The organism is Peribacillus sp. NPDC096540, assembly GCF_050278525.1.
Classification (GTDB): Bacteria; Bacillota; Bacilli; order Bacillales; family DSM-1321; genus Peribacillus.
Genome location: NZ_JBNNTG010000003.1, coordinates 1 through 57,671, shown reverse-complemented (window position 1 = coordinate 57,671; position 57,671 = coordinate 1). Strand labels below are relative to the sequence as shown.

The following is a 57,671-nucleotide window of genomic DNA, read 5'->3' as shown; positions in this document are numbered from 1 at the left end:
TGTCTGTGTCATCTTCAGTATTTTCTTTTGTACCTTCTTCAGTTGCTTTGCTATCCTCGTCCTCCTCTTCCTCTTCCTTAGTCAAATCTGTATCTTCTTCTTTGCCAGCAGGTTTATCCACTTTCTTCTGATCTTTTTCAACGGTCTGCTTTGGTTCAGTTGTAGCTTTTTCTGGTTTAGAGCCATCATCACTTAAGAAAATAGAGACGGCGACAATGACTATTAGAATCGAGACAACAGTGATTGCGATATTATATATTTTATTTACTTTTCTTTTTTGATCTCTTTGATTGAATCTTGAGCCCAAGGTCCATTCCTCCCTTACCATTTCTTACTGCCTCATTTTAACATGATTCGGCTAGAGATAGAAGGGAAGGCTTTCCTAGACTTTTCGTCAATTCTTGCACTAGTCCTGGTCCTTGGAGTACATAACTTTTACAATATCTGAAAAAAGAGGCGTCATGCTGGTACTATCTTCTTGCGTTTCAAAACTGACTGTAACCAATGCATATTTAGGATTTTTATAAGGGAAATAGCCTGCAAACCATTTATTGAGCTTCCCTTTTTCAATATTTGTCTGTGCTGTTCCAGACTTGCCTGCGACCTCTACAGGTAAATCCCTTAAAGAAGCACCAGTCCCTTTCTCTTCGGTTACAACTTTCCGTAAAAGATGCTGCAGCTTCATTGTTGTATAGGGAGAAAGGGAATTCCCATCCATACTTTGATTTGGAAAGCTTACAACTGTTGTACTATTGTTAAATTCAACCTTAGACACGGCTTTGACCTGTTCTTTCTTACCGCCGCGGGCAATCGTCGCCATCATGTTGGCTATTGCAAGCGGTGTCGTTTGAACATCCTGTTGACCAATTGCCGTTTTGGCAATCATTTTAGGGTCCTTTTTTAAGTCGTCATCATGCCAGACCTTTCCTTTTTGTTCATGATGCAGTTGAGTAACTGCTGTATGATACACATCCCCCTGCCATCCCGATTCACCGATTAAGCCTAACATCTTTGCATATTTATCCAGATAGTCAGGGTCTTTCACGGCGATTTCCTGCGACAACTCGGCAAACGTCCTGTTACAGCTCTGAGCAAAGCTGTTTTCAAAATTAAGCATGCCCAGCTCTCTCTGTTTATCTGTTTTTCCGTTAATGGTCAAATTACAATTAAATGTTCTTGTAGGACTAGCTGCTTCATAATCAATTGCTGCTGCAGCTGTGACCGTTTTGAAAACGGAGCCCGGCGTTTTTTGAGTTAGCATCATATTTATGGCTCCTTCACCATTCGGATCCTTTATATCAAGTGCTGGACGTGATACCATGGCTACGATCTCACTTTTTTCTATATCAATCAGCACGAGACCCCCTTTTTTTATCCCTCGCTCGTCGACAAGCTTCTCCGCTTTTTCCTGGATTTCTTTATCAATCGTTGTTACAACCTTCACTGGGTAGAGCGGGTTTGCAGGTTCTACGTATTTTACATCCACACCGAACATTGGACCGCCAGTGGCATCCACATGAAAGACGAGCTTTGATTCTCCTGCTGAAAGCAAGAATTCGTCAAAGGTTCTTTCAAGTCCCGTATTGCCGATTCTTGTTTCAGCAGCTAGTTCCATATCCGGGTAACGCTTTTTCTTTTCGGAATCTGATTTATTCGTCGTACCAATCAATTGCGCTGCCGGAGTTTGATCATGATATAGCTTTTCTTTCACAGCAAAAACCCCAGGGATCTTCAATTCATTGATAGCCTTCGATTGGCTTGCTGTTAACTCAATCGGTTCATCTCCGCCAAAAACAAATGGTTCATCCGATTCCGCAATTGCCCTTTTCAACTCCGATTCCGGTATGCCGATAATCGAGGCAATTTCATCTATAGGCCATGTCATTTTGTTCAAAAATGGAAACAGCACAAGGGTTGGAATCTCTTCATGGGCAAGCGGCTCACCATTTCTGTCATAAAACTTCCCCCGCCCATCATCAATCTTTAATATCTGTGACCGCTGGTTTACACTTGCTTCTATTAAATTCACATCATGCTTAGAGAAGGATTCTGTCGATACAAGTTGGATGTAGGCAAGCCTGGCTATGAGCATTAGCATCAAAGTAGCCAATACAATAGCCAGCATCCTCATTCGTTTCTTTTTCATAAAAATACACCTCGTAACCATTGTTGACGAGGTGTGAATTTTTAAACAATTATGAACAAATTTAACTATCTTGATTTTCTACTTTCATTCAACTTATAGAGAGACTAACGTTATACCGACAAAAAGAGGATGCCCTAAGGGGCATCCTCTTTAAATATCATTAGCTAATAGACACGATTTTAACGCTCATTTCGCCGCCAGGTGTAATAATCGAAACCTTGTCGCCGACTCTTTTTCCAATTAAGCTTTTGGCGATTGGAGAATCATTTGAAATTTTCCCTTCGAATGGGTCCGCTTCAACGCTACCTACGATAGAATAGGTTTCTTCGTCACCGTTTGGAAGTTCTACAAATGTAACAGACTTTCCAAGTGAAACTGTATCTGTATTCGAATCATTGCCTTCAATGATTTTTGCATTACGAATCATGTTTTCGATTGTAGTAATGCGTCCTTCAACGAATGCCTGCTCTTCTTTTGCGGAATCATACTCTGAGTTCTCAGAAAGATCTCCAAAACTGCGGGCGATTTTAATTCTCTCTACAACTTCTTTCCGTTTAACTGTTTTTAATTGTTCCAGTTCCTGTTCAAGTTTTACCTTACCTTCTTTAGTCATTGGATATTCTTTTTCAATTGCCAAAACCCTTCACTCCTTCAAATTCTTTACAGCAAACATTTGCTGTGACAAGTTTATGTACTATATTGTTCTTAACGCCTTTAATAAAGTGCACGCTTTGATACTAAGAAACAAACCGTTCCTTAGTATATAAACCGACTGCACCTGAGCAGCCGGTTCGTTCTGTATCAAGAATAGAGTATTGCGTTTTCCAACATTTGTCCAGTCTTTCCCAATAAATAAATGGGATTTTTATAAAAAACGAAGGAAAATGGCACCTATCATTATTTATGCTATGTTATTACAAAAAAGACTTTTGTTCAAGGATTGTTTGAATTTTTGTCACCATAAGGTCAATCGCCACATGGTTTTGACCACCTTCAGGAATAATGATGTCGGCGTAACGTTTTGTCGGTTCGATGAACTGATTGTGCATCGGTCTAACGACACTAATGTATTGATCAATGACAGAATCTATGGAACGGCCGCGTTCTTTAATATCGCGCGTCATTCGGCGGAGTATCCGCAAGTCTGCATCAGTATCTACATAGAGCTTCATATCCATCAAATTTCGAAGGCGTTCATCTTCCAGCACCAGTATCCCTTCAAGAATGATAACATCCTGTGGTTCAACGGTGATTACCTCATCCGAACGTGTATGAATTGAATAATCATAAACAGGCTTTTCTATCGTTTCATAGCTTAGCAACGCATTAAGATGCTCGATTAACAAATCATTATCAAATGCGAGCGGATGATCATAGTTTGTTTTCAATCGTTCTTCAAACGGAAGATGACTCTGATCTTTATAATAATAATCTTGTTCGATCATCAAGATTGAATGACCTTGAAAGAATTCAAAAATTGAACGGGTAACACTTGTTTTACCTGACCCTGACCCGCCGGTAACTCCGATTACTACTGGTTTTTTCTCTATCATGTTAATTCTCCTTCCGCATCATATTGTTCACATATACTTGCTTATCTACTTGAATGCGGACAATTTGAAGCGGATGGCGTGCTGCGTCCAACTCATTACCTGACTCATCCCAGATCGTGCCGATTTTTTGAGTGAAATTTTCGATTTCCGGTCCGAAAAATTCCACTTCATCACCAGGCTTAAAGAAGTTACGCTGCTGTAGAGTGACGATTTGAGTTTCCTCATTGTAATCAAGCACCAGTCCAGCGAAGTCGAAGCGAGTCTTTACGGTATGATTCCCGAACATTTGCTGTTTATACCCAGGAATTTCTCCCTCCATGAACGCTGATGCTGTCTCACGGTTCGCACATTTGTCCAGCTCTTCCAACCATTCTTGCTTAATCTTGAAATTATCCGGATCGGCACAATACGCATCAATCACTTTACGGTAGACACTGACTACTGTAGCGATATAATGAATCGACTTCATCCGGCCTTCGACTTTTAAGCTATCAATGCCGATTTCAATCATGCCAGGCAAAGATTCAATCAATTTCAAGTCTTTCGGACTCATTGCGAACGGAGCATCTTCTTTATCAAATAAAGCTTTTTCCCCGTCTTGATTTAATTCATATAAATCATAATCCCAACGGCAAGACTGGCAACAGCCGCCGCGGTTCGAATCACGTGCAGTCATATGGTTTGAAAGCGTACAGCGTCCAGAATAGGCAATACACATTGCACCGTGAACGAACGCTTCGATTTCAATATCGACTTTCTCCTTCATTTCACGAATTTCATCAGCACTTGTCTCACGTGCCAAAACAACACGCTCCAGACCTTCCTCTTTCCAGTACTGAACAGCCTTCCAATTCGATAAAGACTGCTGTGTGCTTAAATGGATTTCAACGTTAGGAGCAACCCGCTTACAAGTTTCAATGATTAATGGATCAGCAACGATAATTCCATGAACACCGGCTTCCTGAAGGCCTTCCAGATATTCTTCAAGACCATCGATATTTTCATTATGAGCGAAGATATTCGTAGTCACATATACTTTAGCACCATATTTTTCAGCGAATTCAACGCCTTCCTTCATTTCCTCAAAAGTGAAGTTACCGGCATTTGAACGCAGTCCGTATTCCTGTCCGCCAATAAACACGGCATCTGCACCATAATGGACAGCTATTTTTAATTTTTCCAGGTTGCCAGCGGGCGCCAGCAATTCCGGTTTTTTAACAATGACTCTCTTTCCATCAACAATCTTGGAAATTTTATCAGCAATAGCATTCAAGGCTATTCCTCCTCTTTCTCTTACCCTTTTCTTTAATAAACCGATTCTTTAAAGAAGAATCCTGTATCCAACTCACGGTTTTCCGGCTGAATAGCTTTGACTTTTTCAAATAGCTCTGTTTTCATATCATCATAACGGTCCGTATCCTCTACACATACATCAATCGCTTCACGATATAACTTTGTCATTTCTACGATATACTCAGGCGTTTGTAACACCCCTTCAATTTTCAAAGAATCAATATCCGCTTCAATTAATTCCTGAAGTTCATCAATCATGCACATATCGTTCGGACTCATGATATGCGTTCCATTTTCGTCTTCATAAATCGGATATTTATTTTCACGTTCCTTGTCATGCAGGAACATATTTTTTTGTACCTTCCGATTTTCCACTTCTAACGCTTTGCCTTGGTATTCAAAATAATTACCTAGCAGTGTGCGCTTCGATTGGAACATGCACGTCATGCCATGGACCTGCACTTCAATCTCGACTTCGGCATTTTCCTTCATTTCAACAATCTCGTCCAAACTAATTTCACGAGCAGCCAAGGCACGGACAGCTCCGCGTTTTCCCCAATAATTACACGTGTACCAGTTTGTTACCGTCATCTCTGTATTCCAGTGCAACGGCATATCCGGCGCTACAGCTCGAATAGCCATTAAGACAGCAGGATCTCCAAAGATAATCCTGTCGGCCCCTGCTTCCTTCAGGAAAGCGACATATTCTTCAAGCTCGTCCACTTTTTCATTATGAAAAATAGCATTCATAGACACGTATACTTTTTTACCTGCTGCATGTGCAAGTTCAATCGCTTTCTTGACGTCCTCACGTTTGAACTCACCTGCTAAACGAAGCGCATAGCGTTGTTCCCCGATAACGAATGCATCAGCACCCGCATCGATAAGCGCTGTAATATGAGTGACACTTGTCGGAGTCACGAGTAATTCAGGCTTTTTCATTTTTGTCACCTCTATGTTTACTTATGGCCACACCGTCACCAATCGGCAGAATTACTGTATCGTAATGTGGATGGTTGTGTAACCAATTGTTAAAATCTCTAATTTTTTTTATAAGAGCACGTTTTCGTCTCGTCATTTCCATTTCTTCTATGTTTTCAGCAACCAAGCCTTTAAATAATACATTATCAGTAATAATAATGCCAGCATCATTCAGGAATGGCTCAAACAGTTCAAAGAAGCGCTTGTATTGCCCTTTAGCTGCATCAACAAAGATAATATCAAATGGACCATGTTCTTTTACTAGCGGCCCTGCTTCAAGGGCATCCCCTTCAATAAGGGTAATCCGTTCCGAAAGGCCAGCCTTTGCAAAATTAGCTCTCGCCTGTTGAATTCGAGCTTCATTCCGTTCAAGTGTGACGATACGCGCTTCTGGCAAGGTTTCAGCCATTCTTATAGCCGAATAGCCAATCGCTGAACCAACTTCCAATATTGACTGCGGTTGATGAAGCCTCAAGATCTGGAGTAGCACCTCTATACCTTCAGGCTCCATGATCGGCACATTATTTTCCATTGCAAAATCCTCTAACTCCTTAATCAAACCCGTACGTTCCGGGATTAAGGAATGAAGATATTGTTCTATTTTTCCGTTCAAGACATTTCCTCCAATAATAAGAAAAACGAAAGCGCTTTGGTTGGTTCAAGCAGAAGATGGGGTGGACCGAAAGATAATCAGTATCTTTTAAGTGCCATCATCTTTACACAACATGCTGAAACCAGTATGCTTGACGATCTATATTTCCTTATCTTTCAAAATAAAACCCGGCAATCGCCGAGTTACAGTCATCGATAAAAATCGGATCTGAAATTTCACTTTTACTATTCTATCATAAAAACAAGGGGAAAGTAATATCCCTCCCCCCTAGTCGCTTTAGCTATCAGCTATTATTTATTGGTAATATGTTCTGCCTTTTTATTATTGTGCTCATCCAACGTTTTCGAATAAAGAACTTCTCCTTCAGGTGTTGCCAAGAAGTATAAGAAATCTGTCTTCTCAGGCTTCAACACCGCATCAATTGATGTCGTCCCGGCATTGGCAATCGGCCCTGGCGGCAACCCCTTGTTCTTATACGTATTATACGGAGACTTCACCTCAAGGTCTTTGTATAGCACCTTACTTTTATGTGAACCTTTTGCATACAAAACGGTCGGATCCGTTTGAAGCGGCATATCTTTCTCAATACGATTATAAAAGACGGAAGCAATTTTCCCACGGTCTACCTGGGCCGTTGCCTCTTCTTCAACAAGCGAAGCAAATGTCAACATCTGGTGCACAGAATAATCTTTTTTGTTCATCTGAGTTTCGTATCCCTGCAAGGTCTCTTCCGTTTTCTTCAGCATCTCAATTACTACTGTTTCTAAGGACGGTTTTTCCTCATAAAAGTCATAAGTCGCTGGGAATAGATACCCTTCAAGCGGATACAAAACATTTTTATTCTCAATCTCCGACGTTAACAGCTCCGGAAATCTCTTTTGCATGGACTTAACAAATTTCTCATTATTCAATTTCTTAAAAATTTCTTTCGGATCTTGATCCGTCTTCACAGCAATGATATCGGCAATCTGAATTAGCTGCTTTCCTTCAGGAATCGTTATTTTTAGGGCCGCTTCTTTCATAAGTTTCCCGGTTTTGATACTAGTTACAATATCTTGAATTGGCATAGATGGTGATAATTTATACTCCCCTGCCTGAAAACCAGATTCATTACGGAATTTAATATAATATTTGAATACACGGGCGTCCTTGATTATACCCTGCTCTTCAAGCAATGTTGAAATTCCATTCACGGAAGAACCGATTGGAATTTTCACTGTCTTAATCGTGTCATCATCTGGATCGACTGGTTTCATGGCTGAGTTAATATATAAAAAGCCCACAAGACAAACTATCCCGATTAATAAAATTAGCGAAGCTATCGTAATCATGATAATTTTACGAACAAGCTTGGCTTCTCCTTGCTGTTCTAACAATTTCATTCGAATATGTTCCTTTTTTGATAAATTATGATCTTTTTCTTTTTCATCCATTTTCATTCCCCCTGCAAACTTACACCAACTACTTAAGATGCTTTCTCTAATTAGACTTTGCTTCGAATATTATACTAAAATCAACAAATAAATACATGTTTTTTGCAAAACTACATTCGTTATTACTCTATTTATGGCAAAATCACACTAGTTTTGTCAATATACAGGTGTTATTTAATAGGGAATAAGTGATATCATTTAGTAATCAGCTGTAATAGACTTTCATGAGATTTCCTTCGGATGTGAGTGGTGTTTCTGACATTTGATAAAATGAAACGAATATTTATGATGTTATGCTACTATTAATTTTATGATAAAGAAGGGTGTGAAGGAGTTGGATAGTTCTTATTTTGTAGGTTGGGGGACACTGGCACTCATTAATGCCGGGCTTGCTCAAGGTAAAAATAGAACGGCTTTGAATTGGTTCATATTATCATTATTTTTAGGTCCACTCGCTACTTTTATTCTTTTGTTTGTGGAGAAAAGATAAGGATTTTTTGGTACATAATGAAAAAAACTGACCTTGGTTGAAGGTCAGTTTTTTTATAGATTATTCTTCTTCAGCTTCTTCTTTGTCAAGGAATGTGTTTAACATTTCTTCGACTAGATCCCATTCTTCTTCTGTTTCGATTGGTGCAAGTTCACCATCTTTATTATCTTCGCTTGGTGTGAATGATGAAGCGTGGATTTCAATTTCTTCCTCGTCATCTTCTGCAGACATCGGATAGTAAAGTACATAAGATTTGTTAAATTTATCAGAATCGAATGTGAACAGGATCTCGCAAAGCTGCTCGTTTCCGTTTTCATCTACTACTGTAATGTTGTTTTCGCCGTGTTCCATTTGTATTCACCTCATATTGAATTTGTTTGTCTGTCCAAGAAACCTTGTAGAATCATGACAGCTGCCATTTTATCAATGACTTTCTTACGTTTGCTTCGGCTCACGTCCGCCTCAAGAAGAACACGTTCAGCCGCCATAGTTGTCAACCGTTCATCCCAGAGAAACACCGGCAGCTTGAATTTGTTTTCTAAACGTTTGGCGAAATCTTGGCTGATCTCACCACGCGGTCCAACGGTTCCGTTCATATTTTTGGGTAAACCGAGGACAATTTTAGAAACTTCATGTTCTTTTATTATTTCATTGAGACGTTTAAAGCCGAAGTCATTTCCAGCTTCGTTAATTTTGATTGTTTCCAATCCTTGTGCAGTCCACCCCATCGCGTCACTCACGGCAACGCCGATGGTTTTTGAACCTAAATCAAGTCCCATTGTGCGCATTAGTATTCCTCTCGATGGTTCTTAAGATACGATTTAACCAATTCTTCGATGATTTCATCGCGTTCAAGCTTACGAATAATGTTTCGAGCATCCATATGGCGCGGGATGTAGGCCGGGTCACCAGATAATAGATAACCAACAATCTGGTTAATCGGGTTATAACCTTTTTCCTGAAGTGCAACATAAACTTGAGACAATACTTCCTGTACATCTCTTTCGAATGGTTCTTCGGGAAAATTAAATTTCATCGTTTTATCAAAGGAACTCATTATCATGCACCTCTCCTCAGCGTCCAGAATCCATTATTATCTTCATTGTACAACACTTTTCATTGATTATGAAATCGATAAGACCCATTCTTCAACAAAATTAAGTGCTGCATCCAATTTTTCTGGGTCTTTTCCACCGGCTTGTGCCATATCTGGACGTCCGCCGCCGCCTCCACCGCAACGTGATGCGACTTCTTTGATTAATTTACCGGCATGGAAACCGCGTTCGATATAATCCTTCGTAACTCCGGCAATCAAATTGACTTTATCATCTTGAGCAGATCCTAATACGATAATGACAGAATCAAGCTTTTGTTTCAAATCATCTGCCATCGCACGTAGATTATTCATGTCAGTTGCTTGTACTTTTGCCACCAATACTTGTACACCATTAATTTCTTTTACGTTAGATACAAGGCTGCCTGCTTCAATATTACTTAATTTTGCAGTCAAGCTTTCATTTTCACGATGAAGATCCTTCACTTCCGCTAAAACTGTTTCAATTCTTGAAGGTACATCTTTCAAGTTTGTTTTCAATTTAGCAGCTGCGTCTTTTAATACACCGATTTGGTCAGTCATCAATTTGTATGCCCCTGCTCCTGTTACTGCTTCAATCCTGCGTGTACCCGCACCGATGCCACTTTCAGAAACAATTTTGAACAAGCCGATTACCGCTGTATTTGGGACGTGAACACCGCCGCAAAGCTCAAGACTATAATCGCCAATTTGAACGACACGGACTATCTTACCATATTTTTCGCCGAACAAGGCCATCGCGCCCATTGCTTTTGCTTCTTCAATATTTTTATAATCCGTATTCACTTGTAAGCTTTGCCAAATTTTTTCATTTACAATCGTTTCAATCTGTTCTATCTCTTCTGCTGTAATCTGACCGAAGTGAGAGAAGTCAAAACGAAGACGCTCAGCTTGTACCAGTGAACCAGCTTGGTTAACATGTGTTCCTAGTACATCTTTCAAAGCTTGATGTAATAGATGTGTCGCCGTATGATTTTTCGTAATATGGATACGGTTTTCTTGGTCTACCGCTGCAACAATTTCAGTGTTTGTAGTCAAAGTGCCGGCTACAACAGTTACACGGTGCAGATTTTGGCCATTTGGTGCTTTTTGAACATCATGTACATCCACTTTAACGGATTCACTAGCCATTGTTCCTTTATCAGCTATTTGCCCGCCGCTTTCAGCGTAGAAAGGAGTTTGGTTAAGAATCACCTGAACTTCTTCTCCTTCTTGTGCTTCTGTTACAAGTTCGCCATTTTTCACGATTGCCGCAACTTTTGCATCAACTGCAACCTGATCATATCCGACAAATTCACTTTCAACTTTAATGTCGCCTAATACTCCACCTTGAATCTGCATGGAATCCACATCTTGACGCGCAGAGCGAGCACGTTCACGCTGTGCTTCCATTTCTTTTTCAAAGCCAGATTGATCAATCGTCATGCCTTCTTCTTCCGCATATTCTTCCGTTAATTCGATTGGGAAGCCGTATGTGTCATACAAACGAAATGCGTCGCTACCTGGAATGACTGTGCCGCCTTTTTCTTTTTCTTTTTTGATGACTTCAGAAAGAATAGCTAGTCCATCATGAAGCGTTTCATGGAACCGTTCTTCTTCATTTTTGATTACTTTCGCAATGAATTCTTTATTAGCAAGAACTTCTGGGTAGTAATCTTTCATGATTTCACCAACCACTGTCACAAGCTCGAACATGAATGGGCGGTTAATGTTGATTTGCTTCGCATAACGAACCGCTCTACGAAGTAAACGACGTAGCACATAGCCGCGACCTTCATTGGATGGAAGTGCTCCGTCTCCAACAGCAAATGCTACTGTACGTATATGGTCGGCAATGACTTTAAATGCCACATCTTTTTCTACATCGACTCCATATTTCACATCAGAAATTTCTTCAACAGCTCGGATAATTGGTATGAATAGGTCTGTATCATAGTTTGTCGCCACATTTTGCACGACTGAAGCCATACGTTCTAGACCCATCCCTGTATCAATATTTTTCTTCGGAAGCGGTGTGTAAGAACCGTCCGGATTATGGTTAAATTGAGAGAACACAAGGTTCCAAACCTCTAAATGCCGTTCATTTTCGCCACCAGGATATAATTCTGGATCATTCGGGTCATCACCATATTCTGGGCCACGGTCATAGAAAATCTCCGTATTTGGGCCACTTGGACCTTCACCAATATCCCAGAAGTTTTCTTCTAAACGAATGATTCTTTCTGCAGGAACACCGATTTTTTTATTCCAAAGCTCAAATGCTTCGTCATCTTCCGGGTGGATTGTCACCGCTAATTTCTCTTTATCAAAACCAATCCATTTTTCGTCGGTCAAAAATTCCCATGCCCATGTGATTGCTTCTTCTTTAAAGTATTCACCGATGGAGAAGTTACCAAGCATTTCGAAAAACGTATGATGACGTGCAGTTTTTCCCACGTTTTCAATATCATTTGTACGAATTGCTTTTTGTGCATTTGTAATCCTTGGATTTTCAGGAATCACCCGTCCATCAAAATATTTCTTTAACGTTGCTACCCCAGAGTTGATCCATAGCAATGATGGATCTTCATGAGGAACCAATGACGCACTTGGTTCAATGTTATGGCCTTTTTCACTAAAAAAATCTAAATACATTTGGCGGATTTGAGCACCAGTTAAATACTTCATCTATATATCCTCCTTTAAAATTATGTAATTTTGAGCACACAAAAAACTCCCATCCCAAAAACAGGGACGAGAGTTAACTCGCGGTACCACCCTGATTATGGACGTAGAAAAAGCCTTCGTCCATCACCTTCATAAAAGCCTTAACGCGGCATGACGGCAGGTATTAGCTGCTCTCAGGACTAGCTTTCTGCTGCTCTTCACCTCGCAGTCCCTTTCAGCCAGGGGGACGCCTCTCTTTTAGATGGACTTCAGCATACTTCATCCTTCAACGAATTATCTTATGTAATGGATTATATTCACAAGACTTTTATTTGTCAATAAGGGGCGGCTTCTTTCTGAAGTGAACACGGGCATGAAGCACAAAAACTTTCAGAACAGCCAAGATAGGGATTGAAAGAACCATTCCCGTAATCCCGCCTATTTCACCTCCAGCTACCAATGCAAGCATGATGAAAAGTGGATGCATATGGAGGCTTTTCCCGACAATAAGAGGTGACAGTATATTCCCCTCAAGAAATTGAAGCACAAGCACGATGACTATGATTATCATCACCATTTTCACAGATATTGTGGCGGCAATTATGACCGCAGGAATGGCCCCGATAATCGGTCCAAAATACGGAATGACATTCGTAATTCCGATAATCGCGCCTAACAACAACGGATATTGCATTCCGACTATCCAAAAAAGTATGGATGAGATCACTCCAATCGCAACACAGACGATAATTTGCCCGCGGATATACCCTCCTAGGGAAGCGTCAACATCCCGTACGAATGCACGTCCCTGCTTGCGCCATTTTTTCGGGGTCATATACCAGGCCATTTTTTTTAACGTAGCAAAGTCTTTCAGGATATAAAAAGCAATGAATGGAATAAGCGCAATCAAAACAACGAAATCAAACAGCTTCATCGCATACTCCATCGCTTTTTCCGGCATACCTTTCAGCCAGTCTTCGAAAAGAACGACTCCCTCTTCAAACCTTTCATGAATCCCGAACGGCCAGGCAGCCGTTTGATGATTGAGCTTGTCTACCCTGCCTTGATACTGCTCGACCAGTTCCGGAACACTTTCGGACAGCTCGCGCACCTGACTAACCATTACCGGAATGCCTTTATAAACCGCAAATCCAATACCACCAAAAAACAGCAAGTAAATGATTGTAATGGAAAGCCAGCGATGCATACCTTTCTTATTTAAAAATTCCACAACCGGATGCAGTAAATAACTGATGAATGCACCAATGAGAAAGGGTAGCAGTACAGTTACACATACAGTTACAGCCGGTCCCCACATAGGCTTCAGTTTCATAAAAATATATATAACAAAAAATAAGAGCAATAAAAAACCAAGCCTATAAAACCACTTGAGACGAATACTCACAAAATCTACACCTCCCGCTCATTTATTGTTCGAAAGGTGAGCGGTTTTCATACATGAAAAAGAGTGCCCTAAGCATCAGGACACCCATTCCCTTTAAAGTAATGATTTTATTCTTTTGCGTATTTTTTTCATACTCCGGTTAATCGTTTTTGAGTTCATCATGTTCATAAGACCATTACGTGAACGTCTAGCCATTGCTTGCACCTCTTCCGTTAATTACATGCTGAAGCGGCGGTCATTTTCCTCAAACAAGTCGTCTAATGAGCTTAAACTTCCATCTTCTTCGACCTGGTGCGTATTAATAATTCCCTCAGAAATGGTCATTTCAATAAAACAATTCCAACAATAATATTGATTTACACCAATCTTCCCAACATCTTTACTGCGGCAATTCGGACAATTTATTTCCAAAATGGACACCTCACTGTTCATAAACTGAAACAATGATGGTATCCTTCCCTAATGTAGGCGGCTGTTTAGATTCAATCACTGTCGTCTCCGAGAAAAAACCATCCGTTGTTTCATACGCTATAATCGTGCCCATTTTTTCCCTGAAATATACATCCTGCAGTAAACCGAGCTCCTCGCCCATTTCTGAAAGAAGCATTCGTCCCAATACTTCATCCTTTGTTAACCAGATGGAATCATCAGGCACCTTCTTTGGGGTTGACTCTTGTTGTATGATGACAATCCCATCCGGACCAAATGAAGAAATATCGTCCAGAGTCAAATGAAAAGATCTTTTAAACAATGCTTGTTGATGAATGACCAAACCTGATACCTGACCCGCCTCAGAAATAGATAAATCATGGATTGTGCCGATTCTTTCTCCTTTGATAGTAAAAACCGGCATTCCTTTCAATACAGAAAACGTCCGCAAGGTCATCCCGCCTTTCCGAACATTTTTATTATTTCTTTCATCTCGTAAATAGATGTGCTGAAAGGTTTTCCATTGTTGAATCATCTTAGAAAACGTAGAGTTTCAGGCATAAAAAAAAGACCGGTTTCCCGGTCAAATCTACCTTACCATCCACGGCTAGAACCTCCGCCACCGGAGCTTCCTCCTCCACCGCCTCGTGAGCCACCGCCACCACTGCCGCCTCCTCCTCCGCGACTAATGAACATCAAGAGGATATTGATGATAATTTGAAGGAAAAATCCTTTAAACAATTTGGCATCGAGGATGAACAAAATGATGACCACAACGATGATGAGAAAAATCTGTAAACCTGATGGCTGAAAAGTACCTGTATCTGTTTGAACGGAAAGATCTTGATAAAACTCGTCACCTAAATTATATTCCTCCGTGACCTCGTTATAAACAGCCTTATAGGTTTCAGTCAGAGCAAGATTGTAATTTCCTTCTTTTAGCTGAGGGATTGCCACATTGTCCAAAATCTGTCCTGATTTTATATCAGTAATGGCACCTTCTAACCCGTACCCCACTTCAATCCGGATTTTCTTCTCCTCTACGGCCAGAACAATGAGGACTCCGTTATTTAGCTCTGCATCCCCGAGCTTGAATTTCCTAAATGCTTCGACCGAGTACTCCTCAATTTCAGAGCCTTCCATTGAGTCAACGGTTAAAACAGAAATTTGTGCTTTTGTAGCATCATCTAATCGTTTTCCCAGTTCTATAAGCTCTGATTTTTCCTGATCATCGAGGACTCCAGCAAAATCCTGGACATAAATATCTCCAACAGGTTTCGGAATGTTAGGTTCTGCTGCGACTACGTTTGCTAAATTGAGAGTGAAAATAAAAAATAGCGCAAACACAGCGAGTTTTTTCATTATTTATCGCTCCCGAAATCAACTTTCGGCGTTTCTTTTTCTTGATCAGTCACTTCAAAATATGGTTTTTCTTCGAATCCAAATGCGCTCGCCATCATATTCTTTGGAAAGCGTTTAATGGTCTTGTTATACGTGGTTACTTCGTCATTATAGTCTTTTCTTGCGACGGTCAACCTATTTTCTGTTCCCTCTAAACTATCCATGAGGCCCTTAAAGTTCTCATTTGCCTTTAAATCAGGATAGTTCTCGACGACGACCAAAAGACGGCTTAACGCCCCACTCAGTTCTTGATCTGCATCAATGGCATCTTTCGTTGAATTAGCACCTGCCAACTTCGAACGTGCATCACTGACCGCTTTAATGGCTTCAGTTTCGTGCGATGCATAACCTTTTACGGTTTCAACAAGATTCGGAATCAAATCTGCTCTTCGTTTTAATTGGTTATCTACCTGTGACCACTTATTGTCGACGTCTTCATTGGCACTAACTAGACCATTGTAAGAAGAAGCCCCATAGATGACAATTAAAACTACAACAACTAAACCTATAATCCATCCCTTTTTCATCTAAATCCTCCTACTCTTTCTGCATATAAATTATATTCTATATTAGTTCCACTAAAACTATGAATTTCAAACAAGACTTATCCAACCAGGAAAAGAACCCGAATATTAATCTCCACCTACATAAAATCATAAGGTGTGACATTGCCCATCCCAATCATCGGATCTTCATGCATCAGGATTTCAAAATAACTTTCCTCTTGCATTGGCACCTCTGCAGATTCAGCTGGCATATCTTCATCATTCAAAGTTTCACGGAGTTTTTCAAGTAATGTAGTTTTCCGGCGCATTTCATCATTGCGCTCGATACCTAAACGGAAAGCATCTTCTTCACCACAAAGTATCAAGAAATTTTTGCTTCGGGTAATCGCCGTATACAAAAGATTACGTCGGAGCATCCGATAATAACTTTTTACAACAGGCAAAATCACAATAGGAAACTCGCTTCCCTGCGATTTATGGATTGAACAGCAATACGCGTGTGTAATCTGGTTCAAATCCTGCTTCGTGTAAGTTACTTCAATACCTTCAAACGATATAATAATCTTATCGACATGATCAGTATTTTCCTTTGCAAACAAAATTGACACGATTTCACCCATATCACCGTTAAAGACGCCTTCTTCCGGCTGGTTCACCAGTTGAAGCACTTTATCTCCCGTTCGGTAGATCACGTCTCCAAACTTGATTTCCCGTCGCTTTTCATCCGCATTGCTATTAAACACTTCTTGCAGCATTTTATTCAACGCATCAATCCCGGCAGGTCCTCTATACATTGGGGCTAGCACTTGAATGTCTTTAGCATTGAAACCCTTTGTCCTGGCATTCGCAACAACTTTCTCAATAACCTGAGCGATTTGGCCGGTCTGGCAGCGTATGAACGATCGATCTTCCTGCTGCTTCGTAACATCATTTGGAAGCCGGCCTTTTTTTATTTCATGAGCCAATTCGATGATTGATGAACCATCCGCTTGACGATAAATATGCTCAAGACTGACGGTCGGCACACAATTCGAAGCAAGTAAATCCTTTAGCACCTGTCCCGGTCCGACTGAAGGCAGCTGATCTTCATCACCAACTAAAATCACTTGGCAATTTTCCGGCAAAGCTTTAAACAATTGATTAGCTAACCACGTATCTACCATAGAAACCTCATCAATAATGACAATGCGGCCTTCTAACTGATTATCCTCATCATGGGAAAAGCCTTCACTTCCGTTCCATCCAAGCAGGCGGTGAATCGTAACCGCGGGAAGACCCGTCGATTCAGCCATGCGTTTCGCTGCACGGCCAGTAGGTGCCGCAAGCACAAATGGGAACGGATCGCTACCCTCTTTTTTATAATCATTAATGTCCATAGATACACCATGAAGTTCTGCATATAACTCGACAATCCCTTTGATAACCGTTGTTTTCCCCGTACCAGGTCCACCTGTCAAGATCAACATAGGCGACTGCAGGGCTGTTTGTATCGCCTCTTTTTGAGCTGAGGCATAGGAAACATTTAGACGCTCTTCCAACTTACCAAGTGCCAGTAAAAATTCCGATTCTGGGAACTGGTCTTCATACTCGGTTTGTGCTAGCTGCCGTTTGATGTTCATAACAATTCCCTTTTCAGAATAGTAAAGGGAAGGTGGATAAATTCGTTGATCCTCAACAACGATTTTCCCCTCTTCCGTTAATTCGATTATTTCCGAGGAAATGTTAGTAGACTCAATTTGATCGCGCTTATTTTCCTCAAGTAGCCGCTTAACAGCTTCCAACAGCTGTTCAGCTTCTATGTAGATATTTCCATCCTGCAGACATTGTGTTTCTAGTGTATATAAGCACGCAGCCTTGATTCGATCAGGATGGTTACCGGAAATGCCGAGTTGATGCCCAAGTTCATCCGCTCGCCCAAAACCAATTCCTTCGATATCCTCCACAAGCTTATATGGATTACCCTGAACCATGGTGATTGTATCCTGCTTATACATTTGATAAATCTTCATAGACAGCTGTGGACCAAAGCCATATTGATTAAGAGCAATCATTACCTGTTCCAGACCTTGATGTTCGACTAAAGTATCATAGAGACTCTTTGCCTTCTCCCCGGATAGTTTCGGAATATCATCAAGTATGGAAGGCTGAGCCAGAATTTTAGAAATTGCCTTCTCCCCGAGTGTTTCGACAATACTTTCGGCTGTTTTTTTCCCAATGCCTTTGAACAGTTCACCAGATAAATAACTGACGATTCCTTCCTTGGATTGAGGCAAATCCTTTCGAAAATGTTCGACATGAAATTGAAGACCAAAACGTGGGTGCTCCTTCATCGCTCCATAAAAAATATACGTCTCATCCTCATGCATCCTCGGAAAATAACCTGTGACGACCGCTTCCTTCTCGTCATAGTTCAAATTCGTTTCATTCACACGGATTCTTACAACAGAGTACATATTCTCTTCATTATGAAAGATCGTCACTAAATGACTTCCTTTCATAAACATTTTCTCTTCTGAAAACAAATCCATCGAATCTTGCTGGCTCAACGCTTCTCCCCACCCTTCCATACATATGTCGTCTATTTATTCAGCATTCATTTCTTCCATCAATTTCTTACCGTGTGCCGCCAACATATGGTCTGGCTGTGCTTCCAATGCTTTTTCAAAATATGTTATCGCAGCTTGGGCATCTTCACGGTACCCAGCAAACGCAACCCCTAAATTATAATAAGCATCCGCATGTCCTGGATCCTGTTCAACCACTAAATTCAATTGTTTGATCAATTCATCATACAGTTCCGCATTTGCTAGGCAAAGCGCATATTGGAACCTTGCATCCACATCCTCAGGACTCAATTCCACCGTTCTCTGTAAATAAGGCATAGCCAATTTCGGTTGATCTAACGCCATCAACGTCAATCCAAGCATAAAGTAAGCATCGCTGTTCTCAAGACCCAAACGGATTGCTTTTTCAAACATATCTTTCGCTTCAACTAATTTAGAATCTGATTCGTAGTATAAGTTCCCTAGCGAATAATAAGCAGCTGCTGCATTTTCATCAAGTTCAATCGCCTTTTTATAAAACTTGATGGCTTTTTCCGTTTCACCGACAGCTGTTAGTACATTTCCAAAGTTTATGTATGCAACCGGCTCATTTGGGTTTTCTTCTATTGCCTCATTAAAAACTTTAGCTGCTTCTTCGTATTTTCCTTGTTGCATAAACTCAATACCTTGTTGATTTTTATCCATGATCATTCACGCTCCATTTTTATATTAAAAAGTATAGCATAAGCTAGCAGTGTAATTCAGACGATGCTGTTCACAATCCAAAAGAAGTCCCCAACCGCAAACACAGCTGGGGACATGATTATTTTACCCTACGTAAGTCAGTTTTTCACCTTTTTTAAATACTTCATCAATCGTACCGCCACCTAGGCATATGTCGCCATCATAGAAAACGACTGCTTGTCCAGGTGTAATCGCGCGGATTGGCTCGTCAAATATGACTTCAACATCGCCACTTTCCAAGACTTTCACCGTAACACCGCTGTCCTCTTGACGGTAACGGAATTTTGCCGTACACGTAAATTCTGCTGCTGGTTTATGTTCCGCTACCCAACTAACATTCACAGCATTTAGGGAATTAGAATAAAGCACATCGTTATCAAAGCCTTGACACACATATAAAACATTGCGCTTCAAGTCTTTTCCCGCAACAAACCAAGGCTCGCCGCTGCCGCCAATACCAAGACCGTGACGCTGTCCGATTGTGTAATACATCAAACCGTCATGTTTACCCATTACCTTGCCTTCCATCGTAACCATATCACCTGGTTGTGCTGGAAGATAATTGCTTAAAAAGTCTTTGAAATTGCGTTCCCCGATAAAACAAATACCGGTTGAATCTTTTTTCGTTGCCGTTGCAAGACCCGCTTCTTTCGCGATTTCACGAACTTCCTTCTTATCAATGTGACCAAGTGGGAACATAACTTTTTCCAACTGTGCTTGCGTAAGCTGGTTCAGGAAATAGGTTTGATCTTTATTATTATCAACGCCGCGAAGCATTTTATATTCTCCATCTCGGTATTCAACCTGCGCATAATGGCCTGTCGCTACATAGTCAGCACCAAGGCTTACCGCGTGCTCAAGGAATGCCTTGAACTTAATTTCCTTGTTGCACATTACGTCCGGATTCGGTGTGCGTCCTGCTTTGTACTCATCCAAGAAATACGTAAAAACTTTATCCCAATATTGCTTTTCAAAATTGACCGCATAATAAGGGATACCGATTTGATTACAAACGGCAATCACATCATTGTAATCTTCCGTTGCTGTACAGACTCCGTTTTCATCTGTATCGTCCCAGTTTTTCATGAAAATCCCGACTACGTCATAGCCTTGATTTTTCAATAGCAGGGCTGATACAGAAGAATCGACGCCTCCTGACATCCCAACGACGACGCGGGTGTCTTGTGGTGCTTTATTCATTCTGTCACCTCATTTATTTAAAGAAAAAATTATTATTGTCCCAATCTTTTAACGATCTTCACGGTTGTTTCAGCAGCATGCCTAACTTCCTGTTTGGTGTTGTTTAGACCGAAACTGAAACGAATCGAATTCTTAGTCCGATCCGAACCTTTTCCAAACATCGCTACGAGCACATGCGACGGCTCAATTGACCCAGCTGTACAAGCAGACCCACTTGATACCGCAACACCGGCCAAGTCCAGATTAACGAGCATCGATTCAACATTCGTACCCGGAAAACTAACATTCAGCACATGTGGCAGCGACTGCTCCACAGATCCGTTAATTTCATATTGTACATCTGCCTCGTCAAAGACGGCAAGCAATACGTCTTTAAATTGCATGTATTGCTCCGTTTTCTTCTCCATCATACTTTGAGCAATCAAAACCGCTTCGGCAAAACCAGCAATTGCCGGCACACTTTCCGTACCAGCCCGACGTTTACGCTCCTGTTCTCCACCGTATAAATGGGGATTCAGCTTCAACCCTTCGCGCATATATAAAAAGCCGATTCCTTTTGGTCCGTTGATTTTATGCGCTGATACACTCAGCAAATCCACGCCCAACTCGCGGACATCAATATTGATCAGTCCATATGCCTGTACCGCATCAGTATGGAATAGGGTTTGATGGTCTTTAAGTAGTTGTCCGATTTCAGCAATCGGCTGGATCGTTCCAACCTCGTTGTTGCCAAACATAACCGAAACCAAAATTGTATCTTCCCGCAATGCCGCTTTTAAATCAGCAAGCGAAATAAGCCCAGCTTCATTCACAGGTAAATATGTGACTTCAAAGCCAGACTTCTCAAGGAATTGGCATGTATGCAAAACAGCATGGTGCTCAATCTCTGTCGTAATGATATGCTTTCCTTTATCTTTATACGCATTCGCAACCCCAATAATCGCCGTGTTATCTGCTTCTGTTCCACCGCTCGTAAAAATGATTTCATTCCGCCCGGCCCCGATACTTGTGGCAATACTTAAACGCGCTTCATCTAAAACATGGCGCGCTTCCCGCCCGAACGCATGAATGCTCGACGGATTACCAAAGTCATGGCTCATGACTGTCATCATCTTATCAATCACATTCGGATGCATCGGTGAAGTCGCAGCATGATCTAAATATATTCTGTTCACTTTTTTGTCGCCTCCATTAAAAAAACGCAAGCGCCTACATAATAGGCGCGTTGCTAATCACTTAAATATAATACATATAAGAATTGATTTCACCAGTGTCCTTGTAGTTCGCCAAATCCATCAACGTAGTATTATCCAATACATCTTTCACAGCGTCACGAATCCTAATCCAAAGCTGGCGTTTTACCGGCTCTTCATCCTCAATTCCCTCTACCGGAGTAATCGGTCCTTCCAATACGCGAATAACATCACCAGAAGTAATCTCCTGAGGATCTTTTGATAAGACATACCCGCCATATGCACCACGAACACTCTTCACCAATCCTGCATTACGAAGTGGCGCAATCAGCTGCTCCAAGTAATGTTCTGACAAATTATGCGTCTGGGCAATCGATTTCAAGCTTTTCGGACCTTCTCCATAATGTTTAGCTAGCTCGATCATGATCGTTAAACCATAACGGCCTTTAGTAGATATCTTCATTCATATACACCTCATATTATTTATCCGTTTATAAATTCTGTTGAAATTATAGCATATTCCTACTAGAAATGCATTCACCCGCCCTCCATTTGTCAAATTATCCTAATTGGAGAGGTGGGGAATATATTGCTAAAAGATGGATTATCCAACGCCAAGGACGAATTATTATCTATCAAGGACGAATTGTCTTACGCCAAGGACGAATGACCCCACATTTTGGCCGAATTAACTTCTTTGTAAGACAACGTACATTTTTTAAATGAAAGTTCTGTCCTTTGACACATTTACTTTTACTAAAAATACAGGAAACCTATCATTAAAAGAGAATATTTCTATTAATAAGGAGTGGTTACTATGATTATTAAAGAATGTGAGATACCTTTAAAAGTACATATGTTAGAAGCTCTAATGAGACGCTTACCACCTGATCATGCTAAGCAACCGATATTAAACTCAGATATCAAAAAAATCAAAGCAGGATATAGTGGGGAATATAGAGTCTTATCCTCTCTAAATGCCCTTCCTGAAAAAGAGTATCTATTTTTTCATGACCTCCGTCTAATTGGATCACCCTTCCCCTTCCAAATCGACATCCTCATTCTCACTTCTTATTTTCTATTAATTATTGAAGTGAAAAACATGGCTGGTGATATCTATTTCGACAACACATTCAATCAACTTATCCGCACAAATCCAGATGGAAAAACAGAAGCTTTTGATGATCCAATTCTGCAAGTGAACCGGCAGCGCCAACAGCTAGTTGAATGGTTGAAATTTAAAAAAATCATCAATCTTCCAGTAGAAACATTAGTCGTCAGCGCCAATTCATCAACTATAATACGAGCTGAGAAGAGAGATATTCATAGAAAAGTGATACGTAAAGATAGTATGCTTATAAAAATTGCAGAATTCAAAGAAAAATATAAAAAGAAAATCCTTTCAACTAGAAATATGAAAAGAATATCTACTATATTGCTCGACGAACATACACCTTATATTCCAAAGCTTTTAGAAAGTTATGGAATTCCTCTTACCGCCCTTCAAACCGGAGTGTACTGCCATAAATGTTATGTATTTTCTATGGAGAGACGATTAAGAAAGTGGATTTGCCGCATATGTTTGTATTCTTCCCATGATGCCCACATCTCCGCTCTTCAAGATTATGTATTCCTCATTAAACCTACCATTACCAACAGCGAATTCCAGAAATTCCTCCAACTCAAATCTCCATCCAGTGCAAAAAAGTTATTAACTTCATTAAAATTACATCATTCCGGCAACACCAAAGGAAGAGTTTACTTTTTACGTTCGATTATTGAGGATAGGACGAAATAATTGGTGTGAAGGTCGAATTATCTCACTGAAGGACGAATTATTTCGTGTGAAGGACGAATTATTTCGTGTAAAGGTCGAATTATTTCACTGAAGGACGAATTAGCTGCCTGAAGGGAGCATTAAATACTAATTCAACTGCATTCACAGCATAATTAGAGCATTTCACCCTTTATTTGTGATACCTTATATAAAAAGGAGAGGTGCGCAATGAATATTAAACCGCTTGCATTCCGGATGCGGCCTCGGTCGATTGATGAAATCATCGGGCAGGAGCATCTGGTCGGTGAAGGAAAGATTATCGCAAGGATGGTTAAAGCCAAGCAGTTATCTTCAATGATTCTGTATGGTCCGCCTGGAATTGGCAAGACATCGATTGCTAGTGCGATTGCCGGAAGTACGAAGTTTGCGTTTCGGACGCTAAACGCGGTAACCAATAACAAGAAAGATATGGAGATCGTCGCTGCCGAAGCGAAGATGTCTGGTAAAGTGATTTTGCTGCTTGACGAGGTCCATCGCCTCGATAAAGCGAAACAGGATTTCCTATTGCCTTATCTCGAAAACGGGATGATTACCTTAATTGGCGCGACGACTAGTAATCCTTATCATGCAATCAATCCGGCAATCCGCAGCCGGTGCCAGATTTTCGAGCTTAAATCATTGGAAATCAGCGATATCACAAAAGCCCTGGAACGTGCACTTCATGATGAAGAGCGCGGACTTGGTCAATATAAAACAGAGGTCAGCTTTGATGCTCTTACACATTTTGCGACCGCTTCGAACGGAGATGTCCGCAGTGCTCTGAACGCCCTAGAGCTCGCTGTTATTTCCACCGAACCTGACGAGTCTGAAACAATTATTATTGATTTACAAATTGCCGAGGAATGCATGCAGAAAAAAAGCTTTTCACATGACAAGGATGGAGATGCTCACTATGACGTCCTGTCCGCCTTCCAAAAATCAATCCGTGGCAGCGATGTGAATGCTGCCCTTCATTATTTAGGGCGCTTGGTGGAAGCCGGTGACCTTGTCAGCATTGCCCGCCGTTTGGTCGTCATTGCGTACGAGGACATTGGTCTTGCCAATCCGCAGGCTGGTCCTCGAGCCCTCGCTGCAGTTGAAGCCGCTGAACGGCTCGGTTTTCCAGAAGCCCGGATTCCACTGGCCAACTCAGTTGTCGAGCTGTGCTTATCACCGAAATCAAACACAGCCTATATCGCGATTGACGCAGCCTTAGCTGATATTCGGAGCGGCCATAGCGGTGACGTCCCCGACCATCTTAAGGATTCCCATTACAAAGGGGCCAAAGATCTCGGCCGAGGCATCGACTATTTATATCCCCATGATTACGAAAACGGCTGGGTGAAGCAGCAATACTTACCGAACAAACTACGCAATAAAAAATATTATAAACCGAAAAAGAGCGGGAAATTTGAACAAGCCCTTGCCTCGGTCTATGAAAATATTGAGAAAAAGAAATAACTCCGGATCACACCAGACCCGGAGTTTTTTCACTGTGGAAAATGAAAGCTTTTCACATGTCTCATATTGACAAAAACCGTATCACCTTGAGCATTCACCATCTCAATTGTGCTGTCTTGCAGTTTACTGATTTTCCCAATTTCCCAAGGGTGCCTACCTAAATTGAGCACAACCAGTTTATTGGTTAACTTTTTTAACTGTTCCTCTAATGTCCGTGCCCAGCTTAAAGTAGAGACCTGAAGAGTTTGTTCACTTTTGTTCAAGCCGTACGGTACTTTTTCATCATCACAAACTGTCAGCCACTTCAAATGATCCATCGAGATGAACATCGTTTTAAAAACAGGTGAATAAAAGACGAAGTAATTATTCATAATGCCAACGATATAGCCATAGACCGGGTTTTTTTTTTGAGTAAAATTTCAACAAATAAGCCCTTCGCATTCATCAACAATTTGCGGAACGACGTCTCACTGATTTCTGCGTCTTCCCCCGTCTCAATCTCTTCATCCGTTATTGGAAAGGAAAAATTTTCAATGTGCCGAAATGGAATATAGCGGTACACTTTTCCCGTGTACAGGACAATTATGTCCGAACTTGCTTCTATTAAATTCCCAACTATATGAATATTTCCAGAGAGTTCTAGTTCAATATACTGACCAATATTTTCAGATAACAAATTGTGACCACCTCTCTATTTTTTTTGTTAAAAAACATCCTAAATCACCATTGTGTCCCAATATCCACAGGAAGGTTGTAAAACTGTCAGTTAATTTGAATGTCCTTTCTTATTTAGTAATCGAATCGGAACGCTTAGGCTAAATTACATTTGAATTGCCTTGCTTGGCCAATTTTTCCCGGAACGCAGTCCACAGTGTGTTAGGTTTTCATTAGTGAGAAACAACATTTCAATATCTCGATTCTATCCCGATGACCTTTACAGCATTTAAATTTAGACTATTGTGGACTGCTATCGACGCGCTTTTAGCCGCAGTAAAATCGCTCCCCGTATCCAGTAAGGGGATTACACCTTCTAGAGTAATAGAATAACTTCTCCATTACGAGTACTAGTGGCATGTCCACTTTTTATAAGAAGGCACAACAACTTTGTTCGTTGCTGTACCTGTATGGTCAATCTTCTTCCTTGTTATAGATACCTTTCGATGCTTTAATCATATTTTCAAGCCACATTTGCTTAAATTTATTTACACGACGAGGCCTGACATTCTCTTCAGCTGGATTTTCATTTGAATTATTTTCATCTGAATTATTTTCATTTGAATTATTTTCATTTAAATTATTTTCATCTGTGGAGAATACAATAGTACCACTTTCGCCGGAAGGGAAATCATTTGTATTAATTTCGACGAAAAGGCGTCCATTTGAATTGCCTTCTTCTGATGAGCTTTCAGTTGAACTACTTTCATCCGATGAGCTTTCAGTTGCAATGCCTTGATCCGATGAGCTTTCAGTTGAACTACTTTCATCCGATGAGCTTTCAGTTGTAATGCCTTGATCCGATGAGCTTTCAGTTGAACTACTTTCATCCGATGAGCTTTCAGTTGTATTGCTTTCTTCTGATGAACTTTCAGTTGTATTGACTTCTTCTGATGATCTTTCAGTTGTATTGACTTCTTCCGATGAGCTTTCAGTTGTATTGCTTTCTTCTGATGAACTTTCAGTTGTATTGACTTCTTCTGATGATCTTTCAGTTGTATTGACTTCTTCTGATGAGCTTTCAGTTGAACCACTTTCTTCTGATGAACTTTCAGTTGTATTGCCTTCTTCTGATGAACTTTCAGTTGTATTGCCTTCTTCTGATGAGCTTTCAGTTGAACCACTTTCTTCTGATGAACTTTCAGTTGTATTGCCTTCTTCTGATGAGCTTTCAGTTGAATTACCTTCTTCTGATGAGCTTTCAGTTGAACCACTTTCTTCTGATGAGCTTTCAGTTGTATTACCTTCTTCTGATGAGCTTTCAGTTGTATCACTTTCGTATGATGAGCTTTCAGTTGTATCACTTTCGTATGATGAACTTTCGGCTGTATCACTTTCGTATGATGAGCTTTCAGCTGTATCACTTTCGTATGATGAGCTTTCAGCTGTATCACTTTCGTATGATGAGCTTTCAGCTGTATCACTTTCGTATGTTGAGCTTTCAGCTGTATCACTTTCGTATGATGAGCTCTCAGTTGAATTTCTGTTTTCTGATGAGCCTGTATTTGAACTATTTTCATCCTCATCCGACGTCTTTGCTAAAGTCATAACTTTTATTTGTTCGGTTGTTACATAAAATATTTCTTCATTTTGGACAACAATTACGTGCTTGTCAGCCACTTCAACCAGTACACCGTCCACCTTTTCAGGTCCGCCAGTATTAATCGAAACCCAGTTGTGGATAAGCATAGATAGGACGTCATTAAGTGTAACTGCACCCGTAAAGGTAACCTCAGATAATATATCATCATTAGATCGGCTCTCCAAGATGGTTACATTTTTAACGTTAGCATACGGGAATACGACAAGCCCGTCCTTTTCGGTGGATAGCACTAAAAATTCCTCTTTTGCATCTAAAACCCGGCCAATCTTTGATTCCGGCCCTCCACCATTCACTTTAATGGAGCTAGCAACAAGTGTTTCCAATAATTCAAAAAAAGTATTTGGAAATACTCGCTCTTCATCAAGTTCAGGTAATACACCAACATCTAATTTTTTTGCTTTTCCGATCACAATTTTCAAATACTGACTGGCATAGTAAACAAATTGATTATCTTCTGTTTGAAGAACAATATAATCATCCTTCACTTCTAATAGCTTGCCTTCTCTAGAATCCGGCCCGCCTTTAAACACCTTCACAAATTTACCTTTCAAAGCTTCAAGGTACGGTAAACTAACAGTCTTTGCCATTTTTCCTTTAGCCTCCAATAGTTATTTATACTTTAATGATATCCGTACTGCATATATATGCGCCTTCTTTCTAATAGGGACTTTGCTAATCACCCATTTTAAAGTAAATCCTCATTCCCCTAGAAATTTTTTGGTGAATCAATTTTAATTAGATTCAAAGGCTTTTCTCCTTGCAAACAATAAAATAACCTCGGAAACTTTTCCGAAGCTACTTGATTATGAAATTAGCACACGGGCACTATCCTTTTGCCCGGATTTTGTAACTGTCACATAGACCTTTCCTGATTTTTTACCGAGTTGCTTAATGGAAGATGTCACTCTTTTCCCCTTTATAATAACTAATACGTTTTTCACAATAAAAAAACTCCAAATACTAATTTGGAGTCATACAATTTACCTATGATGTCCCTTCAGCCACCCGACCACGGATTTTCCACTACTTTCGCGGAGGTCCTCGACATTTTCCTTGGCGATTATCTGGCCATCCTTAATCAGAATGACTTCATCTAGAATTTTCTCAAGAATCACCTTAATCGGATGAGCTTTCCGTTGAATCACCTTCATCGGACGAGCTTTCCGTTGAATCACCTTCATCGGATGAGCTTTCCGTTACACTGCTTTCCTCTGATGAGCTTTCAGTCGAACTACTCTCGTATGATGAGCTTTCAGTAGAATTACTTTCATTTGAAATTGTCATTTTTCCTTTAACCTCCAATAGTTATTTATACTTTAGTGATATCCGTACTGCATATATATGCGCCTTCTTTCTAATACGGACTTTCTAATCACCCATTTTATAGTAAATCGTCGTTCTCTTAGAAATTTTTTGGTGAATCTCCTTGCAAACAAAAAAATAACCTCAGAATCTTTTCCGAGGCTACTTGATTATTTTCCCTTCATAATTACCTATGATGTCCCTTCAGCCACCCGACCACCGATTTTCCACTACTTTCGCGGAGGTCCTCGACATTTTCCTTGGCGATGATCTGGCCATCCTTAATCAGAATGACTTCATCTAGAATTTTCTCGATTTCCTCGATTTCATGAGTCGTGATGATAACCGTTTGCTTTTCAAAATCGATATAAGACAGTAAACTACGTACAATCGACTCGCGGACCATAACATCCAACCCTGAAAATGGTTCATCCAATAGCACGACCGGAGCATCCCGTGACAGAGCGAGCACTAATTTAAGCCGCCCCCGATTACCTTTCGACAGCGAGCGTACCTTCTTCCGGACATCCAACTTCATGAATGCCAGCATTTCGATTGCCTTATCCCGATTAAAATCAGCAAACTGCGATGTATGAAAATCAATATACTGACTGACCGTAAAATTAGGATAGAAAAAATCAAGCTCAGTTAAATAAGAGACTGCCGAGGCAATCCTCCTACTCACCACTACTCCTTCGACCGTCACCACACCATGATCCGGTTTCACCAGACCAGCAATCAGTTTGAGCAAGGTCGACTTACCGCTTCCATTCGCTCCCAACACCCCGTAAATCTTCCCCACTTCAAACGTGAGCGAAACATTATCCAGGGCAACGACGCTTCCATACTTTTTCGTTATTTCACGCAGTTCAATCATCATTCTGCTTCCCCCTGCTTCATCAAAAATTGCTGTACCGCTTCCAACATTTCTGTTCTGGACAAGCCGATTTCTTTCATGTTTTCAACGAACGTTTCAATAACTTCGGTTTGAATCCGGGTACGCAGTGAAGCAATCAACGCCGGATCATTTTTAACGAATGTACCTTGCCCCCTTCTCGTCTCCACAATTCCATCCCTCTCAATCTCGGCGTAGGTACGCTGAATCGTATTCGGATTGACCCCCATCTCAACAGCCATTTCGCGAACTGATGGCAGTTTTTCGCCGCTTTTTATCTCTCCACGCACAATCGAATAACAAATTCGATCGGCTACTTGTAAATAAATTGGTTTTGATGCATGAAAATCCTCTGACATCAATCACACCTCAATCTTTCGGTCTAGCAGCCAACATGCCGCGAGGAACAATAACACTAATCCAATAACATCCAACCCGCTTGTCAAAAGTGAAATATTCCCTCCACCTTTTAGATAAAACTCCAACTTGAATTCAGACATATTCATCGAAGAACCACTAATCGCAGGTATAATCCAGATATCATCAAGCTTCTGATAAAGGGCCGTATTCCCAATCCTATCCCGAAGCATAATCATCCCTATACAAAGAGCAGAAACAAACAGCCAACGAAGATGTTTAATAAAATGAACCCGGGCGAGCGCATGATATACCACCCATAAAAACATCATCAATACGGCAATAACAATACCAGCCACCATCATATACCCGCCTATCTTAAACAAACCCACAAGCCCCACCATATTTTCCAGCTGAAAGTCTGCATGAAAATAACTAGTTGGGACCCTTAAAGCCACAAAAACTAAAAAGCAGGCAAATAATATCGAAGCCACCTGAAACAGGACACTCGTCAATAATTTACTTCCAAGCAAAATCGCCGACGACTGAGGATTGTAAATCCACAACTGTGTCTTCCCGTCAGAATTCAAACATCCAAAAATCAGAGAGATCATAATAAACGGTTGCATAATCATGATCAACCATGTACTCATATAAAAAAGACCTGCAACTTCCCAATACCTGGATACTAAAAAAGAAATTAACACTAAACCCGCCTGTGCAGCCAACAGCCAGAGCAGAGCATTTTTCCCAATCAGCCACTCCTTTTTCATCAATCCTATAAACGAATTCAACTTCTCAACCCCTTCACCACTGTGTTAGTTACATAGTACACAGAGACACCAAAAATTGTCAAAGGTATTATAAAATAACAAAATAAACTATTCTTTTAAACTGAAATTAAATATAATAGACTAAGTGATTACAAAACGAGGAAGGAAGTAAGATATGAGAAACGAAAAAAAGAAGAAAAAGAAACGGACATGGCTGAAAGTAGTCGGAATTGTCGTCCTTCTTATTATATTAGGCGGTGGAGCCTTTGCCTACTCCGTATGGAATGCCCTAAATAAAACTGTAGAAACGATGCATACACCCATAGACCGTACCACGGATAAACGAACAAAAGACCTTGCCCTATCAGATCAGGAGCCCTTTTCCATGCTCATGCTCGGTGTCGATGAACGAGATGGCGACAAAGGCCGTTCAGATACAATGATCGTCTTAACAGTAAATCCACAAAAGAAATCGGTTAAAATGCTGAGCATCCCGCGTGATACACGCACCGAGATTGTCGGGCACGGTACACAAGATAAAATCAACCACGCGTTTGCATTTGGCGGCGCGGCAATGTCGATGGATACTGTCGAGAACTTCCTCGATATTCCGATTGACTACTATATGAAGATCAATATGGAAGGCTTTAAGGATATCGTTGACGCAGTCGGTGGTGTGACTGTGCAAAATAATTTGGACTTCAGTTCTGATGGTGTTCATTTCGCAAAAGGTACGCTTACCCTTAATGGGAAAGATGCGCTAAGTTATGCACGAATGAGACATGATGATCCAAATGGTGATTTTGGCCGTCAATCCAGACAACGCTCCATTATTGAGGCTGTTATCAAGGAAGGCGCAAGCATTTCATCGTTGACGAAATACGATGAAGTTTTCGGTGCACTAAGTAAAAATGTTCAGACAAATTTGACGTTTGATGACATGATGGACATCCAAAAGAACTATCGGGCCGCAAGCAAAGACATTTCCGAATCATCCATAAATGGCACTGGAACGAAAATCGACGGAATCTACTATTATATTGTGTCGGAAGAAGAAAGAGAAAAAGTTCAAGCCGATTTAAAAGAACATTTAGCCATAAAATAATAAATAATGAAAAAGCTGTCTGGAACCGCATCCAGACAGCTTTTTCATTTTCTTCGTCCAATATTCTGACAAAAAACGGACATCAATTGTAGAGATTTGTTGGAATCTTTGTTGTTTATTAGGCGTAAAAAGACGGTATAATCTAGTATGAGTTGAATATTCCTTTCTTCCTCTTGAGCCATTTTTATAACTAGACACTATTATTCTTTGGACACGAATCATGTTAACTATCATTCTTAATCTATAACATAAAACAAAAGGAGTGTATTGTATGAAAATCAAGGCAGGTAGTTGGACTATGCTAAGTAAACAAGACAAAATGTTTATTCTGAAAGCTATCAGTGATCGCTCTAAAATGAAATATGTTTCATGAGAAGGAAAACTGTTGATTTTCTAGGGATATGCCCTCTCCATTTTCAATAATTAAAACAATTATAAACCTCGAAAAAGGAGAGGAATCTATTCAAAACGATAATCCCATAACAAACGCCATTCGCCTTTTTCCTTTACCACATAGCAATCCTGTTCTATTGTAAACACGCCAAAGCGAGAATCGAAGACCTGTGTTACAGGAATCTTATAGGCAGTTTTATGCACCTTTCCGTCCTTAGCCAGGCTCCAGTTCTTCACTTTTTTAGATCGCCCTACATCATACTGAAAGGTTTCCACTTCCATATGCTGCATAAAAACATGGGTCCGATTTTGCACATAATCGCCTCGATTTGGGAACCGCAGCTTCATTTCAGAACTTAATAAATCCCATGACTTCCCGAACTCCGCCCCACTCTCATACTCATAAAAATCCTCCACCAAGCGTACAGAGCCACTCGGCCAAAGAAAAATGATACAACCTCCTACAGCTAAAACTAGGAGCAAACTTGCCAATATTCCTTTTGGACTTTTATTTTGTCTTTTCACCTTTCATCACCTTCACAAGGGTCATTGCTATCATATATATGAAAAAAACGATAAAAAAGAAGCATGTTGCTAGACATACTTCTTAAGTATTTGTATCGGTACGGTATCTTGGGAGATTTCTTAGTTATAAGGATTTTAAGTAAAAAGAAAGGGGCAATCGTTCAATGATGCTTTCGCCGTCGATTTATTATAAGAAAGCATAGAATGCCTAGCAATCCACCAAATGTATCAAGCATAACATCCTCCCACAAAGGGGTACGTCCACCTGTAAATTTTTGATGCAGTTCGTCCGCACTAGCATAAAAAAGGACACACAAAAGAGCACCTGAAAACGTAATTATGCTGTTTTTTACAAAAGTGCGCCAAACACCCACCGTTAAAAAACCGAACGAAAGCTGGGAATAACCACTTACAAAACTTACGGATTATATACTATCATGTTCCTCAATGATACCGCTTAGTTTTTCCTTAAGATCTTCCACAAGCTCATTTACTGTAACATCCTGCTGAAACTCTCCTTTAGTATAGGTATCTATTAATATATCAATAAAACTCATTAGAATATCCACTCCAATATGAATAGAGCCACTATGTAAAACAATTGTCCTGAACCTATTTTTCTAAAATAAGGAATATAGCTCTTTTAATTGATAATCACATATAGTATGTGTATTAGCAAGCGTAATATACATTAATAGTGAATGAATCCAACAATATTATGACATTTGATAAAGAAGTGTCGGAATAATGAAAAATTTGAGGATTATTAAAAATGAGCTCTAACATCAGCGAAAGAATAGTTGCATATATTCATCTAATTATTTATATCAATAAACAGCAAAAGTAAAACAAAAAAAGACTGATTTCTCAGCCTTTTTGAAAACACCCGTTACAATTGACCGATAAAAAAAGTCAATTAACGGTAATATAGTCCCAATGAAAATTTTCTTGCTTCTTTCTTTTCATAAACTTCCTCGAACGTAATAAATTTGTTTTTTGTCATCAAATTCTTCTTGTATTTTGATGGCAGCTTGACATCGTCTTCGCAAAGTCCTTTTAGCTTTTTCTTTATTTTATAGTATCGTCAAATTCATAAAAATATTAACTGTATTATTCATTATTTTTTTGATGAGCCGCATTTCATAAATTAATATCTGATCTTTACTATATAGTCTACTATAAATCATATAAAGTTCATTCATTCAAAATATTTCATAATACCAATTACCATATTAAATGGACAAAGGTTTCATTCACCTCTACAAAGTTTCCTATCCCTATCTGTTGCTAAGGAACTGTTTTTAGGGCTGCAATTTGATTAAACTAGAAACTTTTTGCTGATATAAGAAAGCGCTTATAATAGTGCTATATACTGATAATCATTTCTTTTATTAAATATTACTATACTACTTATTGAAAGTTTTAGTATCGGAACATTCCAGTCAGGAAATATATCTAATTATATCCGAATATTCTATAGAAATAATAGTACTTACAATTTCCGATCTATACTATAGGGAAATAACAATATATTATTCTAATCTAAGAAACACTTAGGTATCAGCGCACGGAAATGAATAATTTTGTTGATAAAAGATCGTTTCATCCGCAAGCTTTTAAATAAAAAAAAGGCTGAATAACAGCCATTCAAAGTAGATATATTTTTTTATTTTTCTAATTCCAATTCTTGCGGGGCTGATTATTCAAGTTCTGTTCATTCTGAATAAAATTTCGCACTTCTTGAATGGAAACACCTAAACTTTTTGCTTTCAAAATTAAATTAACCCATTCTGCATCAATTTTTTTTTGCATATCTTCTTTTTCACCCTATTTGCGGTAACACAGCCGTCTTAGCATAGCCTTAGACCTGTAATTTTGCGTCCCTACTTTTCAATAGGTTTGCCGTTCTCAGGAGTATTGAATATTTTACAAGATCTACTTACGATGGTGGTTAAAAACTTTAATGAAGACATCTCCATTTTCTGATTACTTAACCCCAATTTCATCCATATTGCAGTAACCCAGCTATCCTAGCAAATGCCTTAGTTTTGTGGTTTTGGCCCTTACTTTTCAATTACTATATTGAGATTTATTATACTTATTATGTTAACAAATGTTAATAGGTAATATTAGTAAGTAATTTAAAATGTCTTCTTAATAATCTTAAGATCTATATTCTTTAGTCTAATGACAGGCTATAACCAATTCCCTTCCTTCATAAACTAAACATAAAAAAACTACTATTATATAAACCTTTGACATAAACGGTTTTATCCGTCCCCCATTTACTTGAAACTTACTTTTAAAGAACAACTGTATTATCCCTTAAATAAACCTCACTAAATGCCAACTGGCCAGTAACATTTTCTTTCAAGTTTATTAAATTAAAAATTTCAAGATGATTGAAATGTACCAGCTTTCCGGAATTTCCTTGTAGATTCAAATTTAAAGGTAATGCTATATACCATCTCTAGTGTCTGTTTTACTCATTAAGAATTATTTGTAATCGAGGAACAGTGTTTACTCTATCATTATATAAAAACCAAACTTCCCCTAATAATTGAGCTTATAGATCAGGATACCGCGTTCCATTTTTTACTTTTTTTGTCTACTTTTGTCTGTGTTTGTCTGTTTTAAAGAACTAACTATACTTTATAACGAACAAATGCTATATTATAAAAAAACGGTTCTTATGGAGGGGGAATATGAATAGTAGATATGAGGAATTTGACTCATTAAGAGGATTAGCTGCACTTATTGTATTAGTTGGACATTATATGATGATATACCCTTCATATGAAAGTTATCGGTATGATTCAAACAGTCCCTTCAATGTCTATTTGTTCAAGGAAACTCCTCTTCGCCTTTTTTTCAGTAGTGGTAATGAGTCTGTCATTCTATTCTTTGTATTAAGTGGTTTTGTTTTGTATTTATCTATTAATAATGCTAAATTCCATTATCCTACATACTTAATAAAACGAGTTTTTCGAATTTATTTACCATATCTAGTAGCTATCAGCATAGCTATATTGGCTAAAATGCTTTTAACCCATTATATTGATATGCCTTTTATTAGTAACTGGTTTAGTAAATCCTGGACCGTTTCAGACACACCTGCTCTTTTATTACACCATCTTTTGTTTATCGGAAGTTACAATACAGACGCCTATAACAATGTAATATGGTCTCTTGTTCACGAAATGAGGATCTCGATCACATTTCCATTTTTGATTCTTTTTTTTATACGCAAAAAGCTTAAATACTCCATATTCTGGTTCGTTTTTTTAAGTTTTTCATCAACTATGATTTTATATTTGTTTGGTTCTAGTTTGAACATAACTAGCAGTCTTTTAAGTTTTCACTATATGACTCTTTTTTTAATGGGGGCAATATTAGCGAAGTATCGCCATGACCTTTTTAACTATACTTTTAAAATGAAAAAAACTGTAAAAATTGTACTATTAATAATCGCAGTTATTTGTTTTATGTACGAAGGAATAATTGGTGAAGTGGATTTATTAAATAATTATATTTTCAGGGACTATGTTGTCTCGTGTGGAGTTTGTATCTTTATGATTATGAGCATATCTTCCTTAAAACTTTCATCATTATTAAGGTCTAAAATACTTACTCTTCTCGGTAAAATTTCTTATAGTCTGTATTTGTATCATCTCATTTCCTTATTCTCATTCATGTACTTATTTTATGATAAGTTGCCAACCGGCTTGATTTTAATTTTTTCCTTCTTCTTTTCTTTTTTACTATCTTCATTGGCGTATCTATTTGTTGAGAAACCATGCATGAACCTTGGAAAGTTTATTACGAGAAGAAAAAAACAAGTAACAGAAATACCCGTGAGTTCTATACCTGTAAAACGAAAAATAGGGTAAAAGATACCTATTTATAGAATGATTTTCAAAAAGAATATTGCTAATTGAAAGGTAAATAATTTCTCTAAAAAAGTGGTGAAATAGATGAATGAAAAAGTAAAAATTAAAGACTTTATACGTATCTTAAAAAAGCGAATATTAATCATTATACTTTCTACAGTTTGTATTACTGGTTTCGTTATTTTTTCTTCCATGTACATTATGAAACCAACTTATCAGTACTCTACTCAAGTTCTGGCAGGATCTTTAAGTATGGGAGAAAAGGAAACTTCCATAAATAAAGTGCAAGAGAACAGACAGCTGGCTCTATCGTACATGGATATCATCAAAAGTCCACAAATTATGACAGGAGTTAAAGAGGAGTTAAACCTAAAGACTTCAAGTTATGAATTACTCAAGCAAGTTTCTATTACCAATAGAGATAATTCTCAGATTATTATTATTACCGTCAAAGATTCTAATCCTGAGTCAGCTAAAGCCATTGCACAGACTGTCGCAATGCATTCTATATCTAAATTTAAAGACTTTGCAAACGTAAAACAGATTAATATTCTTAATGATTCCGAAATGGAACAAGCAGAACTTCTTTTTCCAAAACCCAAATTCATATTAGCCATTTCAATCGTAATAGGCTTATTTGCCGGAATAGGTTTAGCACTTCTTCGAGAACACTTTGATGATGCAGCCTACAGCGATCATCAGCTTGAGCACCTCGGACTTCCACTATTAGGAAGAGTAAGCTTAAATAACAAAAGGAAAGACAAAACACGGAAAACACCTTATAAGACATTATCCTCTACGGAACGTGGTGAACATAGTGGCTATTAAATTCACAAAGAATCAACCCTTTTATCTAAATGATGTCAACAATAAAGAACAATTTTATTCCATATGTAACAATATCGAATCCAAGCTCAAAAAAGAAGATTCACTATTAATGGTTACATCAATTGCACAATCACAAAATATAGCCAATGCAACCGCGTACTTAGCTCTTGCCTTTTCTGAACAGCGTAAACGAGTGCTGGTAGTGGATGCTAATCTTCGCCAACCTTCATTACATCATGTGTTTAATATCGATAATTCATTTGGTTTGACCACCTTACTCTTAAATAAGCAACCAAAAAATAGTGATCATGCAATACATATAAAAGATCATCTATTCTGTTTACCCACTAGCGAAGTCCTTTATGAACCAGCGACATTATTAACATTAGAGACCCTTCCCACCCTAATTGAGGAGTGGAAAGAGATTTTTGATATTATTCTGTTTCACACTTCAGATAGTTTAAACAAACCTGATGCACAAATCATAGCTAAATACTGTGATGGCATTATTTTAGCGATACAAGAAGGAAGAGATAAGTTAGAAAAGATTGTGAATGTGAAAACACAATTTGAACGGGCAAAACACGAAATAACCGGTACAATGATCATTTCATGAATAAAGGAGGGTAACAATTGGGTTCAAAGGTTAGAGTTGATAGAGAGGAAGAAATACTAATAGAACCACTATCGACATCACCATATTTTGCTATAAAGCGTTCTATAGATTTTATCGTTTCGTTTTTTATGTTACTTCTTTTATCACCTATTTTAATTTTATTCTGCATTCTTATTCCTATTGACTCAACTGGTTCCCCTTTTTTTTGTCAGCAACGACTGGGACTAAATGGGAGGTCTTTCAAAATGATTAAATTACGTTCCATGGGTTTAGATGCCGAAAAAAATGGGCCACAATGGGCAAGTGAAAAAGATTCTAGAGTTACAAGAATAGGAGCATTTATACGAAAAACCCGTATTGATGAAATCCCTCAGCTTATTAATGTTTTAAAAGGAGATATGTCACTCATTGGCCCAAGGCCTGAAAGAGAATATTTCTATAAGGAATTTGATAAGTTCTTACCTGGCTTTAAAAGTCGTTTATTTGTAAAACCAGGCATAACTGGATGGGCACAAGTAAATGGGGGTTATGATTTAACACCAAAAGAGAAGTTGAATTTCGACTTATATTATATTCAACATCGCTCACTTGTTATGGAAATCAAGATTTTGTTTCGAACATTGGCAATTGTCTTTACTGGCAATGGAGCTAGATAATCGATTAAAAGGGGTAATGAGAAATGGATAAGGTACTAGTAACTGGAGGATTTGGTTTTATTGGGTCTCATATTGTAGATACATTGATTCAGAATAATTATGAAGTGGCTGTTTATGATAACTTATCTACCGGATCCATCGAGAATGTCCATTCAAAAGTCATTCCCTTCTTTGGAAATGTAGAAGATGAAGTCTCACTAGAACAGGCGATGCAGACATTTAGGCCTGACTATGTCGTTCATCAAGCCGCGCAAGTTAGTGTACAACAATCAATTTCAGATATCACGAATGATGCACAGATTAATATCATGGGAACCATAAATATTGCTAAGCTTTCTCACAAGTATGCCGTTAAAAAGATTGTATTTGCCTCATCAGCGGCTGTATATGGAAACTCTAATGTTATGCCAATTACCTTATCGCATGATACTCATCCATTATCACCTTATGGTGCCTCAAAAAAAACTGCTGAAGATTATCTAATGCTTGCAAAAGAATTATTTGGTTTAGACTATGTAAACCTCCGTTATAGTAATGTGTATGGTCCAAGACAGACAACAAGTGGTGAAGGCGGCGTTATATCAATTTTCACAAATCTTGTCATTAACAAAGAGCAGCCTGTTATTTATGGTGATGGTTACCAAACGAGGGATTTTATCTATGTAAAAGATGTAGCGAATGCCAATCTAAAAGCGTTAGAATTCGACGGAAGTGGTACCTTCAATATTTCATCAACCACCAGTATAAGTATCAATCAATTATTCTCAATTATTCAATCATTTGGCAAACATGATTTATCCCCTATATATCAACCAGAAAAAAATGGAGACATCAAAGAAAGTTTACTCTGTAATAAAGTGAGTATACAAGAATTGGGTTGGCATCCCGTTTATTCGCTTGAAAAGGGACTTGCGAATACATTTGATTATTACCTGAAGAAAAGTCAGTCTTTACCACTACTCGATCCAACGACTATATCGTCATAAAATGGGGAGAGAAACAAGTGAATAAGAAGAAAAACTCTATTTTTATTAACATCATCCATTTATTTTACAGTACAATTCTAGCTAATGTTTTAAATGCAACTACACTTATATTATTGGCTAACTATTTTAACTCAAACAACTATGGAATATTTAGTGTGGCTCTAGCTCTTGCCATGGTCATGAACTTTTTTACCGATCTCGGATTTAGTAACACATTCCTTCGAGAGGGATCGAAGAAGAAAAACTTAAGCACCACATTTTCATCTTATATTAAGATTCGGGTTATATGTTTGCTTATAGCATTTCTTGTATTTTCTGTCGGCATTCACGTCCTTTATCAAGAACAAAAAATTCTTTATATGATTTATAGCTTAATGATCCCCATGGTCATTGGTCTAGCGATGCAAAGTATAGGAATCACCTATTTTCAATTAACAGAAAGAATGCAGTTTATAGCATCCATTAAAATCTTCTCAGCCATTGCATTAATCGTATCCACCACGATGAGTATGGGCTTAAACGTGGATGTCCATTTAGCAGCCTTTTTATATGGATTTTCTTATTTAGCAGGAGGCCTTTACAGCCTATATTTACTTCGCAAAAAAGCTGAATTAAAATGGAAATCCCCTTTTGAAAAACAGTTATTAACGAAACTTAGTCCGTTCCTTATTAGTGGGTTATTTATTATGTTAACCCCTCAATTAGGTCCATTAGTGTTAGAAAAAACACTGTCCTTAGGCCTTGTTGGTCTCTTTGCAGTCGCATATCGGATACCTTCTGCTCTATACCAAATACCAGGAGTTATTGCAGGTGCATTTTTCCCGCTGTTATTTAAGCAATTTAACCGTGGAGAGTTGGAGGAACATACACGATTAAATATCCTGCAAATGAAGATAATGTCCTTTATCGGTCTGTGTATGACCATATCCTTATTCTATTTAGCTGTATTTCTCGTCAATATTTTATTCGGGGATGAATGGGGATCTGCCGTGCAACCTTTAAAAATATTGTCCTTTATAGTAGTCCTACAAGGCTTTAACATCGCCATCGCGGACGGCCTCACGACAAGAGGGTTACAGAACCGGCGTACTATTGTACAGTTTATAACCATTGTTATTGGCTTTGTATCCTTTTATTATCTGAGTGTTAGCTATGCTGTGGCGGGTGCAGCCTTTGCCGTTTTAACGATGGAAATCGTATCATTCATTGGTTATGTCTCTGTTAATCCAATAAAAAGAACGATATTAACCAGGGTCATTATTCCATATGGGTCCTACTTTTCTATAAGTTTTATCCTAATACACTACTTATTATCTAAACATCCTGTTTTAGCCATGTTTTCTACCATCATTTTAGTTTCTGCGTTGATTTTAATTTTGGATAAGACAATCCAGGGCTTAATCTTAGATTTTATAAAACACAAAAAACAACAGGACACAAATCATTTACCAGATGGGGGACAAAAAGAGAATGGAAAGATTGCAAATTAATAAAAACACCTCTATGTGGCCAGTCTTTCTCTTGTTATTTTTTATTACACTTAGTAAATACAATTTGTCCATCGGTTTTTCATTAAAAATTTACATGATATTTCTAGCCATTTTCTTCTGCATGTATTTTCGAGATTTTTACTTTCATTCCCTATATCATTATGAAATTTTATTGCTGCTATTTTATTTTACCTATTGTCTGAGTGGCGCTTTTTCACAGTACCCGGAATCAAGCATTCGAGTCATTCTAGGAGTAATACTCGTACTTGGCTGTTATTTCATCATGAGATATGTACTGGAGCTAACCTCGATAGGTGCCATTGAAAATTCCATTGCAAATGTCGGGATCATATTTAACGTCATTAGCCTGTTATTGTACATCATCGGAATTAAGGTGACGGGAAGATTCCCAATAGGTGTTGAGGTAACATCTTATGGATTATTATTAGATCGAGATTATCCGAGATTAATTGGATTACTTGATGACCCAAACATCTTCATTTTTTTTAATACATTGTTTTTTTCCTTTTATTTAGTGAATTTAAAGGGATTCAAGCATTCAATTGGATTCATTTTATGTGTGATTACCTCCCTTCTTACTTTTTCAAGAGGTGGAATTCTAGCTCTCATACTGGTGGTCATTTTGTACATGCTTTTAGCGAATTTTTCAAAAAAAGTAAAAATGTTGACTGTTTCTCTGTTATGTCTAGTTGGAATCTATGCTGCAGGTTCTTTCATTAAAATAGACTTCAATGAGATTATTGCTAGTCGTATTACCGACTTCTCTACTGATGGGGGTAGTGGACGATTTGATTTATGGGGTCAAGCGATTAACTATTTTATGTCAAATCCCCTTATTGGTATTGGTGCCTTTAACTTTTCCGATTACTACGCATTTGAGCATAATGAAAAGCTATATGTTCACAATACGTATCTAGAAGTCTTAGTTGAGTCCGGAATTATTGGTTTTCTTTTTTACATTTCCTTTTTATTGATGCTTGTTATCACCTTATTTAAGACTAGATTACATAAGGAAAAACCTTTCATTGTGCTTACACTTTTTGCTTTTTTAATACAGATGATGTCCCTTTCTCTCATGATTAATGAAGCATTTTTTTCCTTTTTAGCACTTACTTTAAAATATATTACCGTATATGAAAGAAAAGAGGTGGATGTTTATGATAAACAACAAAAAGGATAGCAGACCTTTAGTTTCCGTTATAACTCCCTCGTATAACAGCTCGTCTTTTATTAAAGAGACAATTAAATCCGTCCAAGATCAATCCTTTACTAACTGGGAAATGATTATTGTTGATGATCAATCAAAGGATAACTCGGTTCATATCATTAAATCGTATATAGAAAACGATCCACGGGTTAAACTTATACCTTTAACTCAAAATGTTGGGGCTGCTAGGGCTAGAAATGTTGCTATTAAAGCAGCAAAAGGAAATTATATTGCGTTTCTTGATAGTGATGATCTATGGATGCCTACTAAATTGGAAGAACAAGTCACCTTTATGCAAAAGGGAAACCTTGCTTTTTCTTTTACCTCCTACTCTTTAATGGACGAAGAAGGCAATCCTCTAGATATTGAAGTGAAGGCACCAAAAACGATAGATTATAATACTCTGATTGGAAATACAACCATCGGCTGTTTAACTGTGATGTTAGATAGACTACAAATTAAGCAAATTGAAATGCCCGATATTCAGCCTGAGGATTCTGCATTATGGTTGTTACTGTTAAGGGAAGGTTATCAAGCGCATGGCTTACAAAGGGTTTTATCCAAGTATCGTATTGTTAGTAACTCCACTTCAAGGAATAAATTAAAGGCGGCTTACCGATATTGGAAACTGTTACGGAGCCAAGAAAAATTAAACTTTGTAAAAGCGAACTATTATTTTAGCAAATATGCCTATCACGCATACAATAAAAACAGAGGTTCACGGCCTACCTCTATACAAAATGGGGGCAAATAAGGGAAATGAACAATGTCCTACTACTAACCGATAAACTTATAACAGGCGGCGCTGAGATGTATTTTTGTAAATTAGAAAACCATCTCAAGAATGAAAACATGACGTTTTTCTCAGCAGCTGCTACTGGTGAGCTGTACAATCAAATTCATAATAAAAATCAATTTATTCCTTTAAGCTTAAAAAATCACCTCGCTAATCTCAAGACACTGAGTAGAGAAGTTAACCAAAAAGAAATTGATGTTATCCATGCAAATAGTTTAAGAATGTTACTATATTCCATCGCAATAAAGAAAATCACGAGGAGAAAAATCAAGCTGGTGTATACCAAGCATAATGTAACCCTACTTGAAAAAAAGATGCCCTTCCTATTTAAAAAGGTGTTAAATCAGCATGTGAACCAAATCATTGCAGTTAGTAATTTCGAAAAGGAAAACTTACTTCAGTTTGGTGTAAGGAAGGATCTTATTCGGACCATCTACAACGGAGTGGATGTGGAACACTTTTCTTTTCAACAGCTACAACCTAAAGAAACGTTCAACGTTGGAATTCTAGCACGGTTATCAAAAGAAAAAAACCATGAGCTCTTTTTAAAAATTGCTAATGAGTTAAAAGATGTAAGTAATGTGATGTTTTATATTGCCGGAGATGGACCAGAGCGGGGATTTGTTGAAAACATGATTAAGGACTTAAAGTTACACCAGAATGTGAAGCTTCTAGGTAATGCGTCCAATCCATATGAATTTATTTGCAATATGGACTTGCTGCTCCTTACGTCCTTAAGAGAAGTTTTTCCAATGGTAGTCCTTGAAGCAATGGCATCAGGTACACCAATCGTTTCTGTAGATGTAGGCGGCATTAAAGAAGCCGTTGTGGATCATGTAACAGGGGTTCTCATTTCCCATCATTCAGAAAAAGAATTTGCAAAAAAAATTAGAATACTTCACGATGATAAGGATTTAAGAAAACGATTGGGTAGCACAGCTAGACAAAAAGTAGAAAATTCCTTTTCCCTTTCAAATATGATTCATTCTACCCTGGAAACCTATCATTGATTTAAAACAAACGATGACTCGTTTGTTTTTTGTTTTTTATACCTATACTTTATTTTTGGACAAGAATATGCTATATAACATCACTTTATAAGGAGTGTTATAAATTGACAGACTCACTTAACTTGTCTGAAGATTGCCAGAACAGAGATGTTCTTAATATTGATTGTTTTGGCGCTAATCCAAATGTGGTAGACAATTCCCCAGCCATTCAAGATACGATTAATTATTGTATTGCCAATAATCACTCTAAAGTTGTCATCACAGGAAAAAAACAATATACCCTATCCTCCCCCATTGTCATTAAGTCCAATGTACATCTTGAAATTGATCCTACAGTAACATTAATAATAAAAGGGAATTTCCAAGTTTTCGAGATTCAGAAAGATGCTTCCATCTCGGGTGGCACGATTGAAATCGTGGATAATAGCTTTAATTCATCCGTCATTTTTCTTTCTGGTGCCCAACAAATAGAAAATCATAATCATACAACTATATCCAATATAAATATTATAAACCGTACAACAACGTACCAGGGTATAGCCATTCACTTATACTGTAAAAACGCATGGGATTTCATCAGTTTCTTTAAGGCAAGCTCCCTCCAAATCACAAACTTCCATACGGCTATCTATTTAAAAACAGAAAAGCTTCTAAATATTAATACCCCGTGTTGGATTAATGCGAACTCCTTCCATACTATTTTTATCGATGGATGTGTTTATGGTATCGAGATTGTAGGAAACAGTGATTTACCGTACGAAATTTCCGGGAATATGTTTACCGGAATCCAAGTTCAATGCCGGAGTCAAACAAAGAAAGTCATCCGTTGCTCGGGTGCCTATAATATTTTTGAAGGAGTGATATGGGATACCTACCGTATGGTTGATCCTCCAATTGTAATCGAATTCTCTTCTACTTCTCATCACAACTACCTCTTTTCGAACCAAGTAGCTACATCAATTACAGACAGTGGCCAATACAATCGGTGCACGTCGCCACATGAAGAATCCCTTCAAGTATATCCCCCTCTTGCCTTAGGTAAAGCCCATCTGGTTGGGAATCAAGACGATATCTTAGTGAACGCAAACGTCCGCTACGCCGTACGTCAGCTTTCTGGGAAAGCTCCCTATGGAGGAAATATTAATAATTGCTTTAACCTACTCGATGAACAAAGTGTGAATTACCTTGATGTTCCAAGTTCTCAACCGGTTGTAATCGAATTAGATTTTTCTAACCAGCCTATTAATATGCTGAATTGCTTTGGTATCTATTTTGGATGGAATGAAAGCCCAAGTCGTATTTTGATAGAATACCAACAGAGCTTAAATGGACCATGGACAGTTGCAAAAAATGTTCCATTCAATGCAGGAAACACTGTTATTTCAGAAAACAGAGCCGATACGTTGTACAAAATTAAATTGACTCTAAGCGGATATACACAAGAGCACAAACGATTTCGGATTAACCGCATATTTGCAAGATCTTCTTTACAGCATGGGGCTTCTTGGTTACCGACAACAGGGGGTACATTATATGGAGATTTAGAACTTCAAAAAGGGAAAGCTGTGACAATGGTTTCTCCAAACGGAACCAAGTGGAAAGTGAGTATTAATGATCAAGGACAAATTATCACATCAAAACTATAAAAATATTAACTTTAAATGGTTACAGCTCAAAAAAGCAGCTTTTCTTATTTGATAAAATAAATGAAGCCGCTTTTTTTCTATTAAATAAGAACTTTGAAACTCTCTATAAGAGAAATTTAAAAGGTTATACTTCCCATCCTCCCACCTTTCATTATTAATGATTTAAGCCCCTAGCAATTGAGAAGAACTCTTGCATTTTATTAATTTACTTTATTTACTTGACCTGTATCGGAAATTCTGTTCATAGGCAACGAAGGAATATCAATGGTAGTACCCATGCTCTTATCCGTAAGTTCAATAACCGTGTTTTGTAGCGTGATTTTGTCCAAATCCCAGAACATCCCCTCAAACTTATTATATTGCCCACTTACCTTCAAAATACTCTTTGTTTTGCTTGAAGGTTGTATCTGTAAGTTAGTAAATTGATTACCACTCGTTTCATTCGGTATGGTTAAATGACTATCCATGGATATCATGTTTACGCAATCCTCTAAAGAAAAATTCATAAACCGATTAGCGTTAATCCAGGCCTTTCCAGAAGAAGGCTTTTCAGCTATTAACTTTACTCCAGTCTCCATTCCTGCGATCTTAACATTTTCAAAGTTCACGAAGGAAATCTCATGTTCTTTTCCGCCAGCATATAAAGATATTCCTGTACCCTGATTACTTTCAGACCAGTTGACAATATTTACATCCTTTACTTGTGTTTTATTCCAGGTGTTATAATATTTATATTTACCATCTAAGTAAATGACATCTGAATTAAATTTAGTATCATTTATTGCTACATAAGCACCTTTAATGGAAGCATTTTGCTCAAGTTCAAGCACCCTGAAGTTCCCCTCAACAATGAACTGAGTTCCATATCCGAATAACAATTTAACACCTTTCCTAACTATGATAGGTGATGTAATCGTATACTTTCTATCATCGAGCATAACCGTCTTTATTTTATTGGACTTTGCTTTATCGATGGCAGTTTGAATCTTAGCAGAATCATTGGCCCCTTTAAAATCTTCCACGTATATCTTCTCTTTGTGGTTCGAAACAGAATTATTCTGTTGGTAAATGACGAAAACAATTAGCAAAAAACACAAGAAAAAACCAATCATTTTTTTCATAAAATCCATCCTTATTTCGTTATTTTGTTATTACCTATTTATCTGATGGTATTATCAATGAATTCATTTACTTATAAAGTTGCCCCATAACTATTTTCGCACAATACTCCTGTTTCCATCTATGCCTATTTTTTGAAAAAGGAAAAACCACATATTGTGCCAATTTAAAAGTGATGAATATATGTTTTGTGTACACCAATAAGGGAGAAAGTGTAGATGATCTCGAGGTATGTATAAAATAATTGAAAAATCCCTCACCCAAGGGTTACTTCAACTCTGGAATAATGTTCTAAACAGAAAAAAAACTAAATGTTTCGCTTATTAAAATTCAGCCCCAAAGCCTCAAAAAAATGGCACTACCGGGAAAGCAACTATTTGCTCGCATATGCCAATAAACATGTTCACATTATGCTTGCCAAATAAAAAAAGACAAAGAGCTTTTCAATGACTCTCTGTCTCTATTAATCTTTCAAGAAAATTTCGAGTGGTGATAGATATCAGAAATTTTTAGATGTTTTTCATCGCCATTTATCTGTTTACTGTTGTTACTTTTTATTATTATATTCCATATACCAATTTACGAACTTTTGCAAACCCTCTTCTATCGAAGTTTCCGGCTTAAATCCGACAGCCTTCTGGAGCAAATCAGTAGAAGCATAAGTGGCAGGTACATCTCCAGGTTTGATTGGTTCGAAAACCTTATTAAATTCAACAACTTTACCTAAAGCATTACTTAAACATTTCTCCAAAGTTTCAATGAAAACCATCAACTTTTCAGGATTGTTGTTTCCAATGTTAAATACTTTGTGTGGAACATTATTATCTCCAACTGAAGGATTGGAAAGAAGCCGCTCAATTCCTTCAACAATGTCATCAATATAGGTGAAGTCTCTATATAAGTCATTTTCAAAATCACCATTATTAAAGATCTTAATTGGCTCACCAGCAAAATACTTATCAGTAAATCCAAAGTAGGCCATATCTGGACGTCCCATAGGGCCATAAACCGTAAAGAAACGAAGTCCTGTAGCAGGAATATTATATAAATGACTGTATGTATGAGCCATCAATTCATTGGATTTTTTAGTAGATGCATAAAGTGATACAGGGTTGTCTACAAAATCTGTTTCTTCAAACGGAACCTTTTTGTTAGCTCCATAAACAGAACTGGATGAAGCATAGACAAGATGGTCCACAGGATTGTGCCTGCATGCTTCAAGGATATTGTAAAAACCGATGATATTACTTTGAATGTACACATCAGGATTCTCGATCGAGTATCGCACTCCAGCTTGGGCAGCCAAATTTACTACAATATTAGGTTTATACCCTTCGAAGATATTGGTGATCATCGCTTTGTCGGAAATATCACCTTTGATAAAGGTAAATTTCTCATAAGGTTTAAGTTGCTCCAAACGAGCATATTTTAGCTTCACATCATAGTAATCATTGATATTATCAACGCCAATCACCCTGCAGCCCTGTTCCAGTAGTTTTCTAGATAAGAAATATCCGATGAAACCTGCTGCCCCAGTGATAAGATATGTTTTATTATGATCTAGGGATTTGTAATTCAACGTGTTTCGACTCCTTTATACCTTCGTTTTCTTCCGATGGAGTGATACTCTACCCCTGATTCCTGCATCACTACTACACTATAGATATTTCTTCCGTCATATACTAAAGGTTCTCATCAACTTCTTATACGTTTCAGGCGTTAATGTCTTCACTTCTCCCCATACAGTAAAAATAAAACAGACACACCGACCAGTTCAGGTTAACACAAATAATTGTAACTATTTTATTTTTATTTTTATTAAACCATAAGCACTTTCACATAAAACCCAACCTAAAAAAAACTCGTTCAAATAACGTTTTTAGGTTGACATATAGTAAATACAAGTAAACCTCTACATCTATCTTTGATAGAGAACCAATAATATTAGAAACAATTTTGAAAAGTATACCTAACTAAATGCCTATAGAAACAAGAAAATATGTCTATACATATGATCGAGTCAAGTATTTTAGTGCCTATTTATCATTAAAAATGGTGAAAAACTGTGTAAACTTAAAGAGATGGTTTAACAATACAATTTAGTAACTATTAAATGTTTTTTTGAAAATATTTAATAATTACTTATACATATCAATGGTTAGGTGTGATATACATGATAGGTTACCGCGTTAAAATGCTTAGAGAAGAAAAAAAAATGTCAATTAGTGAACTCTCAATAAAATCCGGAGTGGCAAAGTCTTATATAAGCTCACTGGAAAGAAACCTTCAAACAAACCCTACTATTTTAGTTCTGGAAAAAATCGCAAGCATCCTTTGTATAACTGTTGATGCCCTGTTACATGACCAAATAGACCAAAGCATGGATGATGAATGGAAGGAGATCATGAAGGATATTATGGGCTCAGGAATATCGAAAGAGGAAATGCGCGAATTTATCGAAGATAGGAAATGTGCTGCACTTGAGAATTAGTGATAACATATCCCTTTTTGTTAATAATCCTAGAAAATCCCACTTTGCATTCATCATTCAATCTAATTCCAGAGGGGGAAAAGTGATTATAACCACTTTTCTCCATTTCACCTTTTTTTATCAGCTAATGGAAGCATGCAAGCTATTAGTTTAGACTCTGTAATCTGAATTTCTGATTTCTAAAATGAAGATACAATCATATTTGTGACACTACTCCCCCTTAAAAAATTCGTACAACACTTCGAACCATATGTAATGCCCTTGATCAGTTCCCTTGATCATTGGGATGGACATTATCATTTGTTAATATATCAGCCAATCTCATATTCTCTTCTTTTAGTTTTTCACAATTACTTCCATACCATTAATATAAGTCCATTTTTTTTTTTTAATAACCCCTTTCAGAAGCTTTAATATTACCCAAATAATTCAACTCTAAACTACCGCTGCCTCACTCATGTTTTTCCAATGAAGATGACCAAAAACCAATACTTCTAAACAAATTCCAGCCATAGTATTTCTTCATCTTCACCTCCAAATTTTGAACATTACGGACTGACATGAAAGTCTTAACATTGCCATTGGAATGCTTTCTAGGAGTACTCTTAACAATCACCATTATCTAACCTTTATATTTTTCACTATTTCTGTATGTACTTCTTTTATTAATTATAACTATCGAAACAACTGTCATAAAGAATAATTATCCAATTTATTCCGACATCACTCGACTTTGATAATCACCAAATCTATTAATATACCTATATTTAGGATCAAAAAAATCCAGCATTTCTACTGGATCTCCAAAGTGCCAATCACTTAACCAAATTCAATACTTCTAGAACTCTACCATCAGAATTATAGTTAAAAGTGACCGTCTTATCTTCATGAATGTGATAGCATAAACCAAAAAACTCTCCGTCATCTGGAAATCTTTGTATAAAATCATCAAGTTGTTCAGTATTTAGTTTAACAACCATAGGTTTCTTTCTACTATTTAGAGAATCTTCTTCCCGCTCCATTACAGTCTCTGTAAGTCTATCCATAATTAACTCCTTTAATCTATCATTTCCCCATAGATAATAAACCTTATAAATGGGGAATAAAAGGTCCTTAATTAAACTTTCACATTAATGAAATGAACTCTTAACAACTCTCCCTACTATCCGACAGTTTGTTATCATACTTTAATAATTGGTGTCCATTGGAACTGAACGGTAAGATAGTATTTACAATCATGCAAAAGTAAATTCACTCTATAGAAGGGTTCTGTATAGGCAGGAAAATGATCTATGGCAATTCAATAATAATCCGCTTATAGATTCCTGTGATCTTGTTTCCTGGCAGAGCTAATATTCATCATCTAAAAAACCTTTTCTCCTCGTCAGTCTATTTTCTTATTTATTTACATAAATATACCATATTTTTTAATTATTACAAATTAAATTAAGTGTATTCTGAATATTAAGCTACCTACATCCTAGTTTTTAATGCTAAAAGAAAATTTATAAACTTTTTATTAGTCAATATTACCCAGATTAATAGTCACTCACTAATTCTGAATTCCGTTTTCTTATAGATTATCCTCTACAACTCTAGTAAAATGAGAATGATAATTACTATCAATTAAGAGGGAGCGACTTTTATGGGTGTACCTTTGTTTAAAGACGAACTTCCAGTTTCTAATAAAATCTGGACGCGAGATTTTATGATGATATTCTTAGCTAACTTCTTTGTTTTTTTATCCTTTCAAATGACTTCACCGACCCTCCCGCTTTTTGTAAAAGAGCTTGGTGGAAATGAACAGTATATTGGGTTGGTTGCTGGGATGTTTCTATTTTCCGCTCTGATTGTCCGTCCCTTTGCTGGACAGGTCTTGGAAACAAAAGGGAGACGTTTTGTATTCTTGTTCGGCTTAGCCTTTTTGGCTGTAGCGATTGGCTCGTTTGGATTTATGATGAGTATTTTCCTTCTATGTGCGATGAGAGTTGTTCAAGGGATTGGCTGGGGATATACGACCACCGCTTCAGGTACGATTGCCTCCGATCTTATCCCAGAAAAGCGTCGTGGTGAGGGAATGGGTTACTTCACTTTATCGGGAAATTTGGCGATGGCTTTTGGTCCGTCACTAGGACTTTTCTTAGCGGATGTTTTAACGTTTCAACAGTTGTTTTTATTTTGCGGTGTATTAAGTCTTGCAGCTTGGATCATGGCTTCGACTATTACCTATAAGAAAGTAGATCCTCCTTCTGCTCCCGCTAAAACTAATAGGTTTGACATTTATGAAAAATGCGCTGTTGCGCCGTCCGTTCTTGTTTTTTTCATTACGGTATCCTTTGGTGGGATTGCCACCTTCTTACCGCTTTATACAATGAAAAAAGGCCTGACAGGTATTCAAGTTTACTTTTTTCTTTACGCATTAGCTCTTATTTTCACACGAATGTTCGCTGGCAAAATCTATGATCAAAAAGGACATCAAGCCGTCTTCATTCCATCTACGCTTTTTATCGTAGCGGCGATGCTTCTGCTTGCCTGGATGCCAAGTAACATGATTCTGTATATTGCAGCTATTTTTTACGGCATTGGATTCGGCGCTGTCCAACCGGCTCTTCAAGCGTGGTCACTTGTACACGCGGCTCGAAATCGAAAAGGCATGGCCAATGCCACTTTCTATTCTTTCTTTGATCTTGGAATCGGTTTCGGTGCCATCCTCTTCGGACAAATCGGCTATCTATTTGGCTATAGAAGTATTTACATAATGGCAGCAATCTCAGTTCTTATCTCCATTTTGGCTTACTTATGGATTTTGAGAAAAAAATGAAGTAATTATATGGATCATTTCTGAAATCTAAAAACCTTTCCACATTGACCGATAATATTTGTAGGGAACAATCGGGGAGGAATTCATATAAAAAAGTTATGGCATACATTTAATATACGCTATTATGAAACCCTTTTTAGGGATTGTTTAAATGATAAAATGAAAAGTGAATTTCAAAGAAAAATAACTTACCATAAACTTAAACTGGGTGAATTAAATTATGAATGCAGAAAAACTTCCTGATAGATTAAGGAAGTTTAGGCCGTTCCATTTGGGCGGCTTTTTTCATGCAATGAAGAGATAGTGCCTCTACCCCTACCTACTTCCTAAAACATTAGGCCATGAATTCGTATCAGGTAAAGTTTTTTTTGATTCTATGTAAAGTTTGTAATGAATCTATGCGGATTTTGTAATTTTGTTGGAATCCAGGTTTGTTTCATCAATTTTAGTAGTATGATTGAAAAAAAGGGGGTTATTAGGATGAAATTTTTGAAGTATATTGTAAAATTTTTTTCAATGATTCAAAAGGAAATACCAGTAACTCATAATAAATGTCATGTCTGTGACGGAACAGGTGCCTATGATATCTATACTGACTGTCTTACTTGTAATGGAAAAGGGCTAATAAGTAAAATTGAGTATAATAGGATGATTGAAGAAGGTGATATTTAATGGTTTCGTATAGGAAGAAACTTCGCGATAACTCTAATTCACCGACAGCTATCAATCTCAGTTATAATAGCGAAATAAGTGATATATGGAAGAACAAGCCTTATTACTTAATTTATTGTGAAGATCCATTCGGTAATATTATAGAACTGTACAGTCGAAGTACTGAAAAGATGTATGCAAATAAAGAGTAATGGCATATAAAAGTATTAGCTTTTTTTAAGCAACCGAATGATTCTCGGAGGCTTTTTATTCATGTTTCGACTTCCCTTAACACCATCACAACTAATATGGTTGCAAATAATAAAGAAACAACATCCTCATTCTTCTTCCCCTCTTCCACCCCACTTTCAAAGTCTTTCACCAGAACACTATCAGCTACATAGAAAAAAACTCCTAGATCACTCAGAGGCTTCACATATTTCTGGTCACTTTTTAACAGTAACTTTCTTTGACGCTCTCACATTTTCCGCTTTATCTTTGGCATAGATATATAGGTTTTTTCCGGCTTTTTGCTTAGAGATTTTGATCGAGAATGTACCTTTACTTCTCCTTTGGCAGAGCCAATTACTTTTTTAGATGATTTTACGTATACAGTGGAGTTGGCTTCTGCTTTGCCGGCTACTTTTGTCGTTTTTGTCGTTGCTGTTTTGACTACCGGTTTTCTAGGTGCTGTTTTGACCGAGCTCGTTTTTCCTGCCTTGTCGGTTGCTGTTATAGATCGAACTTTTCCGGCCGTTTGTTTTTTCGTCATCGAACGGTGAAGTTTCCCGAACTATTGGACTTTGCTTTTCCTTAGTGAGAAGGATCAATAAATTTTATATTTTTTAAGACGCACATTTACATACTTGAGTAATATTATGGGCTAATATACTAGGAGTTTTTTAGGGGGAATGATGTGAGTGTTAAAAAAAGTTAGCCTATTATTTCTTTTACTCGTACTTGTATGTAGTATTTGGGGTTTTTCTTCTGCGTCTGCAGCAGAAAATAAAACTAGTAAGGTTGTCTATTTAACGTTTGACGATGGTCCGAATCAGTATACGCCAACAATATTAGATATCTTAAAACAGAAAAAAGCAAAAGCGACCTTTTTTATGATTGAAGGAAATATTAAACGTAATCCAAAAACCGTAAATCGCATGATTAAAGAGGGAAATTATCCTGGGTTACATAGCGTTTCCCATGATGCAAAAAAATTATATAGAGGGAGTTCAAGTAATGTCGCAATCGAAATGGAGAAGACAAGACAAACGTTGTTAAAGGGTTCAAAGTTTGACAGTAAGCTGACTAGAGTTCCATACGGTAGCAAACCCTATATGACAAAACCGTTTCGGGATGCCTTAGCCAAAAAGGGGTTCAAAATGTGGGATTGGAATATTGATACACTAGATTGGAAGTATAATAGAACAAACCCTAGCAAGATAACGTCTAACGTTAAAGCAGGTTTGAAAGGAAAAAAAGGTCCGATCGTCATTCTTTTCCACGATTCAAAAGGAACTGCACAACAGCTTCCGGAGATTATTGACTATCTAAGAGAACAAGGGTATAAGGTAGAGGTTTACAATCCAAAAAACCATATTGTGATGAATTTTTGGGAAGATAAAAGATTCTAGGATACCAAAAAAATCGAACTTAAAGTTATAGGAGAGTGCTAACCAAAGGTATTTATCGACCTAGTGTAGCAGATTTCTGAATTTCAAAGAAAAATAGCTTACCATAAATTTAAACTGGTTGATTTAAATAATTCACAAACTTCCTGATAGATTAAGGAAGTTTGGCCGTTCCATTTGAGCGGCTTTTTTCATGCAATGAAGAGATAGTTCCTTTCCCCCTAATTTACATCCTAATACACTCGTATCAGGTAAAGTTTTTTTTGATTCTATGTGAAATTTTTAATGAAACTATGTGTATTTAGTATTTTTGTTTCGACTTGCCTTAATTACAAATAATAAAGAAACAACTTCATCATTCTTCTTCCCCTCTTCCACCCCACCAGAACACTACCCTCTACATAAAAATAACCTCCGAGATTCACTCAGAGGCTTCATTATTCAACCGTCATGTTCTGGTCACTTTTTAACAGTAACTTTCTTTGACGCACTTACATTTTTCGCTTTATCTTTGGCATATATATATAGGTTTTTTCCGGCTTTTTGTTTAGGGATTTTGACCGAGTATGTGCCTTTACTCGTTGCTTTGGCAGAGCCGATGACTTTTTTAGATGCTTTTACGTATACTGTGGAGTTGGCTTCTGCTTTGCCGGTTACTTTTGTCGTTTTTGTTGTTACTGTATTGACTGACGGTATACTTGGTGCTGTTTTGTCTGCGACGGTGACTGTTTTGACCGGGCTCGTATTTCCTGCCTTGTCGGTTGCTGTTACGGATAGGACTTTACCGGCCTTTTGTTTTTTCGTCATCGTAACGGTGAACTTCCCTGAGCTATTTGACTTTGCTTTGCCGAGCGCAGTGCTGCCCAGTTTGACAGTAACGGTAGAGCCTGCTTCCGCTTTGCCAGTTACTTTTGTTGTATTGTCACCGACTCCATTTACTGTCGGTTTCGCAGGTGCTGTTTTATCTTCTACCTTGACTAAAACAGGAACACTTTTATTTCCCGCATTATCGACAACTCTTGTATAGATGTTCGTGCCAGCTGTCTGTTTAGCGATAGTCGCTGAAAACGTCTTTTCCCCGTTAATCTTCACTGTGGCGAGTGTTTTTTCATTGGTATAAATGGAAACGTTGCCTGTTTTGAAATCACTTGGAATTTTCCCTTTGATCAACGTATCCTTATCAGAAATCGCCGTCACAGTTGGCCTAGTCAGCGTCTTCATTTCAAGCGCTTTTTTTGCATTCACCCGTCCATTTCCATAGTATATATCTTTCCCTTTTGTACCTAGGTCTAGAGCTGAATCATAGAGACGGTATTCCACCTCATATTTAGTGAGTTTTGGCTCATTGGACCAAATCAGTGCTGCTACACCGGCCACCATAGGCGTAGCCATTGATGTTCCACTCATCCAACCATATCTATTACCTGGTAATGTTGAAAGAATATAGTCGCCAGGGGCCGCAATATCCACTGTTGAATGGTAGTTGGAATAACTAGTACGCTTATCTTTTGAATCGGTAGCAGCCACTGAAATGACATGACTGTATGCAGCTGGATACACGCGCTGTACACTTTTTCCCATATCTCCTTCATTACCGGCAGCTGCGACAATCAGTATGCCTTTACTATAAGCCTCTTGGACCGCCTTGTTTAACGCTTCCGAATAATGGGTGTCGCCTAGACTCATATTAATAATGTCTGCCCCTTGCTGAACAGCATAATGAATGGCCTCGATGATATCAGCAGTTTCGGCATATTCGCCATTAAAAACATTAATCGGCATAACTTTAGTGTTAGGTGCAACACCTGTTCCACCTAAGCCATTGTTGGCAGAACCTGCGATGATGCCTGCAATATGTGTTCCATGTTCCCCTTTTGGTACGATATTCTTCCGATTGCGAACCGCATCATAAGGATGGTCGATTTTCCCTTTTAAATCTTCGTGATTATAATCAATTCCATCATCTATGATGGCCACGACCATTTCTTTAGAACCCATGGATTTTGTCCATGCAGCTTGTGTACCAAGTGTTTTGTGATGCCACTGGTCTATGTAGGCTGGATCGTTCGGGCTTTCCATCTTCTTAAAAAGATAGTTAGGCTCTGCATATTCCACATTCTTCTGATCTTCAAGTTCCTCGATAAGATTGTCAGTTGTTTCCCCTTTAGGAACGTCGACCGTCTCGATTAAATCTCTGATTGGCTCGTTGTTCGTCTCTTTATATTTGACAAGAACACCGTCAGTTTGTGGACTCTCTGCAGCTTCTGGCTGATAGCTTGGTAGAAACATAAGTATTAATAAAACTGAAAGGCTCAACTGAATGAATTTGTGCATGGAATCACTCCAAAAATATGATTAAGAATAGATATGGATGAGGTTTGATGCATGAACCAATTCTACTATTATTCTTAATTAGATTGTATACCTAGTTCTTTAGATTTACTAACCTTTTCATCTAGTTAAAATAGCTCATTTCTGGCAAAACAAAAAACCGCTATAAGCGGTTTCAGTTTGTAGACAAAAGGGGTTCGGAATTAAAAAATTCCGAACCCCTTTTGAAATTCCCTCTAAATGTTAAAACAAAGTTGATTGGAACGGAAGGTACGAGACTCCTGCGGGAAAAGCGTGTCCAAGGGAGACCCCGCAGGCGCAATGGCGCCGAGGAGGCTCCCGGACCGCCCGCGGAAAGCGAGTGCCTGGAGTGGAAATCAACGTTCAAATTGTACAAGCCATAAAAAAACTGTAGGCAAACTTGAACTGCCCCGTAAATGTTAGACACCAAACTAACATTTACGGGGTGTTTTTTTATGGCTAAATTTTCTGCCGAACAGAAAATATTTATTACGCGTCTTTACCTAGAAGGAATGCACAGCTATATGGAGCTTCAAAGAATATTTGAAGTTTCGTATCAAATGATTCAAGGATGGGTTCGTTTATATCAAATTCAAGGAGCCGATGGATTTAAGAAATCCTATACAAGTTATTCTACGGAGTTTAAAATAGATGTACTTAATTATATGAATGAAACGGGTATATCTTCTTACGACGCAGCCGCAAGGTTTACTATTTCTTCTCCAGCTTTAATTCGGACGTGGAGAAAAAATTTCCATGCTTATGGATTAGATGCCCTAATTTCTAAGAAAAAGGGGAGATCATCCATGAAAAAAGGAATCAATCCATCCAAACAAGTCGAAGGTTCAGT

The 57,671-nt window shown here is 38.0% G+C and carries 60 protein-coding genes, 2 pseudogenes and 1 riboswitch (1 of these 63 running past the window's edge); of the genes and pseudogenes, 20 read left to right on the top strand and 42 right to left on the bottom strand.

Features of this window, described 5'->3' with window-relative positions:
* The 8 genes from ACQKMR_RS04110 to mltG all read right to left on the bottom strand — a co-directional run.
* Positions 1-307: the beginning of a YrrS family protein gene (locus tag ACQKMR_RS04110; protein ID WP_427696146.1), read on the bottom strand. Its footprint begins 407 nt before the window's first position; 307 of the gene's 714 nt are visible here — the first part of the coding sequence; its start codon is at positions 305-307; its stop codon lies beyond the left edge, outside the window.
* A 99-nt stretch (positions 308-406) separates the two neighbouring features.
* Positions 407-2,146 carry a peptidoglycan D,D-transpeptidase FtsI family protein gene (locus tag ACQKMR_RS04105; protein ID WP_427696145.1) on the bottom strand — a complete coding sequence of 580 codons (1,740 nt, stop codon included), beginning with the start codon at positions 2,144-2,146 and terminating at the stop codon, positions 407-409.
* Positions 2,147-2,306: 160 nt separating this feature from the next.
* A complete protein-coding gene (gene greA, locus ACQKMR_RS04100) occupies positions 2,307-2,783 on the bottom strand; it encodes a transcription elongation factor GreA (RefSeq protein ID WP_427696144.1) in 477 nt (158 codons plus the stop codon).
* Between the two features lie 277 nt (positions 2,784-3,060).
* Positions 3,061-3,696, bottom strand: a complete 636-nt coding sequence (gene udk, locus ACQKMR_RS04095) for a uridine kinase (RefSeq protein WP_427696347.1) — start codon at positions 3,694-3,696, stop codon at positions 3,061-3,063.
* A 4-nt stretch (positions 3,697-3,700) separates the two neighbouring features.
* Positions 3,701-4,972, bottom strand: a complete 1,272-nt coding sequence (locus tag ACQKMR_RS04090) for a peptidase U32 family protein (RefSeq protein WP_427696143.1) — start codon at positions 4,970-4,972, stop codon at positions 3,701-3,703.
* A gap of 32 nt (positions 4,973-5,004) precedes the next feature.
* Positions 5,005-5,934, bottom strand: coding sequence for a peptidase U32 family protein (locus ACQKMR_RS04085; RefSeq protein WP_427696142.1), 930 nt, complete (start codon positions 5,932-5,934; stop codon positions 5,005-5,007).
* Complete coding sequence (locus ACQKMR_RS04080) at positions 5,921-6,586, bottom strand: O-methyltransferase (protein ID WP_427696141.1); 666 nt, start codon at positions 6,584-6,586, stop codon at positions 5,921-5,923. Before ACQKMR_RS04080 ends, ACQKMR_RS04085 begins: the two co-directional genes overlap by 14 nt.
* Before the next feature lie 290 nt (positions 6,587-6,876).
* Entirely contained in the window at positions 6,877-8,025 is a 1,149-nt protein-coding gene (mltG, locus tag ACQKMR_RS04075) for an endolytic transglycosylase MltG (RefSeq protein ID WP_427696140.1), read from the bottom strand.
* A 328-nt stretch (positions 8,026-8,353) separates the two neighbouring features.
* Between mltG and ACQKMR_RS04070 the strand changes: the two genes are divergently transcribed.
* A complete protein-coding gene (locus ACQKMR_RS04070; protein WP_427696139.1) occupies positions 8,354-8,509 on the top strand; it encodes a hypothetical protein in 156 nt (51 codons plus the stop codon).
* A 60-nt stretch (positions 8,510-8,569) separates the two neighbouring features.
* On the opposite strand, the gene ACQKMR_RS04065 is transcribed toward ACQKMR_RS04070, so the two are convergent.
* The 14 genes from ACQKMR_RS04065 to cymR all read right to left on the bottom strand — a co-directional run bounded on the left by ACQKMR_RS04065 (position 8,570) and on the right by cymR (position 22,132).
* Positions 8,570-8,860: a DUF1292 domain-containing protein gene (locus ACQKMR_RS04065; RefSeq protein WP_427696138.1), complete on the bottom strand. Its 291-nt coding sequence runs from the start codon at positions 8,858-8,860 to the stop codon at positions 8,570-8,572.
* A gap of 11 nt (positions 8,861-8,871) precedes the next feature.
* On the bottom strand, positions 8,872-9,297 hold the full coding sequence (gene ruvX / locus ACQKMR_RS04060; RefSeq protein ID WP_053347052.1) for a Holliday junction resolvase RuvX: 426 nt from the start codon (positions 9,295-9,297) through the stop codon (positions 8,872-8,874).
* Positions 9,297-9,566, bottom strand: coding sequence for an IreB family regulatory phosphoprotein (locus ACQKMR_RS04055; RefSeq protein WP_034311358.1), 270 nt, complete (start codon positions 9,564-9,566; stop codon positions 9,297-9,299). The genes ruvX and ACQKMR_RS04055 overlap by 1 nt, the downstream gene beginning before the upstream one ends.
* Positions 9,567-9,632: 66 nt before the next feature.
* Entirely contained in the window at positions 9,633-12,269 is a 2,637-nt protein-coding gene (gene alaS / locus ACQKMR_RS04050) for an alanine--tRNA ligase (protein WP_427696137.1), read from the bottom strand.
* A 307-nt stretch (positions 12,270-12,576) separates the two neighbouring features.
* Positions 12,577-13,653: an AI-2E family transporter gene (locus tag ACQKMR_RS04045; protein ID WP_427696136.1), complete on the bottom strand. Its 1,077-nt coding sequence runs from the start codon at positions 13,651-13,653 to the stop codon at positions 12,577-12,579.
* Positions 13,654-13,869: 216 nt separating this feature from the next.
* Positions 13,870-14,085 carry a hypothetical protein gene (locus tag ACQKMR_RS04040; protein WP_053348138.1) on the bottom strand — a complete coding sequence of 72 codons (216 nt, stop codon included), beginning with the start codon at positions 14,083-14,085 and terminating at the stop codon, positions 13,870-13,872.
* Positions 14,075-14,533, bottom strand: coding sequence for a PRC-barrel domain-containing protein (locus ACQKMR_RS04035; RefSeq protein ID WP_427696135.1), 459 nt, complete (start codon positions 14,531-14,533; stop codon positions 14,075-14,077). The genes ACQKMR_RS04040 and ACQKMR_RS04035 overlap by 11 nt, the downstream gene beginning before the upstream one ends.
* A 143-nt stretch (positions 14,534-14,676) precedes the next feature.
* A complete protein-coding gene (locus ACQKMR_RS04030) occupies positions 14,677-15,444 on the bottom strand; it encodes a TPM domain-containing protein (RefSeq protein ID WP_427696134.1) in 768 nt (255 codons plus the stop codon).
* Entirely contained in the window at positions 15,444-16,010 is a 567-nt protein-coding gene (locus tag ACQKMR_RS04025; protein ID WP_427696133.1) for a LemA family protein, read from the bottom strand. Before ACQKMR_RS04025 ends, ACQKMR_RS04030 begins: the two co-directional genes overlap by 1 nt.
* 116 nt (positions 16,011-16,126) lie before the next feature.
* On the bottom strand, positions 16,127-18,535 hold the full coding sequence (gene recD2 / locus ACQKMR_RS04020) for an SF1B family DNA helicase RecD2 (protein ID WP_427696132.1): 2,409 nt from the start codon (positions 18,533-18,535) through the stop codon (positions 16,127-16,129).
* A 36-nt stretch (positions 18,536-18,571) separates the two neighbouring features.
* Positions 18,572-19,237 carry a tetratricopeptide repeat protein gene (locus ACQKMR_RS04015; RefSeq protein WP_427696131.1) on the bottom strand — a complete coding sequence of 222 codons (666 nt, stop codon included), beginning with the start codon at positions 19,235-19,237 and terminating at the stop codon, positions 18,572-18,574.
* Positions 19,238-19,360: 123 nt separating this feature from the next.
* The gene (mnmA, locus tag ACQKMR_RS04010; protein WP_427696130.1) at positions 19,361-20,476 is read right to left on the bottom strand and encodes a tRNA 2-thiouridine(34) synthase MnmA; all 1,116 of its coding nucleotides are present in this window, start codon (positions 20,474-20,476) and stop codon (positions 19,361-19,363) included.
* A 32-nt stretch (positions 20,477-20,508) separates the two neighbouring features.
* The gene (locus tag ACQKMR_RS04005; RefSeq protein WP_427696129.1) at positions 20,509-21,651 is read right to left on the bottom strand and encodes a cysteine desulfurase family protein; all 1,143 of its coding nucleotides are present in this window, start codon (positions 21,649-21,651) and stop codon (positions 20,509-20,511) included.
* Between the two features lie 61 nt (positions 21,652-21,712).
* Positions 21,713-22,132 carry a cysteine metabolism transcriptional regulator CymR gene (cymR, locus tag ACQKMR_RS04000; RefSeq protein ID WP_089361582.1) on the bottom strand — a complete coding sequence of 140 codons (420 nt, stop codon included), beginning with the start codon at positions 22,130-22,132 and terminating at the stop codon, positions 21,713-21,715.
* 354 nt (positions 22,133-22,486) lie between these two features.
* Here cymR and ACQKMR_RS03995 point away from each other — a divergent pair, with 354 nt between their 5' ends.
* Together ACQKMR_RS03995 and ACQKMR_RS03990 are read left to right on the top strand one after the other, a co-directional pair.
* Positions 22,487-23,467: a nuclease-related domain-containing protein gene (locus ACQKMR_RS03995; RefSeq protein ID WP_427696128.1), complete on the top strand. Its 981-nt coding sequence runs from the start codon at positions 22,487-22,489 to the stop codon at positions 23,465-23,467.
* Between the two features lie 207 nt (positions 23,468-23,674).
* Positions 23,675-24,946, top strand: coding sequence for a replication-associated recombination protein A (locus ACQKMR_RS03990; RefSeq protein WP_427696127.1), 1,272 nt, complete (start codon positions 23,675-23,677; stop codon positions 24,944-24,946).
* 29 nt (positions 24,947-24,975) lie between these two features.
* Here the strand turns inward: ACQKMR_RS03990 and ACQKMR_RS03985 are convergent, their stop codons facing one another.
* The 9 genes from ACQKMR_RS03985 to ACQKMR_RS03945 all read right to left on the bottom strand — a co-directional run bounded on the left by ACQKMR_RS03985 (position 24,976) and on the right by ACQKMR_RS03945 (position 30,611).
* Positions 24,976-25,263 carry a hypothetical protein gene (locus ACQKMR_RS03985; RefSeq protein ID WP_427696126.1) on the bottom strand — a complete coding sequence of 96 codons (288 nt, stop codon included), beginning with the start codon at positions 25,261-25,263 and terminating at the stop codon, positions 24,976-24,978.
* Positions 25,264-25,313: 50 nt separating this feature from the next.
* Positions 25,314-25,622: a hypothetical protein gene (locus tag ACQKMR_RS03980; protein ID WP_427696125.1), complete on the bottom strand. Its 309-nt coding sequence runs from the start codon at positions 25,620-25,622 to the stop codon at positions 25,314-25,316.
* A gap of 452 nt (positions 25,623-26,074) precedes the next feature.
* Positions 26,075-27,850, bottom strand: a complete 1,776-nt coding sequence (locus ACQKMR_RS03975) for a hypothetical protein (RefSeq protein ID WP_427696124.1) — start codon at positions 27,848-27,850, stop codon at positions 26,075-26,077.
* Between the two features lie 216 nt (positions 27,851-28,066).
* On the bottom strand, positions 28,067-28,204 hold the full coding sequence (locus ACQKMR_RS03970; protein WP_427696123.1) for a hypothetical protein: 138 nt from the start codon (positions 28,202-28,204) through the stop codon (positions 28,067-28,069).
* Positions 28,205-28,243: 39 nt separating this feature from the next.
* The gene (locus ACQKMR_RS03965; RefSeq protein WP_427696122.1) at positions 28,244-28,414 is read right to left on the bottom strand and encodes a hypothetical protein; all 171 of its coding nucleotides are present in this window, start codon (positions 28,412-28,414) and stop codon (positions 28,244-28,246) included.
* Positions 28,380-28,547, bottom strand: a complete 168-nt coding sequence (locus tag ACQKMR_RS03960; protein WP_427696121.1) for a hypothetical protein — start codon at positions 28,545-28,547, stop codon at positions 28,380-28,382. Before ACQKMR_RS03960 ends, ACQKMR_RS03965 begins: the two co-directional genes overlap by 35 nt.
* Positions 28,548-28,752: 205 nt before the next feature.
* Entirely contained in the window at positions 28,753-29,442 is a 690-nt protein-coding gene (locus tag ACQKMR_RS03955; protein WP_427696346.1) for an ABC transporter ATP-binding protein, read from the bottom strand.
* Positions 29,442-29,819: a GntR family transcriptional regulator gene (locus ACQKMR_RS03950; RefSeq protein WP_427696120.1), complete on the bottom strand. Its 378-nt coding sequence runs from the start codon at positions 29,817-29,819 to the stop codon at positions 29,442-29,444. Before ACQKMR_RS03950 ends, ACQKMR_RS03955 begins: the two co-directional genes overlap by 1 nt.
* 3 nt (positions 29,820-29,822) lie before the next feature.
* Positions 29,823-30,611 (bottom strand): hypothetical protein, encoded by a 789-nt coding sequence (locus ACQKMR_RS03945; RefSeq protein ID WP_427696119.1) that lies wholly within the window; start codon positions 30,609-30,611, stop codon positions 29,823-29,825.
* Between the two features lie 154 nt (positions 30,612-30,765).
* On the opposite strand from ACQKMR_RS03945, the gene ACQKMR_RS03940 reads away from it, so the two are divergent.
* Positions 30,766-31,695 carry a LytR family transcriptional regulator gene (locus ACQKMR_RS03940; protein WP_427696118.1) on the top strand — a complete coding sequence of 310 codons (930 nt, stop codon included), beginning with the start codon at positions 30,766-30,768 and terminating at the stop codon, positions 31,693-31,695.
* A gap of 459 nt (positions 31,696-32,154) precedes the next feature.
* Here the strand turns inward: ACQKMR_RS03940 and ACQKMR_RS03935 are convergent, their stop codons facing one another.
* The 4 genes and pseudogenes from ACQKMR_RS03935 to ACQKMR_RS03920 form a co-directional block, all read right to left on the bottom strand.
* Positions 32,155-32,613: a hypothetical protein gene (locus ACQKMR_RS03935; RefSeq protein WP_427696117.1), complete on the bottom strand. Its 459-nt coding sequence runs from the start codon at positions 32,611-32,613 to the stop codon at positions 32,155-32,157.
* A gap of 161 nt (positions 32,614-32,774) precedes the next feature.
* A pseudogene (locus ACQKMR_RS03930) lies at positions 32,775-32,990 on the bottom strand (VanZ family protein); the annotation flags it as partial.
* A gap of 48 nt (positions 32,991-33,038) precedes the next feature.
* On the bottom strand, positions 33,039-33,170 hold the full coding sequence (locus ACQKMR_RS03925) for a hypothetical protein (protein ID WP_427696116.1): 132 nt from the start codon (positions 33,168-33,170) through the stop codon (positions 33,039-33,041).
* A gap of 1,117 nt (positions 33,171-34,287) precedes the next feature.
* Positions 34,288-34,425: an anti-repressor SinI family protein gene (locus ACQKMR_RS03920; RefSeq protein ID WP_427696115.1), complete on the bottom strand. Its 138-nt coding sequence runs from the start codon at positions 34,423-34,425 to the stop codon at positions 34,288-34,290.
* A gap of 20 nt (positions 34,426-34,445) precedes the next feature.
* Positions 34,446-34,527, bottom strand: a riboswitch (cyclic di-GMP riboswitch).
* A gap of 791 nt (positions 34,528-35,318) precedes the next feature.
* On the opposite strand from ACQKMR_RS03920, the gene ACQKMR_RS03915 reads away from it, so the two are divergent.
* The 10 genes from ACQKMR_RS03915 to ACQKMR_RS03870 all read left to right on the top strand — a co-directional run bounded on the left by ACQKMR_RS03915 (position 35,319) and on the right by ACQKMR_RS03870 (position 45,759).
* Entirely contained in the window at positions 35,319-36,503 is a 1,185-nt protein-coding gene (locus ACQKMR_RS03915) for an acyltransferase family protein (RefSeq protein ID WP_427696114.1), read from the top strand.
* An 84-nt stretch (positions 36,504-36,587) separates the two neighbouring features.
* The gene (locus tag ACQKMR_RS03910) at positions 36,588-37,331 is read left to right on the top strand and encodes a YveK family protein (RefSeq protein WP_427696113.1); all 744 of its coding nucleotides are present in this window, start codon (positions 36,588-36,590) and stop codon (positions 37,329-37,331) included.
* Positions 37,321-37,947 (top strand): CpsD/CapB family tyrosine-protein kinase, encoded by a 627-nt coding sequence (locus ACQKMR_RS03905; RefSeq protein WP_427696112.1) that lies wholly within the window; start codon positions 37,321-37,323, stop codon positions 37,945-37,947. The genes ACQKMR_RS03910 and ACQKMR_RS03905 overlap by 11 nt, the downstream gene beginning before the upstream one ends.
* Positions 37,948-37,964: 17 nt before the next feature.
* Positions 37,965-38,603, top strand: a complete 639-nt coding sequence (locus ACQKMR_RS03900) for a sugar transferase (protein WP_427696111.1) — start codon at positions 37,965-37,967, stop codon at positions 38,601-38,603.
* 23 nt (positions 38,604-38,626) lie between these two features.
* Positions 38,627-39,589, top strand: a complete 963-nt coding sequence (locus tag ACQKMR_RS03895) for an NAD-dependent epimerase/dehydratase family protein (protein WP_427696110.1) — start codon at positions 38,627-38,629, stop codon at positions 39,587-39,589.
* 17 nt (positions 39,590-39,606) lie between these two features.
* Entirely contained in the window at positions 39,607-41,079 is a 1,473-nt protein-coding gene (locus ACQKMR_RS03890; RefSeq protein WP_427696109.1) for an oligosaccharide flippase family protein, read from the top strand.
* Entirely contained in the window at positions 41,069-42,280 is a 1,212-nt protein-coding gene (locus tag ACQKMR_RS03885; protein WP_427696345.1) for an O-antigen ligase family protein, read from the top strand. Before ACQKMR_RS03890 ends, ACQKMR_RS03885 begins: the two co-directional genes overlap by 11 nt.
* Positions 42,258-43,061 carry a glycosyltransferase family 2 protein gene (locus ACQKMR_RS03880; protein ID WP_427696108.1) on the top strand — a complete coding sequence of 268 codons (804 nt, stop codon included), beginning with the start codon at positions 42,258-42,260 and terminating at the stop codon, positions 43,059-43,061. Before ACQKMR_RS03885 ends, ACQKMR_RS03880 begins: the two co-directional genes overlap by 23 nt.
* Positions 43,062-43,066: 5 nt before the next feature.
* On the top strand, positions 43,067-44,113 hold the full coding sequence (locus ACQKMR_RS03875) for a glycosyltransferase family 4 protein (RefSeq protein ID WP_427696107.1): 1,047 nt from the start codon (positions 43,067-43,069) through the stop codon (positions 44,111-44,113).
* 104 nt (positions 44,114-44,217) lie between these two features.
* On the top strand, positions 44,218-45,759 hold the full coding sequence (locus ACQKMR_RS03870; protein ID WP_427696106.1) for a hypothetical protein: 1,542 nt from the start codon (positions 44,218-44,220) through the stop codon (positions 45,757-45,759).
* 200 nt (positions 45,760-45,959) lie between these two features.
* On the opposite strand, the gene ACQKMR_RS03865 is transcribed toward ACQKMR_RS03870, so the two are convergent.
* The 3 genes and pseudogenes from ACQKMR_RS03865 to ACQKMR_RS03855 form a co-directional block, all read right to left on the bottom strand.
* Entirely contained in the window at positions 45,960-46,880 is a 921-nt protein-coding gene (locus tag ACQKMR_RS03865; protein ID WP_427696105.1) for a hypothetical protein, read from the bottom strand.
* 545 nt (positions 46,881-47,425) lie between these two features.
* Positions 47,426-48,457, bottom strand: coding sequence for a GDP-mannose 4,6-dehydratase (locus ACQKMR_RS03860; protein WP_427696104.1), 1,032 nt, complete (start codon positions 48,455-48,457; stop codon positions 47,426-47,428).
* A pseudogene (locus ACQKMR_RS03855) lies at positions 48,432-48,649 on the bottom strand (UDP-glucose 6-dehydrogenase); the annotation flags it as partial. The gene ACQKMR_RS03860 and the pseudogene ACQKMR_RS03855, both read right to left, overlap by 26 nt.
* A 402-nt stretch (positions 48,650-49,051) precedes the next feature.
* Here ACQKMR_RS03855 and ACQKMR_RS03850 point away from each other — a divergent pair.
* Positions 49,052-49,369, top strand: a complete 318-nt coding sequence (locus ACQKMR_RS03850) for a helix-turn-helix domain-containing protein (protein ID WP_427696103.1) — start codon at positions 49,052-49,054, stop codon at positions 49,367-49,369.
* Positions 49,370-50,184: 815 nt separating this feature from the next.
* On the opposite strand, the gene ACQKMR_RS03845 is transcribed toward ACQKMR_RS03850, so the two are convergent.
* Positions 50,185-50,415 carry a hypothetical protein gene (locus ACQKMR_RS03845; RefSeq protein WP_427696102.1) on the bottom strand — a complete coding sequence of 77 codons (231 nt, stop codon included), beginning with the start codon at positions 50,413-50,415 and terminating at the stop codon, positions 50,185-50,187.
* 599 nt (positions 50,416-51,014) lie between these two features.
* On the opposite strand from ACQKMR_RS03845, the gene ACQKMR_RS03840 reads away from it, so the two are divergent.
* The 3 genes from ACQKMR_RS03840 to ACQKMR_RS03830 all read left to right on the top strand — a co-directional run bounded on the left by ACQKMR_RS03840 (position 51,015) and on the right by ACQKMR_RS03830 (position 53,053).
* Complete coding sequence (locus tag ACQKMR_RS03840; protein ID WP_427696101.1) at positions 51,015-52,190, top strand: MFS transporter; 1,176 nt, start codon at positions 51,015-51,017, stop codon at positions 52,188-52,190.
* A gap of 480 nt (positions 52,191-52,670) precedes the next feature.
* Positions 52,671-52,862, top strand: coding sequence for a hypothetical protein (locus ACQKMR_RS03835; RefSeq protein ID WP_427696100.1), 192 nt, complete (start codon positions 52,671-52,673; stop codon positions 52,860-52,862).
* Positions 52,862-53,053: a hypothetical protein gene (locus tag ACQKMR_RS03830; RefSeq protein ID WP_427696099.1), complete on the top strand. Its 192-nt coding sequence runs from the start codon at positions 52,862-52,864 to the stop codon at positions 53,051-53,053. Before ACQKMR_RS03835 ends, ACQKMR_RS03830 begins: the two co-directional genes overlap by 1 nt.
* A gap of 59 nt (positions 53,054-53,112) precedes the next feature.
* Here the strand turns inward: ACQKMR_RS03830 and ACQKMR_RS03825 are convergent, their stop codons facing one another.
* Both ACQKMR_RS03825 and ACQKMR_RS03820 read right to left on the bottom strand, forming a co-directional pair.
* Positions 53,113-53,277, bottom strand: a complete 165-nt coding sequence (locus ACQKMR_RS03825) for a hypothetical protein (RefSeq protein ID WP_427696098.1) — start codon at positions 53,275-53,277, stop codon at positions 53,113-53,115.
* A 10-nt stretch (positions 53,278-53,287) separates the two neighbouring features.
* Positions 53,288-53,383, bottom strand: coding sequence for a hypothetical protein (locus ACQKMR_RS03820; protein ID WP_427696344.1), 96 nt, complete (start codon positions 53,381-53,383; stop codon positions 53,288-53,290).
* Between the two features lie 378 nt (positions 53,384-53,761).
* On the opposite strand from ACQKMR_RS03820, the gene ACQKMR_RS03815 reads away from it, so the two are divergent.
* Positions 53,762-54,472: a polysaccharide deacetylase family protein gene (locus ACQKMR_RS03815; protein WP_427696097.1), complete on the top strand. Its 711-nt coding sequence runs from the start codon at positions 53,762-53,764 to the stop codon at positions 54,470-54,472.
* A 456-nt stretch (positions 54,473-54,928) separates the two neighbouring features.
* Here ACQKMR_RS03815 and ACQKMR_RS03810 read toward each other — a convergent pair whose 3' ends face one another.
* Positions 54,929-56,803 (bottom strand): S8 family serine peptidase, encoded by a 1,875-nt coding sequence (locus tag ACQKMR_RS03810; protein WP_427696096.1) that lies wholly within the window; start codon positions 56,801-56,803, stop codon positions 54,929-54,931.
* A 473-nt stretch (positions 56,804-57,276) separates the two neighbouring features.
* Here ACQKMR_RS03810 and ACQKMR_RS03805 point away from each other — a divergent pair.
* The coding region (locus ACQKMR_RS03805; protein ID WP_427696095.1) for a transposase at positions 57,277-57,671 on the top strand (395 nt) is incomplete at its 3' end.

Coding starts and splice junctions, on each gene's coding strand:
- ACQKMR_RS04105 (WP_427696145.1), bottom strand. CDS start 2,146: ATGAAAAAGAAACGAATGAGGATGCTGGCTATTGTATTGGCTACTTTG.
- ACQKMR_RS04085 (WP_427696142.1), bottom strand. CDS start 5,934: ATGAAAAAGCCTGAATTACTCGTGACTCCGACAAGTGTCACTCATATT.
- mltG (WP_427696140.1), bottom strand. CDS start 8,025: ATGAAAATGGATGAAAAAGAAAAAGATCATAATTTATCAAAAAAGGAA.
- ACQKMR_RS04065 (WP_427696138.1), bottom strand. CDS start 8,860: ATGGAACACGGCGAAAACAACATTACAGTAGTAGATGAAAACGGAAAC.
- ruvX (WP_053347052.1), bottom strand. CDS start 9,297: ATGCGCACAATGGGACTTGATTTAGGTTCAAAAACCATCGGCGTTGCC.
- ACQKMR_RS04055 (WP_034311358.1), bottom strand. CDS start 9,566: ATGAGTTCCTTTGATAAAACGATGAAATTTAATTTTCCCGAAGAACCA.
- alaS (WP_427696137.1), bottom strand. CDS start 12,269: ATGAAGTATTTAACTGGTGCTCAAATCCGCCAAATGTATTTAGATTTT.
- ACQKMR_RS04040 (WP_053348138.1), bottom strand. CDS start 14,085: ATGAACAGTGAGGTGTCCATTTTGGAAATAAATTGTCCGAATTGCCGC.
- ACQKMR_RS04030 (WP_427696134.1), bottom strand. CDS start 15,444: ATGAAAAAACTCGCTGTGTTTGCGCTATTTTTTATTTTCACTCTCAAT.
- ACQKMR_RS04025 (WP_427696133.1), bottom strand. CDS start 16,010: ATGAAAAAGGGATGGATTATAGGTTTAGTTGTTGTAGTTTTAATTGTC.
- ACQKMR_RS04015 (WP_427696131.1), bottom strand. CDS start 19,237: ATGGATAAAAATCAACAAGGTATTGAGTTTATGCAACAAGGAAAATAC.
- mnmA (WP_427696130.1), bottom strand. CDS start 20,476: ATGAATAAAGCACCACAAGACACCCGCGTCGTCGTTGGGATGTCAGGA.
- cymR (WP_089361582.1), bottom strand. CDS start 22,132: ATGAAGATATCTACTAAAGGCCGTTATGGTTTAACGATCATGATCGAG.
- ACQKMR_RS03995 (WP_427696128.1), top strand. CDS start 22,487: ATGATTATTAAAGAATGTGAGATACCTTTAAAAGTACATATGTTAGAA.
- ACQKMR_RS03990 (WP_427696127.1), top strand. CDS start 23,675: ATGAATATTAAACCGCTTGCATTCCGGATGCGGCCTCGGTCGATTGAT.
- ACQKMR_RS03985 (WP_427696126.1), bottom strand. CDS start 25,263: ATGGATCATTTGAAGTGGCTGACAGTTTGTGATGATGAAAAAGTACCG.
- ACQKMR_RS03975 (WP_427696124.1), bottom strand. CDS start 27,850: ATGGCAAAGACTGTTAGTTTACCGTACCTTGAAGCTTTGAAAGGTAAA.
- ACQKMR_RS03965 (WP_427696122.1), bottom strand. CDS start 28,414: ATGAAGGTGATTCAACGGAAAGCTCATCCGATTAAGGTGATTCTTGAG.
- ACQKMR_RS03960 (WP_427696121.1), bottom strand. CDS start 28,547: ATGACAATTTCAAATGAAAGTAATTCTACTGAAAGCTCATCATACGAG.
- ACQKMR_RS03955 (WP_427696346.1), bottom strand. CDS start 29,442: ATGATTGAACTGCGTGAAATAACGAAAAAGTATGGAAGCGTCGTTGCC.
- ACQKMR_RS03950 (WP_427696120.1), bottom strand. CDS start 29,819: ATGTCAGAGGATTTTCATGCATCAAAACCAATTTATTTACAAGTAGCC.
- ACQKMR_RS03940 (WP_427696118.1), top strand. CDS start 30,766: ATGAGAAACGAAAAAAAGAAGAAAAAGAAACGGACATGGCTGAAAGTA.
- ACQKMR_RS03925 (WP_427696116.1), bottom strand. CDS start 33,170: ATGAGTTTTATTGATATATTAATAGATACCTATACTAAAGGAGAGTTT.
- ACQKMR_RS03920 (WP_427696115.1), bottom strand. CDS start 34,425: ATGCAAAAAAAAATTGATGCAGAATGGGTTAATTTAATTTTGAAAGCA.
- ACQKMR_RS03915 (WP_427696114.1), top strand. CDS start 35,319: ATGAATAGTAGATATGAGGAATTTGACTCATTAAGAGGATTAGCTGCA.
- ACQKMR_RS03910 (WP_427696113.1), top strand. CDS start 36,588: ATGAATGAAAAAGTAAAAATTAAAGACTTTATACGTATCTTAAAAAAG.
- ACQKMR_RS03895 (WP_427696110.1), top strand. CDS start 38,627: ATGGATAAGGTACTAGTAACTGGAGGATTTGGTTTTATTGGGTCTCAT.
- ACQKMR_RS03880 (WP_427696108.1), top strand. CDS start 42,258: ATGATAAACAACAAAAAGGATAGCAGACCTTTAGTTTCCGTTATAACT.
- ACQKMR_RS03875 (WP_427696107.1), top strand. CDS start 43,067: ATGAACAATGTCCTACTACTAACCGATAAACTTATAACAGGCGGCGCT.
- ACQKMR_RS03865 (WP_427696105.1), bottom strand. CDS start 46,880: ATGAAAAAAATGATTGGTTTTTTCTTGTGTTTTTTGCTAATTGTTTTC.
- ACQKMR_RS03850 (WP_427696103.1), top strand. CDS start 49,052: ATGATAGGTTACCGCGTTAAAATGCTTAGAGAAGAAAAAAAAATGTCA.
- ACQKMR_RS03845 (WP_427696102.1), bottom strand. CDS start 50,415: ATGGATAGACTTACAGAGACTGTAATGGAGCGGGAAGAAGATTCTCTA.
- ACQKMR_RS03840 (WP_427696101.1), top strand. CDS start 51,015: ATGGGTGTACCTTTGTTTAAAGACGAACTTCCAGTTTCTAATAAAATC.
- ACQKMR_RS03835 (WP_427696100.1), top strand. CDS start 52,671: ATGAAATTTTTGAAGTATATTGTAAAATTTTTTTCAATGATTCAAAAG.
- ACQKMR_RS03830 (WP_427696099.1), top strand. CDS start 52,862: ATGGTTTCGTATAGGAAGAAACTTCGCGATAACTCTAATTCACCGACA.
- ACQKMR_RS03810 (WP_427696096.1), bottom strand. CDS start 56,803: ATGCACAAATTCATTCAGTTGAGCCTTTCAGTTTTATTAATACTTATG.